At 63.9% G+C, this 56,358-nt stretch carries 55 protein-coding genes (1 of these 55 running past the window's edge); 31 read left to right on the top strand and 24 right to left on the bottom strand.

From position 1 onward, the window contains the following. Positions 1-3,043, bottom strand: partial view of a methionine synthase gene (metH, locus tag AC0L3P_RS11930; protein ID WP_473301977.1) — the 5' portion only. 821 nt of this gene lie to the left of the window's left edge; 3,043 of the gene's 3,864 nt are visible here — the first part of the coding sequence; its start codon is at positions 3,041-3,043; its stop codon lies beyond the left edge, outside the window. A gap of 6 nt (positions 3,044-3,049) precedes the next feature. Continuing rightward, on the bottom strand, positions 3,050-3,970 hold the full coding sequence (metF, locus tag AC0L3P_RS11925; RefSeq protein ID WP_473301976.1) for a methylenetetrahydrofolate reductase [NAD(P)H]: 921 nt from the start codon (positions 3,968-3,970) through the stop codon (positions 3,050-3,052). A gap of 391 nt (positions 3,971-4,361) precedes the next feature. Here metF and AC0L3P_RS11920 point away from each other — a divergent pair, with 391 nt between their 5' ends. Beyond that, complete coding sequence (locus AC0L3P_RS11920; RefSeq protein ID WP_473301975.1) at positions 4,362-5,375, top strand: LLM class flavin-dependent oxidoreductase; 1,014 nt, start codon at positions 4,362-4,364, stop codon at positions 5,373-5,375. A 69-nt stretch (positions 5,376-5,444) separates the two neighbouring features. Here AC0L3P_RS11920 and AC0L3P_RS11915 read toward each other — a convergent pair whose 3' ends face one another. Together AC0L3P_RS11915 and AC0L3P_RS11910 are read right to left on the bottom strand one after the other, a co-directional pair. Continuing rightward, positions 5,445-6,290, bottom strand: a complete 846-nt coding sequence (locus tag AC0L3P_RS11915; protein ID WP_473301974.1) for a prephenate dehydratase — start codon at positions 6,288-6,290, stop codon at positions 5,445-5,447. Between the two features lie 21 nt (positions 6,291-6,311). Then, on the bottom strand, positions 6,312-7,052 hold the full coding sequence (locus tag AC0L3P_RS11910; protein WP_473301973.1) for a 3-deoxy-manno-octulosonate cytidylyltransferase: 741 nt from the start codon (positions 7,050-7,052) through the stop codon (positions 6,312-6,314). Positions 7,053-7,272: 220 nt separating this feature from the next. Between AC0L3P_RS11910 and AC0L3P_RS11905 the strand changes: the two genes are divergently transcribed. From AC0L3P_RS11905 to AC0L3P_RS11880, 6 genes are all read left to right on the top strand, one after another. Next, positions 7,273-7,827: a c-type cytochrome gene (locus AC0L3P_RS11905; RefSeq protein WP_275172302.1), complete on the top strand. Its 555-nt coding sequence runs from the start codon at positions 7,273-7,275 to the stop codon at positions 7,825-7,827. A gap of 212 nt (positions 7,828-8,039) precedes the next feature. After that, positions 8,040-9,941 carry an extracellular solute-binding protein gene (locus AC0L3P_RS11900; protein WP_473301970.1) on the top strand — a complete coding sequence of 634 codons (1,902 nt, stop codon included), beginning with the start codon at positions 8,040-8,042 and terminating at the stop codon, positions 9,939-9,941. A 14-nt stretch (positions 9,942-9,955) separates the two neighbouring features. Continuing rightward, positions 9,956-11,836: an extracellular solute-binding protein gene (locus AC0L3P_RS11895; protein ID WP_473301969.1), complete on the top strand. Its 1,881-nt coding sequence runs from the start codon at positions 9,956-9,958 to the stop codon at positions 11,834-11,836. Then, positions 11,833-12,942, top strand: a complete 1,110-nt coding sequence (locus tag AC0L3P_RS11890) for a microcin C ABC transporter permease YejB (RefSeq protein ID WP_007605353.1) — start codon at positions 11,833-11,835, stop codon at positions 12,940-12,942. Before AC0L3P_RS11895 ends, AC0L3P_RS11890 begins: the two co-directional genes overlap by 4 nt. Further along, positions 12,942-14,123, top strand: a complete 1,182-nt coding sequence (locus AC0L3P_RS11885; RefSeq protein ID WP_473301968.1) for an ABC transporter permease — start codon at positions 12,942-12,944, stop codon at positions 14,121-14,123. Before AC0L3P_RS11890 ends, AC0L3P_RS11885 begins: the two co-directional genes overlap by 1 nt. Before the next feature lie 4 nt (positions 14,124-14,127). Next, the gene (locus AC0L3P_RS11880; protein WP_473301967.1) at positions 14,128-15,765 is read left to right on the top strand and encodes an ABC transporter ATP-binding protein; all 1,638 of its coding nucleotides are present in this window, start codon (positions 14,128-14,130) and stop codon (positions 15,763-15,765) included. A 6-nt stretch (positions 15,766-15,771) separates the two neighbouring features. On the opposite strand, the gene AC0L3P_RS11875 is transcribed toward AC0L3P_RS11880, so the two are convergent. Both AC0L3P_RS11875 and AC0L3P_RS11870 read right to left on the bottom strand, forming a co-directional pair. Continuing rightward, a complete protein-coding gene (locus AC0L3P_RS11875) occupies positions 15,772-16,650 on the bottom strand; it encodes a C40 family peptidase (protein ID WP_473301966.1) in 879 nt (292 codons plus the stop codon). After that, a complete protein-coding gene (locus AC0L3P_RS11870) occupies positions 16,643-18,016 on the bottom strand; it encodes a leucyl aminopeptidase family protein (protein WP_473301964.1) in 1,374 nt (457 codons plus the stop codon). Before AC0L3P_RS11870 ends, AC0L3P_RS11875 begins: the two co-directional genes overlap by 8 nt. 202 nt (positions 18,017-18,218) lie before the next feature. Between AC0L3P_RS11870 and AC0L3P_RS11865 the strand changes: the two genes are divergently transcribed. The 3 genes from AC0L3P_RS11865 (at position 18,219) to AC0L3P_RS11855 (ending at position 21,112) form a co-directional block, all read left to right on the top strand. Beyond that, positions 18,219-18,422: a hypothetical protein gene (locus tag AC0L3P_RS11865; RefSeq protein WP_473301963.1), complete on the top strand. Its 204-nt coding sequence runs from the start codon at positions 18,219-18,221 to the stop codon at positions 18,420-18,422. 257 nt (positions 18,423-18,679) lie between these two features. Beyond that, positions 18,680-20,224 carry a metallophosphoesterase family protein gene (locus AC0L3P_RS11860; protein ID WP_473301962.1) on the top strand — a complete coding sequence of 515 codons (1,545 nt, stop codon included), beginning with the start codon at positions 18,680-18,682 and terminating at the stop codon, positions 20,222-20,224. A 60-nt stretch (positions 20,225-20,284) separates the two neighbouring features. Beyond that, on the top strand, positions 20,285-21,112 hold the full coding sequence (locus tag AC0L3P_RS11855) for a tetratricopeptide repeat protein (protein ID WP_275172293.1): 828 nt from the start codon (positions 20,285-20,287) through the stop codon (positions 21,110-21,112). Between the two features lie 74 nt (positions 21,113-21,186). On the opposite strand, the gene AC0L3P_RS11850 is transcribed toward AC0L3P_RS11855, so the two are convergent. From AC0L3P_RS11850 to AC0L3P_RS11805, 10 genes are all read right to left on the bottom strand, one after another. After that, a complete protein-coding gene (locus AC0L3P_RS11850) occupies positions 21,187-22,161 on the bottom strand; it encodes a type II secretion system F family protein (RefSeq protein ID WP_473301961.1) in 975 nt (324 codons plus the stop codon). 9 nt (positions 22,162-22,170) lie between these two features. Beyond that, entirely contained in the window at positions 22,171-23,148 is a 978-nt protein-coding gene (locus tag AC0L3P_RS11845) for a type II secretion system F family protein (RefSeq protein ID WP_473301960.1), read from the bottom strand. A 16-nt stretch (positions 23,149-23,164) separates the two neighbouring features. Then, complete coding sequence (locus AC0L3P_RS11840) at positions 23,165-24,628, bottom strand: CpaF family protein (protein ID WP_275172290.1); 1,464 nt, start codon at positions 24,626-24,628, stop codon at positions 23,165-23,167. A gap of 21 nt (positions 24,629-24,649) precedes the next feature. Further along, positions 24,650-25,918: a CpaE/TadZ family protein gene (locus tag AC0L3P_RS11835; RefSeq protein ID WP_473301959.1), complete on the bottom strand. Its 1,269-nt coding sequence runs from the start codon at positions 25,916-25,918 to the stop codon at positions 24,650-24,652. After that, positions 25,915-26,652 (bottom strand): CpaD family pilus assembly protein, encoded by a 738-nt coding sequence (locus AC0L3P_RS11830; protein ID WP_473301958.1) that lies wholly within the window; start codon positions 26,650-26,652, stop codon positions 25,915-25,917. The genes AC0L3P_RS11835 and AC0L3P_RS11830 overlap by 4 nt, the downstream gene beginning before the upstream one ends. A 17-nt stretch (positions 26,653-26,669) precedes the next feature. Further along, a complete protein-coding gene (locus AC0L3P_RS11825; RefSeq protein WP_473302090.1) occupies positions 26,670-28,145 on the bottom strand; it encodes a type II and III secretion system protein family protein in 1,476 nt (491 codons plus the stop codon). A gap of 11 nt (positions 28,146-28,156) precedes the next feature. After that, entirely contained in the window at positions 28,157-28,954 is a 798-nt protein-coding gene (gene cpaB / locus AC0L3P_RS11820) for a Flp pilus assembly protein CpaB (protein WP_473301957.1), read from the bottom strand. Positions 28,955-29,081: 127 nt separating this feature from the next. Then, positions 29,082-29,606 (bottom strand): A24 family peptidase, encoded by a 525-nt coding sequence (locus AC0L3P_RS11815; protein ID WP_211394541.1) that lies wholly within the window; start codon positions 29,604-29,606, stop codon positions 29,082-29,084. 123 nt (positions 29,607-29,729) lie between these two features. After that, a complete protein-coding gene (locus AC0L3P_RS11810) occupies positions 29,730-29,870 on the bottom strand; it encodes a hypothetical protein (RefSeq protein WP_473302103.1) in 141 nt (46 codons plus the stop codon). Positions 29,871-29,943: 73 nt separating this feature from the next. Then, entirely contained in the window at positions 29,944-30,108 is a 165-nt protein-coding gene (locus tag AC0L3P_RS11805; protein WP_106941836.1) for a Flp family type IVb pilin, read from the bottom strand. Between the two features lie 260 nt (positions 30,109-30,368). Here AC0L3P_RS11805 and AC0L3P_RS11800 point away from each other — a divergent pair, with 260 nt between their 5' ends. The 4 genes from AC0L3P_RS11800 to AC0L3P_RS11785 all read left to right on the top strand — a co-directional run bounded on the left by AC0L3P_RS11800 (position 30,369) and on the right by AC0L3P_RS11785 (position 33,326). Further along, positions 30,369-31,196, top strand: coding sequence for a sterol desaturase family protein (locus AC0L3P_RS11800; RefSeq protein WP_275172285.1), 828 nt, complete (start codon positions 30,369-30,371; stop codon positions 31,194-31,196). 153 nt (positions 31,197-31,349) lie between these two features. Next, positions 31,350-31,844, top strand: coding sequence for a pilus assembly protein N-terminal domain-containing protein (locus AC0L3P_RS11795; protein ID WP_275172284.1), 495 nt, complete (start codon positions 31,350-31,352; stop codon positions 31,842-31,844). Positions 31,845-32,103: 259 nt separating this feature from the next. After that, the gene (locus AC0L3P_RS11790; RefSeq protein ID WP_275172283.1) at positions 32,104-32,682 is read left to right on the top strand and encodes a TadE/TadG family type IV pilus assembly protein; all 579 of its coding nucleotides are present in this window, start codon (positions 32,104-32,106) and stop codon (positions 32,680-32,682) included. A 23-nt stretch (positions 32,683-32,705) separates the two neighbouring features. Then, positions 32,706-33,326: a TadE/TadG family type IV pilus assembly protein gene (locus AC0L3P_RS11785; RefSeq protein WP_275172282.1), complete on the top strand. Its 621-nt coding sequence runs from the start codon at positions 32,706-32,708 to the stop codon at positions 33,324-33,326. Between the two features lie 101 nt (positions 33,327-33,427). Here AC0L3P_RS11785 and AC0L3P_RS11780 read toward each other — a convergent pair whose 3' ends face one another. The 3 genes from AC0L3P_RS11780 to AC0L3P_RS11770 all read right to left on the bottom strand — a co-directional run bounded on the left by AC0L3P_RS11780 (position 33,428) and on the right by AC0L3P_RS11770 (position 35,816). After that, entirely contained in the window at positions 33,428-33,640 is a 213-nt protein-coding gene (locus AC0L3P_RS11780; RefSeq protein ID WP_007599788.1) for a cold-shock protein, read from the bottom strand. A 269-nt stretch (positions 33,641-33,909) separates the two neighbouring features. Further along, positions 33,910-34,197 carry a translation initiation factor IF-1 gene (gene infA / locus AC0L3P_RS11775; protein ID WP_007599789.1) on the bottom strand — a complete coding sequence of 96 codons (288 nt, stop codon included), beginning with the start codon at positions 34,195-34,197 and terminating at the stop codon, positions 33,910-33,912. Between the two features lie 23 nt (positions 34,198-34,220). Further along, positions 34,221-35,816 (bottom strand): DEAD/DEAH box helicase, encoded by a 1,596-nt coding sequence (locus AC0L3P_RS11770; RefSeq protein WP_275172281.1) that lies wholly within the window; start codon positions 35,814-35,816, stop codon positions 34,221-34,223. 480 nt (positions 35,817-36,296) lie between these two features. Between AC0L3P_RS11770 and urtA the strand changes: the two genes are divergently transcribed. From urtA to AC0L3P_RS11695, 15 genes are all read left to right on the top strand, one after another. Beyond that, complete coding sequence (gene urtA / locus AC0L3P_RS11765) at positions 36,297-37,619, top strand: urea ABC transporter substrate-binding protein (RefSeq protein ID WP_473301954.1); 1,323 nt, start codon at positions 36,297-36,299, stop codon at positions 37,617-37,619. Between the two features lie 84 nt (positions 37,620-37,703). Next, on the top strand, positions 37,704-39,311 hold the full coding sequence (urtB, locus tag AC0L3P_RS11760; protein WP_473301953.1) for an urea ABC transporter permease subunit UrtB: 1,608 nt from the start codon (positions 37,704-37,706) through the stop codon (positions 39,309-39,311). Next, positions 39,308-40,486: an urea ABC transporter permease subunit UrtC gene (gene urtC / locus AC0L3P_RS11755; RefSeq protein ID WP_473301952.1), complete on the top strand. Its 1,179-nt coding sequence runs from the start codon at positions 39,308-39,310 to the stop codon at positions 40,484-40,486. Before urtB ends, urtC begins: the two co-directional genes overlap by 4 nt. Continuing rightward, a complete protein-coding gene (urtD, locus tag AC0L3P_RS11750; RefSeq protein ID WP_275172278.1) occupies positions 40,483-41,244 on the top strand; it encodes an urea ABC transporter ATP-binding protein UrtD in 762 nt (253 codons plus the stop codon). Before urtC ends, urtD begins: the two co-directional genes overlap by 4 nt. 3 nt (positions 41,245-41,247) lie before the next feature. Beyond that, a complete protein-coding gene (urtE, locus tag AC0L3P_RS11745; RefSeq protein WP_007605420.1) occupies positions 41,248-41,943 on the top strand; it encodes an urea ABC transporter ATP-binding subunit UrtE in 696 nt (231 codons plus the stop codon). A 31-nt stretch (positions 41,944-41,974) separates the two neighbouring features. Then, positions 41,975-42,805 carry an urease accessory protein UreD gene (locus AC0L3P_RS11740; protein WP_473301950.1) on the top strand — a complete coding sequence of 277 codons (831 nt, stop codon included), beginning with the start codon at positions 41,975-41,977 and terminating at the stop codon, positions 42,803-42,805. A 24-nt stretch (positions 42,806-42,829) separates the two neighbouring features. Beyond that, positions 42,830-43,132 (top strand): urease subunit gamma, encoded by a 303-nt coding sequence (locus AC0L3P_RS11735; RefSeq protein WP_473301949.1) that lies wholly within the window; start codon positions 42,830-42,832, stop codon positions 43,130-43,132. Positions 43,133-43,243: 111 nt separating this feature from the next. After that, the gene (locus tag AC0L3P_RS11730) at positions 43,244-43,549 is read left to right on the top strand and encodes an urease subunit beta (RefSeq protein WP_473301948.1); all 306 of its coding nucleotides are present in this window, start codon (positions 43,244-43,246) and stop codon (positions 43,547-43,549) included. 57 nt (positions 43,550-43,606) lie between these two features. Next, positions 43,607-44,146 carry an HD domain-containing protein gene (locus AC0L3P_RS11725; protein ID WP_275172275.1) on the top strand — a complete coding sequence of 180 codons (540 nt, stop codon included), beginning with the start codon at positions 43,607-43,609 and terminating at the stop codon, positions 44,144-44,146. A gap of 37 nt (positions 44,147-44,183) precedes the next feature. Then, positions 44,184-45,899 (top strand): urease subunit alpha, encoded by a 1,716-nt coding sequence (gene ureC / locus AC0L3P_RS11720; protein WP_473301947.1) that lies wholly within the window; start codon positions 44,184-44,186, stop codon positions 45,897-45,899. A gap of 142 nt (positions 45,900-46,041) precedes the next feature. Next, positions 46,042-46,341: a putative quinol monooxygenase gene (locus AC0L3P_RS11715; RefSeq protein WP_007599815.1), complete on the top strand. Its 300-nt coding sequence runs from the start codon at positions 46,042-46,044 to the stop codon at positions 46,339-46,341. Between the two features lie 14 nt (positions 46,342-46,355). Beyond that, positions 46,356-46,982, top strand: coding sequence for an urease accessory protein UreE (locus tag AC0L3P_RS11710; RefSeq protein ID WP_473301946.1), 627 nt, complete (start codon positions 46,356-46,358; stop codon positions 46,980-46,982). Beyond that, complete coding sequence (locus tag AC0L3P_RS11705) at positions 46,963-47,691, top strand: urease accessory protein UreF (protein WP_473302089.1); 729 nt, start codon at positions 46,963-46,965, stop codon at positions 47,689-47,691. Before AC0L3P_RS11710 ends, AC0L3P_RS11705 begins: the two co-directional genes overlap by 20 nt. Positions 47,692-47,850: 159 nt before the next feature. Continuing rightward, entirely contained in the window at positions 47,851-48,474 is a 624-nt protein-coding gene (ureG, locus tag AC0L3P_RS11700; protein ID WP_473301945.1) for an urease accessory protein UreG, read from the top strand. 297 nt (positions 48,475-48,771) lie between these two features. Next, entirely contained in the window at positions 48,772-50,439 is a 1,668-nt protein-coding gene (locus AC0L3P_RS11695) for a CHASE domain-containing protein (protein ID WP_473301943.1), read from the top strand. Here the strand turns inward: AC0L3P_RS11695 and AC0L3P_RS11690 are convergent. The 5 genes from AC0L3P_RS11690 to AC0L3P_RS11670 all read right to left on the bottom strand — a co-directional run bounded on the left by AC0L3P_RS11690 (position 50,436) and on the right by AC0L3P_RS11670 (position 54,559). Continuing rightward, positions 50,436-51,044 (bottom strand): TetR/AcrR family transcriptional regulator, encoded by a 609-nt coding sequence (locus tag AC0L3P_RS11690; RefSeq protein ID WP_473302088.1) that lies wholly within the window; start codon positions 51,042-51,044, stop codon positions 50,436-50,438. The genes AC0L3P_RS11695 and AC0L3P_RS11690 overlap by 4 nt on opposite strands. A gap of 88 nt (positions 51,045-51,132) precedes the next feature. Continuing rightward, a complete protein-coding gene (locus tag AC0L3P_RS11685; RefSeq protein ID WP_354063003.1) occupies positions 51,133-52,275 on the bottom strand; it encodes an OpgC domain-containing protein in 1,143 nt (380 codons plus the stop codon). 189 nt (positions 52,276-52,464) lie between these two features. Beyond that, on the bottom strand, positions 52,465-52,920 hold the full coding sequence (locus AC0L3P_RS11680) for a hypothetical protein (protein WP_354063005.1): 456 nt from the start codon (positions 52,918-52,920) through the stop codon (positions 52,465-52,467). 76 nt (positions 52,921-52,996) lie between these two features. Beyond that, the gene (locus tag AC0L3P_RS11675) at positions 52,997-53,368 is read right to left on the bottom strand and encodes an ElaB/YgaM/YqjD family protein (protein ID WP_007599824.1); all 372 of its coding nucleotides are present in this window, start codon (positions 53,366-53,368) and stop codon (positions 52,997-52,999) included. Between the two features lie 78 nt (positions 53,369-53,446). Then, the gene (locus AC0L3P_RS11670) at positions 53,447-54,559 is read right to left on the bottom strand and encodes an AI-2E family transporter (RefSeq protein ID WP_473301942.1); all 1,113 of its coding nucleotides are present in this window, start codon (positions 54,557-54,559) and stop codon (positions 53,447-53,449) included. Between the two features lie 209 nt (positions 54,560-54,768). Between AC0L3P_RS11670 and AC0L3P_RS11665 the strand changes: the two genes are divergently transcribed. Together AC0L3P_RS11665 and AC0L3P_RS11660 are read left to right on the top strand one after the other, a co-directional pair. After that, positions 54,769-55,587 carry a L,D-transpeptidase gene (locus AC0L3P_RS11665; RefSeq protein WP_473301941.1) on the top strand — a complete coding sequence of 273 codons (819 nt, stop codon included), beginning with the start codon at positions 54,769-54,771 and terminating at the stop codon, positions 55,585-55,587. Between the two features lie 17 nt (positions 55,588-55,604). Continuing rightward, positions 55,605-56,258 carry a DUF2865 domain-containing protein gene (locus AC0L3P_RS11660; RefSeq protein WP_354063011.1) on the top strand — a complete coding sequence of 218 codons (654 nt, stop codon included), beginning with the start codon at positions 55,605-55,607 and terminating at the stop codon, positions 56,256-56,258. The last annotated feature ends 100 nt before the right edge of the window (positions 56,259-56,358 follow it).

Raw genomic sequence — 56,358 nt, 5'->3', positions numbered from 1 at the left:
AGAAGCCGACCGTCGCACGCGCCCGGAACCACTTCTCCTTGACGATCAGGTTGAGCATTTTCCGCGCGTCGTCGTAGAGCGAGCGCGCGACCTCGCCGACCTTGGCATCGTCGAGGATGGCGGGGAAGCGCCCGGCGAGCTCCCAGGTCTGGAAGAACGGCGTCCAGTCAATATAGGGCACGAGCTCGGCGAGATCATAGTCGTCGAAGCTCCTGGTGCCGAGAAAGGTCGGCTTCACCGGCTTGTTCGCGGCAAAGTCGACCGGCACGCGGTTGGCGCGGGCGGTCGCCAGCTTCAGCCGCTTCTTGTCGGCCTGGGCGCGCATATGCGCATCCGAGATCTTTGCGTATTCGGCGCGGACTTCGGCGGCATAGGCCTCGCGCCTCTCGGGCGACAGCAGAGCAGACGCAACACCAACCGCGCGGCTGGCGTCGTTGACATGCACCACGGGGCCGGCGCGATAGCTCGGGTCGATCTTCACGGCCGTATGCACGCGGCTCGTGGTGGCGCCGCCGATCAGCAGCGGCAGCTTGAGGCCTTCGCGCTGCAATTCGCCGGCGAAGAACGCCATCTCGTCGAGCGAGGGCGTGATCAGGCCTGACAGCCCGACGATGTCGGCCTTCTCCGCCTTTACGGTCTCGACTATCTTGGCCGCCGGCACCATCACGCCGAGGTCGATCACCTCGTAATTGTTGCACTGGAGCACGATGCCGACGATGTTCTTGCCGATGTCGTGGACGTCGCCCTTGACGGTCGCGAGCACGATCTTGCCGGCGGACGACGAGCCTTCCGTGCCGATGCCGTTGGCGAGATTGCGCGCCTTCTCCTCTTCCATGAACGGCATCAGCCAGGCGACAGCCTGCTTCATCACGCGGGCCGACTTCACCACCTGCGGCAGGAACATCTTGCCGTCGCCGAAGAGATCGCCGACCACGTTCATGCCGGCCATCAGCGGTCCCTCGATCACGTCGAGCGGGCGCTTCGAAGCCTTGCGGGCCTCTTCGGTATCCTGCTCGATGAACTCGGTGATGCCGTGCACCAGCGAATGCGACAGCCGCTTCGCCACCGGCCATTCGCGCCAAGCGAGATCGGCTTCTTTGGTCTGGGTCTTGTTGCCGCGGAATCTTTCCGCGAGCGCCAGCAGACGCTCGGACGCACCAGGGTCGCGATTGAGAATGACGTCCTCGCACACCTGGCGCAATTCGGGATCGATGTCGTCATAGACGATCATCTGCCCGGCATTGACGATGCCCATGTCCATGCCGGCCTTGATGGCGTGATACAGGAACACCGAGTGCATCGCCTCGCGCACCGGCTCGTTGCCGCGGAACGAGAACGACAGATTGGACACGCCGCCCGAAATGTGCGCGCCCGGCAGGTTCTTGCGGATCCAGCGCGTCGCCTCGATGAAGTCGACGCCGTAATTGTTGTGTTCCTCGATGCCGGTCGCGATCGCGAAGATATTCGGATCGAAGATGATGTCTTCCGGCGGGAAGCCGACGCGGTTCACCAGGATGTCGTAGGCGCGCTTGCAGATCTCGGTCTTGCGGGCGAACGTGTCGGCCTGGCCGACCTCGTCGAACGCCATCACCACGACGGCCGCGCCGTGACGGCGGGCGATCCTGGCCTCGTGAATGAACTTGTCCTCGCCCTCCTTCATCGAGATCGAGTTGACGACCGGCTTGCCCTGCACGCATTTCAGGCCGGCCTCGATCACAGAGAATTTCGAGCTGTCGACCATCACGGGGACGCGGGCGATGTCGGGCTCGGCGGCGACGAGGTTGAGGAAGGTCACCATCGCGGCTTCCGAGTCCAGAAGACCTTCGTCCATGTTGACGTCGATGATCTGCGCGCCGTTCTCGACTTGGTCGCGCGCGACCTGCAACGCGGCGGTGTAGTCGCCGGCGGTGACCAGCTTGCGGAAGCGGGCGGAACCGGTGACGTTGGTGCGCTCGCCGACGTTCACGAAAGGAATGGCGTCGGTCAGGATGAACGGCTCGAGGCCGGAGAGCCGCAAGCGAGGTTCGATCTCCGGCACGATGCGCGGCTTGTGCGGCGCGACCGCAGCGGCAATCGCAGCGATATGGTCCGGCGTGGTGCCGCAGCAGCCGCCGACGATGTTGACCAAACCATCACGCGCGAACTCGCCGACCAGGCGGGCCATGTATTCCGGGGTCTCGTCATACTGGCCGAACTCGTTGGGAAGGCCGGCATTGGGATAGGCACAAACAAGCGTGTCGGCGACGCGGCCGATATCGGCGATATGGGCGCGAAGATCTTCCGCGCCGAGTGCGCAGTTGAAGCCGATGGTGACGGGCTTGGCGTGCTGTACCGAATGCCAGAACGCTTCCGGGAGCTGGCCGGACAGCAGGCGGCCGGACTTGTCGGTGATGGTGCCCGACACCATCACGGGCATGTCGATGCCGCGCTCCTCGGTGATCTCGGCGATCGCGTAGAGCGCCGCCTTGGCGTTCAGCGTATCGAAGATGGTCTCGACCAGCAGCAGATCGACGCCGCCGTCGAGCATGCCGTTGATCTGCTCGCCATAGGATTTGCGTAAGTCGTCGAACGTGACGGCGCGGTAGCCGGGATTGGAAACGTCGGGCGAGATCGAGGCGGTGCGGTTGGTCGGTCCGATGGCGCCGGCAACGAAGCGCGGCTTGCCGTCCTCGGCCTCGACGCGGCGTGCGGCGTTGCCGGCGAGGCGTGCGCCTTCGCGCGCCATCTCGTAGACGATGTCGCTGAGATCGTAGTCGGCCTGGGCAATCGAGGTCGTGGAGAAGGTGTTGGTGGCGACGATGTCGGCGCCGGCACGCAGATAGGCGGCGTGGATGTCCTCGATCGCCTGCGGCTGGGTCAGGATCAAGAGGTCGTTGTTGCCGCGCAAATCGCGATGGAAGGTCTTGAAGCGCTCGCCACGGAAGGCGGCCTCGTCGAACTGGAGGTTCTGGATCATCGTGCCCATGGCGCCGTCGAGCACGAGAATGCGCTCGCGCGCGGCGTTGAGCAGGGCGGTTCGCTTGGGAGAGGTGGATACGGTCATGGTGTCTTAAGCCGCCTTCTGCGCGCTCTTGGCGCGAATGCCGAGCAAATGGCTGATCGCGAACACGAGATCGGCGCGGTTCATGGTGTAGAAATGGAAGGTGTCGACGCCGTGCTTCGCGAGCTTCTGCACCTGGCCGGCGGCGACGGTGGCCGCCACCAGCTTGCGGGTCTCGGCGTCCTCGTCGAGCCCCTCGAACTTCGCGGCGAACCAGTCCGGCACGGAGGTGCCGGCGCGGGTGACGAAGGCTCGCGCCTGCTTGAAATTATGCATGGGCATGATGCCCGGCACGATCGGGATGTTGATCCCGCGCGCGCGCACGCGGTCGAGATAGCGGAAATAGAGGTCGTTATCGAAGAACACCTGCGTGATCGCGCGGGTCGCGCCCGCATCGACCTTGGCCTGCAGCGTGTCGATGTCATCGTCGAAGTCGCGCGCCTCGGGGTGCTTCTCAGGGTATGCCGAGACCGACACCTCGATATCGCCGTGGCGCTTCTTGATGCCGGCGACGAGATCGGCGGAGCTCTGATAGCCGTCGGGATGGCTGGAATAGGCCGTGCCGATGCCGCCCGCGGGATCGCCGCGCAAGGCCACGATGTGGCGGACGCCGACCTCGTGATAGCGGTCGACGATCTCGTCGATCTCCCCGCGCGAGGCGCCGACGCAGGTCAGATGCGCGGCCGGCAGCAGCGCGGTTTCTTTCAGGATGCGCGAAATGGTCGAGTGGGTGCGCTCACGGGTCGAGCCGCCGGCGCCATAGGTCACAGAGACGAATTTCGGGTCGAGCGGGGCCAGCCGGTTGATGGTGTCCCAGAGATTGCGCTCCATATCTTCCGTCTTGGGCGGAAAGAACTCGAACGAAATCGCAGGCCGCTTCAGGTGCCCGTCTTGCCCGTCGGTGTGGGCAGGCATCGTCGCGTCAGTCATGGGCACCACTCACTCCAAGGGCTCGCCGGGTCGTTGGCGGCCGGCGGTCAGGTCTAGATTGGGAGAGGTCAAGATAGGCCAAAGCGGTCGCACTCGACAGCCCATCAGAGATGGGAAATTGCCCACTTTCATTTATATAATAGAAAATTACCTGCAGACTCAGATAGACGTGGGATGAGAGCAGTCAGTTGAAAGCATAGATATTTCGGACACTTAATGGTGATGTGGGGCTATTTGGTGCGAGATCGTGTGGTGGGCAGTATGAAAATTGCAATATCGGCGTGACCTCTGTCCCAACGCCGCGGCGAAGTCGCGCGAGCCCGTGGCCTGCACGTCAGACCTGCGCGCCCTGCCATTGCCGCTGCGCCGCCCTCCGCTACGTTAGCGCGCCATGATCCCGCTCTCAGTCCTCGACCTCTCCGTCGTCACAACTGGCACAAAGCCCGCCGCGGCGCTGCGCAACAGCATCGACCTGGCGCGCCATGTCGACGGGCTCGGCTATGTCCGCTACTGGCTCGCCGAGCATCACAACCTCGCCTCGGTCGCGAGTCCAGCGCCCGACGTGATGATCGGGCAGATCGCGGCGGTGACGAAGCACATCCGCGTCGGCTCCGGCGGCGTGATGCTGCCCAATCACGCGCCGCTGGTCGTGGCCGAGCGCTTCAAGATGCTGGAGGCGTTGTTTCCCGGCCGCATCGATCTCGGCCTCGGTCGCGCCCCCGGCACCGACGGTGCCACGGCCTATGCGCTGCGCAGCCGGCTCGACCGTCGCGAAGGCGACGATTTCCTGGAGCGGCTGCACGAATTGATCCTGTGGCAGACCCGGGAATTCCCCTCGGGCCATCCCTACCACAACGTCGTCGCGATGCCCGACGATACGCCGTTGCCGCCGATCTGGCTGCTCGGCTCGAGCGATTATTCGTCGGAGCTCGCCGCGCAGGTCGGCATGGGCTTCGCATTCGCGCATCATTTTGCGTCCCACGATGCGATCGATGCGATGGTGCATTATCGCAATCGTTTTCAGCCCTCGGCCTGGAGCGCGAGCCCGCGCGCGATCCTCGCGGTCGCCGTCATCACGGCCGACACGGATGAGGAAGCCGAAGAGCTTGCGGCGTCTTTCGACCTCAATCGCCTGCGCCGCGATCGCGGCCAGTATCTTCCGTTGCCGAGCGTCGAAGAGGCGCTGGCCTATCCCTATACCGACTCGGAGCGCACCTCGATCCAGCGCAACCGCTCGCGCCTGTTCGTCGGCAGCCCCGCAACCGTGCAGAAGCGGCTCCAGCCGCTTATCGATGCGAGCAAGCCCGGCGAGTTGATGGTGATCACCGCTGTGTATGATCACGAGGCGCGAAAGAAATCCTATTCGCTGCTGGCGGAGGCGTTCGGTCTTAAGGCGGTCGGATAAAGCTCTCGCGCCTCTGCGCTTCGCAGCGTCTTGATCCCGGCTCGCGTTTCGCGCGTCCAGGACACGAAACTATTCCATCGTCGCGCGGAACGGGTGACCCGGATACACGCCGACGATGCGGAATTCGCGTGAGAAGAATTTCAGCTCCTCGATCGCGAAAGCGAGGCCCTTGTCCTCGGGGTGGCCGTCGACGTCGGCGTAAAACTGGGTGGCGAAGAAATTGCCGTCGACCATGTAGCTCTCGAGCTTGGTCATGTTGACGCCGTTGGTGGCAAAACCACCGAGCGCCTTGTAGAGCGCGGCCGGCAAATTGCGCACCCGAAACACAAAAGTCGTGACCAGCGGACCGGAGCCCTGTGCGGCCCATTTCGGTTCGCGCGCCAGCACCACGAAGCGCGTGGTGTTGTGGGCCTCGTCCTCGATGTCCTCAGCCAAAATGTCGAGGCCGTAAATCTTTGCGGCGAGACGCGAGGCGATCGCGGCGACGGACTTATCGTTACGCTCGGAAATGTCGCGGGCGCTGCCGGCCGTATCAGCGTGCACGATGGGCTTGATGCCGAGCTTGCGAATGATCCGCCGGCATTGGCCGAGCGCGTGCACGTGGCTCTCGACGCTCTTGATGTCTTCGAGCCTGGTCCCCTTCACCGCCATCAGCTGATGCCGGACCGGCAGAAACCACTCGCCGATGATGAAGAGGCCGGAGGCCGGAAGCAAATGATGGATGTCGGCGACGCGGCCTGCCACCGAATTCTCGATCGGGATCATGCCGAGATCGGCCTCGCCCGACGAGATCGCCGACAAGGCGTCCTCGAAGGTGGCGCAGGGCATCGGCTCGGCGTCGGGATAGGCCTCGACGATGGCGATGTGGGAATTGGCGCCAGGCTCGCCCTGGAATGCGATTTTCAGCTTGCTCATGCTCGGCCTTGTAACAGCGGCTCAGGATTTGGAAAGGATGCTGCGGGCGGTTTCCAGGTCCGCGGGCGTGTCGACCCCGCGGGGCACGGTATCGACAATGGTGAAGTCGATGCGCATTCCGGCCTCGAGCGCCCGGAGCTGCTCGAGCTTCTCCTGCAGTTCCAGCGGCGAGGGCGGAAGCCGGACGTAGCGCTCCAGCGCGGCGCGGCGATAGGCATAGAGACCGATATGGTGGTAACGCGGCCCGTCGCCGGTCGGCGCGGTTGCGCGGGTGAAATAAAGTGCGCGCATGCGTCTGCCCCCGAGCGAGGTCCCGATCGCCTTCACGACGCTCGGCGCGAGATCCTCCTCCTCGGTGTGAATTTGCGAAGCCAGCGTTGCGATATCCACGGCAGGGTCTTGCAGCGGCGGCAGCACCTCGCGGATATTGTCGATCGTGATGGTCGGGAAATCGCCCTGGAGATTGACCACGATCTCGGCCTTGCCGTCCGGATCGAGCTTCTGCATGGCCTCGTGGATGCGGTCGGAGCCGGAGGGGTGCTCCGGGCGGGTCATCACGGCCTCGCCGCCATGGGCGGTCACGACGGACGCGATCTCCGCGGTGTCGGTTGCGACCGCGACCCGGCCTATCCCGGCGGCCTCGGCGCGGCGCATCACGTGCACGATCATCGGCTGCCCCGCGATATCGGCGAGCGGCTTGCCGGGCAGGCGGGTCGCGGCCATGCGGGCCGGGATCAGCACCAGGATGCGAGGATCGGTCATCGGGTCAAGGGCCTGGAAACGGGGCGTTTTCCGCGCCGGGAAATGGGGTGGGGACGGGCGTGAAGCCCGCTCGCTTATACGGGTTGCCAGACCCCGGGCAAACCGATATCTCAATGGCAAAACTCGGGGAAACAATTAAGGAACGTTGATTCTTCGAGGCTCGTCCTGGCGGCCGCTTTGGGCCGCTCGATCCTTCTTGCGGTGTGGGGCCTGGCCGGAAATGGACTCTTTCGAACTGAACAAGATTCTCGGTGCCGTGCTCGGCACCTGTCTCCTTCTGCTGGTGACGAGCTTCACCGCGAATGCGCTGTTCTCGCCCAAGATGCCGGAAAAGCCGGGCTTCGAGATCGCCGTGAAGGAAGACGCCGGCCACGGCAAGGAAGGCGGCGCTGCCGCCGCGGCTGCCGAGCCGATCGAAAAGCTGCTCCAGACCGCCTCGGTCGAGAAGGGCGCCTCCGCCGCCAAAAAGTGCGGCGCCTGCCACACCTTCGAGAAGGGCGGCCCGAATCGCGTCGGTCCTAATCTCTATGGCGTCGTCGGCGAGAAGCGGGGCGAGGGCCGTGGCGGCTTCAACTTCTCGGCTGCCATGAAGGCCAAGGGCGGCACCTGGACGTTCGACGATCTCAACAAGTTCATCGCCAGCCCGAAGGGCTTCATCCCCGGCACCGCAATGGGCTTCGCCGGCATTCCCAAGGATTCCGAGCGTGCCGACGTCATTGCCTATCTGAATTCGCTCTCGGAGCATCCGCAGCCGCTGCCGACGGCCTCAAAGTAAAAGCCTCGAAACCCCATCTTGGACTATGCGGCCGGGCTGAAAAGCCTGGCCGTTTTTATATCCGGGCCTCGCGGTGACGTTATCAGGGCGTTTGGCCGCACTGGATGGAGCGGCCGGGCTTCCAAGATGAGGAAAAAGCAACATATTCCGTCGAAACCTCGCCTATATTGGGAACTTAAAGGAGTAGCCTCCTTCAAGACAGGAATGTGGATTTGGCCATTACCCGACGCGATCTCCTGCTCACCGGCACCGCTGCCGCAGCGCTCCCCGCCCTTGGTTCCGTAGGGGGCCTTCCCGTCGTCGGCGCGGCACACGCGCAATCCGCCAGTGAGCTGACCTGGCGACACGCGCTGTCGCTGTTCGGACAGGTCAAATACCCCGCCGACTTCAAGCGCTTCGACTACGTCAATCCGGAAGCGCCCAAAGGCGGCGTCGCACGCCAGATCGCCGTCGGCACATTCGACAATTTCAACATCGTCGTCTCCGGTGTGAAGGGGCAAGTCGCCGGTGCCGTGGCATTCATCTACGAATCCCTCACGACGGCCTCGCTCGACGAAGTCTCGACCGAATACGGCGCGCTGGCCGAGGCCGTCAGCCATCCGGATGATTTCTCCTCCGTGACTTACCGCTTGCGGCCGCAAGCCAACTGGCATGACGGCAAGCCTGTTACCGTGGACGACGTGATCTTCTCGCTCGATTCGTTCAAGAAGCACCACCCGATGTACTCGGCCTATTATAGCCATGTGGTGAAGGCCGAGAAGGTCGGTGAGCGCGAGGTGAAATTCGTGTTCGACGCACCGGGCAATCGCGAGCTGCCGCAGATTGTCGGGCAGCTCACGGTCCTGCCGAAGCATTGGTGGGAAGGAACGGACGCGCAGGGCCGGAAGCGCGATGTCTCCGCCACCACGCTCGAAGTGCCGCTGGGGTCGGGCCCCTACCGGGTCAAGGAATTCGTTGCCGGACGGTCGATCGCGCTGGAGCGCGTGAAGGATTATTGGGGGCGCGACCTCGCGGCCAATGTGGGCCGAAATAATTTCGACGAGCTGCGCTATGAGTATTTCCGCGACGCCACCGTGGCGATCGAGGCCTTCAAGGCCGATCAGGTCGATTGGCGCACCGAGAACAGCGCGAAGAACTGGGCGACGGCCTACGACTTCCCGGCCGTCACCGAAAAGCGCGTGATCCTCGAGGAGTTCGCCAATCGCAGCTCGGGCGTCATGCAGGCCTTCGTGCCGAACCTGCGCCGCGCCAAGTTCAAAGATGCGCGCGTGCGACGCGCGCTTAATTACGCGTTCGACTTCGAGGAGATGAACAAGCAGATCTTCTACGGCCAATACAAGCGCATCAGCAGTTATTTCGACGGCATCGATGAGCTGATGGCGACCGGGTTGCCGCAGGGCAAGGAGCTCGAGATCCTCCAGACGGTCCGCGCCGAGGTCCCGCCCGAAGTCTTCACGACGGCCTATACCAATCCAGTCGGCGGCAGTCCGGAAGCCGTGCGCGACAATCTGCGCGAGGCACTGCGCTTGTTCAAGGAAGCCGGCTACGAGGTGCGCGACCGCAAGCTGATCGACGTCAAGACCGGCGCTCAGTTCTCGCTTGAGCTGCTGAACTCGGATCCGAGCTTTGAGCGGATCACGCTGTTCTACAAGCCGTCGCTGGAACGGCTCGGCATTGCCGTCAGCGTGCGGACAGTGGATCCCACCCAGTATGAGAACAGGACGCGCGAGTGGGATTTCGACATCGTCACCAACTCCTGGGGCGAGTCGCAGTCGCCGGGCAACGAGCAGCGCGAATTCTGGTCATCGAAGACGGCCGACATCGCCGGTTCACGCAATATTACCGGCATCAAGAATCCGGCGGTCGACAAGCTGATTGAGCGGGTGATCTACGCCAAGGGTCGCGACGATCTCGTCGCGGCAACCAAGGCACTCGACCGCGTGCTGCTGTGGAATCACTACGTCGTGCCGCAGTGGACTTATACGAAGGTGCGCACCGCGCGCTGGGATCGCTTCGGTCGGCCGGCGGAATTGCCCAAATACGGTCAGTCCGGCTTTCCGTTCATCTGGTGGTACGACGCGGACAAGGCGGCGCGGATCGCAAAGAAGTCGTGAGGGGCATTTCTCGCATGACGCAGCTTTCACGCCGGCATGTGCTGGCCCTGGGTGTCGGTGGCGCGTTCAGCGCCGCCCGGCTCCGGGGCGCGACAGCGTCCGAGATGCCCGCCGAGGCCCACGGCATGTCGGCCTTCGGCGACCTCAAATATCCCGCCGATTTCCATCACTTCGACTACGTCAATGTCGACGCGCCGAAGGGCGGCACTTTTTCGCTGATCCCGTCGGTGCGCGCCTACAACCAGTCCTACCAGACCTTCAACTCGCTCAATGCCTTCATCCTCAAAGGCGACGGCGCGCAGGGCATGGATATGACCTTTGTGCCGCTGATGGTGCGAGCCAACGACGAACCGGACGGGATGTACGGGCTTGCCGCGAAATCTGTAAATATATCGGCGGACAGGCTGGTCTACCGCTTCACGATACGGCCCGAGGCGAAATTCCATGACGGCACCAAGCTCACCGCTCACGACGCGGCGTTTTCGCTGACGTCGCTGAAGGCCAAGGGGCACCCACTGATCATCGTGCAGATGCGCGACATGGTCACCGCGGAAGCGATCGACGAGGCGACGCTTGTCGTCACTTTTGCCAAGGGACGCGCGCGTGACGTGCCGCTCTATGTGGCGAGCCTGCCGATCTTCTCGAAAGCCTACTATGCCTCCCGTCCGTTCGACGAAACGTCTCTGGAGATCCCGTTGGGTTCGGGCCCGTACAAGGTCGGCAAGTTCGAGGTCAACCGCTACATCGAATACGAGCGCGTCAAGGATTGGTGGGCTGCCGATCTGCCCCCCTGTCGTGGTAGCTACAATTTCGACGTTGTGCGCTACGAATTCTACCGCGACCGCGATGTCGCCTTCGAAGGTTTCACCGGCAAGAACTATCTCTACCGCGAGGAGTTCACCTCTCGCCTCTGGGCGACGCGTTATGATTTTCCTGCCGTAAAGGATGGGCGCGTCAAGATGGAGGTCGTGCCCGACGACACGCCGTCCGGTGCACAAGGATGGTTCATCAACACGCGGCGCGACAAGTTCAGGGATCCTCGCGTGCGCGAGGCACTGATCGATGCCTTCGACTTCGAGTGGACCAACAAGACCATCATGTACGGTGCTTATGCCCGCACGGTGTCGCCATTCCAGAACTCGGACCTCATGGCCAGCGACGGGCCTCCTCCGCCGGAAGAGTTGAAGCTGCTGGAGCCGTTTCGCGGCCAGGTTCCCGACGAGGTGTTTGCCGCGCCGTTCACGCCGCCGGTCTCGGACGGCTCCGGGCAGGACCGCAGCCTGTTGCGCAAGGCGCAGCAATTACTGAGCGAGGCCGGCCTGCCGATCAAGGACGGCAAGCGGGTGCTGCCGAACGGTGAGATATTCAGGATCGAATTCCTGTTGGACGAGCCTTCATTCCAGCCGCACCATGGGCCCTACATCAAGAATCTCGCGACGCTCGGCATCGAAGCGAGCGTGCGCCTCGTCGATGCCGTGCAACACAAGGCGCGCCAGGAAGATTTCGACTTCGACATGACGATCCAACGCTTCAGCATGTCGGCTACGCCGGGCGATGCCATGCGCTCGTTCTTCTCGTCGCAGGTCGCGGCAACGAAGGGCTCGTACAATCTCGCGGGCGTCGCCAGTCCGGCCATTGATGCCATGATCGAGAAGATCATGGCGGCTGACACCCGCGAGGAATTGACCGTCGCCTGCCGCGCCTTCGATCGCCTGTTCCGTGCCGGCCGCTATTGGGTGCCGCAATGGTATAACAAGACGCACCGGCTTGCTTATTGGGACCAGTTCGGCCGCCCGCAGAAGCTGCCGCGTTATGCCAACGGCGTCGGCGCCCCCGATATCTGGTGGCATGATGGCGGCAAGGCCGCCAAGCTCGAGCAGGCGAAACAGCCATGAGCGCCTATATCGCCCGCCGTATCCTGCTGATGATCCCGACCTTGCTCGGGATCCTCTTCGTCTCCTTCATCGTCGTGCAGTTCGCGCCGGGCGGACCGGTCGAGCGCGTGATCGCGCAGCTCTCGGGCGCCGACACCGGCGGTACCTCGCGCATTTCGGGCGGCAGCGACTTTGCGCAGCGCGCCCCGGGGCAGTTAGGCGCTGGCGGCGACGCCATCAATTCGAAATATCGCGGCGCGCAAGGCCTCGATCCCGATTTTATCAAAAAGCTGGAAGTGCAGTTCGGCTTCGACAAGCCGGCCCCGGAGCGCTTCGCATTGATGGTGTGGAATTTCGCCCGCTTCGATTTCGGCAAGAGCTATTTCCGCGACGTCAGCGTTCTGCAGCTCGTCAAGGAGAAGTTGCCGGTCTCGATCTCGCTCGGCATCTGGCTGACGCTGCTCACCTACCTGATCTCGATTCCGCTCGGCATCCGCAAGGCAGTCAGGGACGGGACGCGCTTCGACACCTGGACCTCGAGCGTGCTCGTGCTCGGCTACGCTATACCCGGCTTCCTGTTCGCGATCCTCCTGATCATCCTGTTTGCCGGCGGTTCGTTCTTCAATTGGTTCCCGCTGCGCGGACTGACGTCAGACGGCTGGTCGCAGTTTCCGTGGTACTGGAAGATCATCGATTACTTCTGGCATTTGACGCTGCCGCTGATCGCCATGGGGCTCGGTGCGTTCACCACAATGACGTTCCTGACCAAGAACTCGTTTCTGGACGAGATCCGCAAGCAATACGTGATGACCGCGCGCGCGAAAGGCTGCAGCGAGAATCGGGTGCTCTATGGTCACGTCTTCCGCAACGCGATGCTGATCGTCATCGCTGGCTTTCCCAGCACCTTCATTCACGCCTTCTTCTCGGGCTCGCTTCTGATCGAGACCATCTTCTCGCTGGATGGGCTGGGACTGCTCAGCTTCGAGAGCGTTCTCAACCGCGACTACCCCGTCGTGTTCGGTACGCTCTTCATCTTTTCGCTCGTCGGCCTCGTGATCAACCTGATCTCTGACCTGACCTATATGTGGATCGATCCGCGGATCGATTTCGAGGCGCGGGAGGTCTGATGACACTGGCCGCCCCTACCACGCCGATCGAAACCACTGCGAAGTCGCCGCTCGGCGACGCCGTGCCGATGACGCGCAAACCGTTCGTGCCATCGCCACTCAACAGGCGCCGCTGGCAGAATTTCAAGGCGAACCGGCGCGGCTATTGGTCGTTCTGGATCTTCCTGATTCTGTTTGTGGTGTCGCTGTTCGCCGAACTGATCGCCAACGATCGGCCGTTCCTGATCAAATATGATGGCCACCTCTATTGGCCGTCCGTCGTCACCTATTCGGAAACCACTTTCGGCGGCGACTTCGAAACCGCAGCCGACTATCGCGATCCCTATTTGCAGAAGCTGATCAGGGACAAGGGCGGCAGCATCGTCTGGCCGCTGATCCGCTATTCCTACGACACCCACAATCTCGATCTGCCGACGCCGGCGCCGTCGAAGCCGACCTGGATGTTGACGGAAGCGCAGTGCAAGCCTGTGGTCGAGAAGAAGGGCCTCAAGAGCTGCCGCGATCTCGAATACAACTGGCTCGGCACCGACGATCAGGGCCGCGACGTGGTAGCGCGGCTGATCTACGGCTTCCGCATTTCGGTGCTGTTCGGCCTCTGCCTGACCATCGTCTCCTCCGTCGTCGGCATCGCGGCCGGCGCGGTGCAGGGCTATTTCGGCGGCTGGATCGACCTGTTGTTTCAGCGTTTCATCGAGATATGGACCGCGATCCCTTCGCTCTATCTGTTGCTAATCCTGTCGTCGGTGCTCGTACCCGGTTTCTTCGTGCTTCTCGGCATCCTGCTGTTGTTTTCCTGGGTGTCGCTGGTCGGACTCGTGCGCGCGGAATTTCTACGCGGGCGCAATTTCGAGTACATCCAGGCGGCGCGGGCGCTCGGCGTGTCGAACAAGGTCATCATGTTCCGGCATCTGTTGCCGAACGCGATGGTCGCGACCATGACGTTCCTGCCTTTCATCGTGTCGAGTTCGGTGATGACGCTGACGGCGCTCGATTTCCTCGGGTTCGGATTGCCGCCCGGCTCGCCGTCGCTCGGCGAGTTGCTGTCGCAGGGCAAGTCCAACGTGCAGGCGCCCTGGCTCGGTTTCTCCGGCTTCTTCTCGGTTGCGATCATGCTGTCGCTCTTGATCTTCATCGGCGAGGCCGTGCGCGACGCCTTCGATCCGCGCAAGACGTTCAGGTAGGCCAATGGACGCGATCAATCAGCCTTTGCTCAGCGTGCGCGAGCTCTCGGTTGCCTTCCACCAGGGCGGCGCCACCACGCTCGCGGTCGACAAGGTCTCGTTCCAGATCAGGCGCGGCGAGTGCGTGGCGCTGGTCGGCGAGTCCGGCTCCGGCAAGTCGGTCAGCGCGCTTTCGATCCTCAAACTCTTGCCCTATCCGAACGCCTCGCATCCCTCGGGCAGCATCCGCTTCAAGGGACAGGAACTGATCGACCGGTCGGAGCAGGAGATGCGGGAGATTCGCGGCAGCGACATCTCGATCATCTTCCAGGAGCCGATGACCTCGCTCAATCCACTGCACACGATCGAGGCGCAGATCGGCGAGATCATCCAGCTGCACAATCCGACCAGCAATGCCGAGGCGCGCAGGCGGACGCTGGAATTGCTGACGCAGGTCGGCATTCCCGAGCCCGAAACGCGGCTGAAGAGCTATCCGCACCAGCTCTCCGGCGGCCAGCGCCAGCGCGTGATGATCGCGATGGCGCTCGCCAACGAGCCGGACCTCCTGATCGCGGACGAGCCGACCACGGCGCTCGACGTCACCGTGCAGGCGCAGATCCTGACGCTGCTCGCAGAGATTCGCAGCCGGCTCGGCATGAGCCTGCTCTTCATCACCCACGATCTCGGCATCGTGCGCCGCATCGCCGACCAGGTCTGCGTCATGAAGGGCGGCGAGATCGTCGAGCAGGGGCCGGTTGAGCAGGTCTTCAAGAGCCCGAAGCATCCCTATACGCGCGACTTGCTCGCCGCGGAACCGAAGCCGGATCCGGCGCCGCCGCAGCCGGATGCGCCGGTGGTGATGTCGGCCGACGACCTCAAGGTCTGGTTCCCAATCAAGCGCGGGTTGATGCGCAAGACGGTCGGTCACATCAAGGCGGTCGACGGCGTCAGCATCGCCGTGCGCAAGGGCGAGACGCTCGGCGTCGTCGGCGAGTCCGGCTCGGGCAAGACCACGCTGGGGCTCGCATTGCTGCGGCTGATCTCCTCGAATGGACGCATTGTGTTCCTGGGAAAGGATATCCAGGGTCTCCGCTTCAAGGAGATGCGGCCGTTCCGGCGCGACATGCAGATCGTGTTCCAGGATCCGTTCGGCTCGCTCAGCCCGCGCATGTCGGTCGCCGACATCGTCGCCGAAGGCCTCACCGTGCATCAGCCGCAGCTCTCGCGCGGCGAGCGTGAGGAGCGCGTCGTCAAGGCGCTCGAGGACGTCGGACTGAAGCCGGATACCCGTCACCGTTATCCGCATGAATTCTCCGGCGGCCAGCGCCAGCGCATCAGCATCGCGCGGGCGGTGGTGCTGGAGCCGGATTTCGTCGTGCTGGACGAGCCGACCAGTGCGCTGGACATGCTGATTCAGGCGCAGATGGTCGATCTGCTGCGTGAATTGCAGCGCCGTCGCGATCTCACCTACATGTTCATCTCGCACGATCTGCGCGTCGTCGCCTCGCTCGCCAGCCATCTGATCGTGATGCGCGGCGGCAAGGTGGTCGAGGAAGGCCAGGCCGCCGAGCTCTTTAAGAACCCGAAGACGGATTACACGCGCGCGCTGTTTGCGGCGGCGTTCCGGCTGGAGACGGCGGGGAACGGGTCGGCGGCGACGTAGCGTCCGTCAGAGCCGCTTGATCGCGGTGACCTCGCTGCCGGCTTGCTTGATCCTTGCGATGGCCGGCTCGATTGGTTCGATCACCGTTGCCATGTGATGCGCATTTGCGTGAACCATTGTGCTGCCATCGCGGACGATGGCGACATGGCCCTTCCAGAAAATGAGATCGCCGCGCAGCAAGCTCCTCTGCTCATGCGGCTCCAGCGCGCGGCCGAGCCCGGCCTGCTGCATGTCGCTGTCGCGCGGGCAGCCGATCCCCGCCGATGTCAGCGAGACCTGGACGAGGCCGGAGCAATCGACGCCAAGGCTGCTCTTTCCACCCCAGAGATAGGGCGTGCCGACGAAACGCTCGGCGACTCCGACGAAATCCGGCTCGCGACGACCGAGCGGGACGAGATGAGCCTTCGGCAGATATTGTCCGTCGCGCGTCACGGCGAAGCTGCCGTTCTCGCTTGCAACCGCGATCTTCGATCCCATCACCAGCGTGTCTGCCGGCGGCAGCTTGATCGAGGGACCGGGGAAGGCAAAGGTTCGCAGCGCAACGACTATATGGGTCGGGGCAGCCGAGGGCTTCATCAGCGCTGCGTCCGGCAGCCAGCCGACATAGCCGTCACCCGAAAGCTGACCCCACGCCCAGCCTTCGCCGTTGCGGTCGTAGACCGTGACGCGCTCGCCGCGCAACGCTTGTGTCATCAGCATCGCGTTCGGCGACGGCTGCTCGCGCACGGGCGCGATCGCCTCGACTATCTCGAATTCCTCGCCCGTGACGAAGCGATCCGCCTGCACCTTGCCTTCGAGATACTTTGCGGCGAGGTCGCCGCGCGCGGGTGTCAGCCTTGGATCGGGGCTTGGATCGTATTTTGGATCGAGTCCTGGATCACGCATAGCGCTCGCTCAGCAATGCGTAGATCGCGCGCGCGGCCTGGCACTCGCCGCCCTCGGGGCGTGCGGGCTTCGCCGACGGCGTCCAGCCGTAGATGTCGACATGCAGCCAGCTCTTGGCCTGTTCGACGAAGCGCTGCAGGAACAGCGCACAGATGATCGAGCCGGCAAAGCCGCCGGACGGTGCGTTGGTGATGGTGGCCGTCTTAGAGTCCAGCCACGCATCGTAAGGCGGCCACAGCGGCATGCGCCACAACGGATCGTTCTCCTTCACCGCGCATCGTGCGACGTCGGCGGCAAGCGTCTCATCATTGGTGTAAAAGGGCGGTAAATCCGGCCCCAGCGCGACGCGTGCCGCTCCCGTCAGCGTGCCGAGATCGATCAGCAGGTCCGGCTTTTCCTCGTCCGCAAGCGCCAGCGCGTCGGCGAGCACCAGCCGCCCCTCCGCGTCCGTATTGCCGATCTCGACAGTGATGCCCTTGCGCGAGGTGAAGATGTCGAGCGGGCGGAAGGCATTCCCCGCCACCGCGTTCTCCACGGCCGGGATCAGCACGCGCAGCCGCACCTTCAGCTTCGCATCCATCACCATGCGCGCCAGAGCCAGCACGTTGGCGGCGCCCCCCATGTCCTTCTTCATGATCAGCATGCCGCTCGACGGCTTCAGGTCGAGCCCGCCGGTGTCGAAGCAGACGCCCTTGCCGACCAGCGTCACCTTGGGATGAGCCGGGTCGCCCCAACCGATGTCGATCAGCCGCGGCGCGCGGTCCGAGGCCATGCCGACGGCGTGGATCAGCGGAAAATTCGTCTTCAAGTCGTCACCGATGGTGCAGGCAAAGCTTGCGCCGAATTCGGCGGCGAGATCTTGCGCGGCTGCGGCCAGCTCCTCCGGCCCCATGTCGTTGGCCGGCGTGTTGATGAGGTCGCGCGCCAGCATTGCGGCGTCCGCCATGCGGTTGATCTCGGTCGCGTCGACGCCGTCGGGTGGCACGAGGCGGACCTCGGGGCGATCGGCCTTGCGGTACCGGGCGAAGCGGTAGCTGCCAAGCGCGAAGGCGAGCGCGGCGAGCCGTGCATCGTGCGGCGCATTGGCGAAGCGATAAATGCCTGGTGGCAGCAGGCCGGGCAGGGCGCCCGGTCGGAACAGGTCGCGCGATCTTGCACCTTCGTCCTCGAGCCCGAACAGCACTTGCGCGATCGCGCCATCGGGCGCGGGCAGCGCGAGATAGCCACCCGGCTTTGCGGTAAACGCGCTCGCAGTGGCAAACTGGCGTTGCGCCGCCGGTAGCCCCTCGGCGACCTGATCCCAGCTCGATTTGGTGACGAAGGTGATCGGGATGGCGGTAGGCGAGGTCTCAAAGACAGAAGGCATTGGCGGGTCCGGATCGTCAGATCGAGCGGGTCATACGAACGGACGAGATTTCGCAGAGTTTCGTCGCCGCCGCAATCAGCTTTGCTGCCATCGTTCAGCGATCCGCTACTCGCAGCAAGGGGGCCATGCTAGGTTCCGGCAACGGCCGTCGGGTGCGGAGATCTCCGGCGGCCGACGACAAAGCCGGCCGGGAGGAAATGCAATGGAATTTGTGTGGAGCGCGGTCACATTCATCGGCCAGGCGGTCGAGGCGATTTTTGGCTATGTCGAGCATCATCATTGGATATTCGCGTTCCTTGCCGGTGGTTACGTCTTCTATCTCCACGACCGCTCCGTTCACGCGCGGTTCGATTCGCTCGACAAGCGCGTTGACGAAATCCGCAAGCGGCTCGCCATCGAATATTGAGCTGATGAGCGAAACCATCATCGGGCGGAACCCGTATCTCATGCGGTTCACGCGAGCTGCCGCAGGGCTTTACTAGCGCTGGAGTTGTGGCATTATTGGCCGATATTTTAGATTGTATCGTGCGGTTGTGCACGCAGCGAGAGTCGATTCTTACCCTGGGTCATCACGGCCCGGTTGAGACCGGAGAGACCCCTTATCGTCGAAGGCATTTCTCTTATCGTTTAGGCGGCGCGGCATTTGCAAACAAGCGGCGCAAAATGGATAGATCGTTCGTCATCGTACAGATCTCCGACCTGCATCTGGACGGGTCGGGTCGGCTGCTTGCGACGATCGAGACGCTCAACGCCGCGATTCGCGAGAGGATGGCGGACTTCGCGGACATTCCCGATCGTATCCTGCTGATCACCGGCGATATCGTGGACGACCCGACGCCACCCGCGCTCGACGAAGCGCTCGCCGTCATTGCATCGTTCCGGCAGACCCGGCTGTTCACCGACATCCAGGCAATTGCCGGCAATCACGACGTCAAGCGACCGAGCCAGCGTGCAGGCCGCCACGACGTCTATGATTACCTGCACTTGCCGCGGACCTCGAAGAGCGTCTACTACCGTCAGGCCGGCCTCGATCTGGTGCTGCTGGATTCCAACCGCGCGAGCCTCACAACGCTCGCGAGCGGCAACGTCGACCAGAGCGCCTATAATGCCATGGTTTCGGCGTCCGCGCGGCTGAGCGTCGAACTCGCGGGGAGCCTCGGGTCGGGCGGCCGCGCCGATTATGCCGAGCCGGTGGAAAACCTCGTGCGCGTGCTGGCGCTGCACCATCATCCACTGCCGCAGGCGACCGGAGAAGGAAAGCGGTTTCTCGGCGTGCCCGACGAGCCGCTGATGTATCTCGCCGCGCCCGCGACCTTCCTCGAAGCGGCGACATCGCTCAACGTCGATCTGGTTCTGCACGGACACCGACATGTCGAAGGGCTGACGCGCTATTCGATTCCCGATCCGCGCGCCACGAGCGAGAGCGATGATGCATTCTGGCGCACGATCTACGTCTTGGCCTGTCCGTCATCGACCGGGCAGGCCGGTGACGACGCCGGCTTCAACGTCATCCATTTCGGCCCGATGTCCCACCCGATGTCCCATGGCGGCCGCATCGAGTATCGCTTTGCGATCGCCCGCTACTCACGTCCGCGCAAGGATGGTGCCTTCAGGCCGCTCGATTCCAACCTGCCGCACGGCGTCGTCAGGCTGCCGGCCGGGCGGGATTTTTCCCGAGATCCGGCCGTCCAGTCGGGCATCGAGATCGACGCATGCACGACGCTGAAGCGGGATCAGGTCGCAGCATTCGCCCGCCGGCTCCTGCTGCGCCGCGCCTTCTATGCCGACGGCGAGGTGGATTGGGCCGATTTGCTTCACGTCTATCTCGTCACCTCTCACGTCTGGGCCGATCTCGAAAGCAAGTCCTCGAGATCCGCACGCAAGCATGACGTCGACGCCGTGGCCGTGGTGACATCGCTGCTGCGTCGGTTGATCGAGCAATCCGCAAATGTGCTCGGCATCGACAGTTTTCAGCTCGACGAGCTCCGCGCGAGGCGTCTGATCAATCGTGACGATCTTCGGCGCGAACTGCCGTGGGTGGCGCGCCCGGGCATCGATGTGGAGATCGAGACGCGGCAACGCCTGCAATTGCTGCGGGACCTGAACGAGCAGGCGAAGGCGCTCGGCCTCGATGCGGATCTCGGCGGCGAGATGCCGCCGCAGGCCCGCAGTGACGGGCGCGGGCCGGGGGCATTAACCGGCCGTTAGGGTTAACAGTCTATTGCTGGCGCGTTCGGCTCGATCAATCGGCTCGAGAGTCAAAGCGTCATGCGTCAACGGTTCAGTCTTGACCGGCTCAGTCTTGCCCGGCTTCTTGCGTCCACCTCGCTGGTCGCGACGTTGGCCATGGGCCTCGGCGGCTGCACGGCGATGTCGAAACTCTCCGACGTCACGGGCTCGGTCGGGCCGCGGGCCGAAGCCGCTCCCACCGATCCCGCGCGCGCTGCCCAAGTCTATGGCGAGCGCTATCGTGCCAATCCCAAGGACGCCGACGCGGCGCTCGCCTACGGCCAGGCCCTGCGCGCCAACGGCCAGCGCGCCCAGGCCGCCGCCGTGCTCGAGCAGGCAACCATCGCCAATCCCGGCAACAAGGCGCTGATGGCGCAATACGGCCGCGCGCTCTCCGATAACGGCAATTTCCAGCAAGCCTTCGACGTGCTGACGAAGGCGCATTCGCCCGACAACCCGGATTGGCGCCTGCTCTCGGTGCAGGGGACCGCGCTCGATCAGATGGGCCGTCACGAAGAAGCGCGTTCCTATTATGCGAGCGCGCTCAAGATCGCGCCTGGCGATCCCGGCGTGCTCTCCAATCTCGGCCTGTCCTACATGCTGTCGAGAGACCTGCCGAAGGCCGAAGATGCGCTGCGGCAAGCCTATGCCTCGCCGCACGCAAGCGCGCGGGTGCGGCAGAATCTCGGTCTGGTCGTCGGTCTCCAGGGCCGCTTCGCCGAAGCCGAGACCATCGTGAAGGCGGACCTGCCGCCGGACCAGGCTGCGGCCAATGTCGCCTATCTCAAGGAAATGCTGACCCGCAGCGATATCAGGCGGGGTGCACCGAAGCGGACCCCGGTCGCCTCGCTCGGCCAGTCCGACTGATCAGACGTGATCTTCCAATCTTGATCGTCCAATCTTGAAGGCAGCCGCGGACCGTGCGCGGTCCGCGTCTAACGTCATTGCATCTCGGTGACCTTGATGCCGGTCGGTCCGAGAATGACGACGAACAGCACCGGCAGGAAGAACAGGATCATCGGCACCGTCAGCTTCGGCGGCAGTGCTGCGGCCTTTTTCTCGGCTTCGTTCATGCGCATGTCGCGGTTTTCCTGCGCCATCACCCGCAAGGAGTGGCCGAGCGGGGTGCCGTAACGCTCCGCCTGCTGGAGCGCGAGACATACCGACTTGACGCCCTCGAGTCCGGTGCGCCGCGCGAGGTTCTCGTAGGCGACCTTGCGATCCTGCAAATAGGACAGCTCGGCCGTGGTCAGGGTGAACTCCTCCGACAGCGCGATCGACTGGCCCACGATTTCGACCGCGACCTTCCGGAATGCCATCTCGACCGACATGCCGGACTCGATGCAGATCAGGAGCAGGTCGAGCGCGTCGGGAAAGGCACGCCTGATCGAGAGTTGACGCTTGGAGATCGCGTTCCTGAGGAACAACATCGGTGCCTGAAGTCCGAGATAGGCCGCACCCACGCAGATGCCGATCTTGATCGGCATCGATTGCTGCATATGCGCGATCAGGAACACGTAGACGATCGAACCGACGAACAGCACGATCGGGGCAACCAGGCGGGCAAACAGGAAGGTGATGTAGGGCGCCTGGCCTCGATAACCTGCCATGATGAGCTTGTCCCGCGCAGCTTCCTGCGCGAGCCATTTGGTCAGGTTGAAGTCGTCGACGACCTTCGAGACGAGCTGCTTCGGCGTTTGGCGCAGCGAGACTTTTTCACTCTTGTGGAGGCGCTCGCGCTCGCGCTGCCGGATGCGCTCACGTTCGTTCGCCACCGCCTTCATGCGCTTGGAAAGGCCTTCGCCGGCGAACAGCGGCATCACCAGTGTATAGACGGTGGCGCTGGCGGCAATGGCCGCCAGCAGCATCGTCATGAAGTGGACGTCGTGAAGTTTCGCAACGAGGAACTCTACCATAAGGCACCATCAGAAGTCGAAATTGATCATCTTCTTCATCACCATGATGCCAATCGACATCCAGACGACGCAGCCGACCAGCATGAGCTGGCCGGTGGGATGAGTCCAAAGAATCGAGATGTATCCCGGCGTCGTGAGGTAGACGAGGAACATCACGATCGGCGGCAGCGAGCCGATGATGCCGGCCGAGGCCTTGGCTTCCATCGACATCGCCTGGATCTTCTCCTTCATCTTCTTGCGGTCGCGCAGCACCCTGGAGAGGTTACCGAGTGCTTCGGAGAGGTTGCCGCCCGATTTCTGCTGGATCGAGATGACGATGCCGAAGAAATTGGCCTCGGGCAGTGGCATCCGATCATAGAGTCGCGTGCAGGCCTCGCCGAGCGGCATGCCGATCGCCTGCGTCTCGATGATGGACAGAAATTCGGAGCGCAGCGGCTCCGGCGCGTCGGCGGCGACGACCTTGATTGATTCGAACAGCGGCAGGCCCGCCTTGATGCCGCGGACGATGACGTCGACCGCGTCGGGCAGCGCCTTCAGGAATTTGGCTTCGCGGCGCTTCTTCAGGAAGCTCAGCGCCCAGCGGGGCAGACCGAAGCCGCCGGCAAAAGCGAGGCCGGCGGCACCGAGCAGGCCGCCCCCAATGAACAAGGCGAGCGCGAACAGCACGCCCGCCACGACGGCGGACACGATCCAGAATTTCTGCGGCGCCCAGTCGAGGCCGGCCTGCGACAGGCGAACACTTAGCGGTACGCTCTTCTCCTGCTGGCGCCGCGCCTCGAGATCCTTGAGCGAGGTTTCGACCTGCTCGCGGCGCGAGCGCTGCGTCTTCTCGGCCGCGCGGGCCGTGGGCGCCTCGGCGCGCGAGATCGAGGCGCGGCGGCTCTCGGCCTTCCGTTCCCCGGACAGCATTGGATAAAGGAAGACCCAGGCGATGCCCCCGACAGCGGCGGTGGCAAGGAAGGCGAGGGCAAGGACTTGCATGTTCACGGCTGCGTTGACCTGCTCACGTCGTGGGCGCCACTTCCGCGGCGTCGAGCGCCGCGGCAAGGCGCTTCTCTTCGCCGTAATAGCGGGCGCGTTCCCAGAACTTCGGGCGGCCGATTCCGGTAGACCGGTGCCGGCCGATGATCTTGCCGTTGGCGTCCTCGCCGACCATGTCGTAGAGGAAGACGTCCTGGGTGATGATGGTGTCGCCTTCCATGCCCATCACTTCGGTGATGTGGGTGATGCGGCGCGAACCGTCGCGCAGGCGCGCGGCCTGGACGATGACGTCGATCGAGGCGCAGATCATCTCGCGGATGGTGCGTGAAGGCAGGGAGAAGCCGCCCATCGTGATCATGGATTCGCAGCGCGATAGCGCCTCGCGCGGGTTGTTGGCGTGCAGCGTGCCCATCGAGCCGTCATGGCCGGTGTTCATGGCCTGGAGCAGGTCGAACGCCTCGGGTCCGCGGACTTCGCCGACGATGATGCGCTCGGGACGCATACGCAGGCAGTTGCGCACCAGCTCGCGCATGGTGACCTGGCCCTCGCCCTCGATGTTGGGCGGGCGGGTTTCCAATCGCACCACGTGCGGCTGCTGGAGCTGGAGTTCGGCGGCGTCTTCGCAGGTGATGACGCGCTCGTCGTGCTCAATGTAGTTGGTCAGGCAGTTGAGCAACGTGGTCTTGCCCGAGCCCGTACCGCCGGAGATCAGCACGTTGCAGCGGACGCGGCCGATGATCTGTAGGATTTCCGCGCCCTCCGGCGAGATTGCGCCGAACTTGACGAGCTGATCGAGCGTCAGCTTGTCCTTCTTGAATTTGCGGATGGTGAGCGTGGGGCCGTCGATCGACAGCGGGGGCACGATGGCGTTGACGCGGGAGCCGTCGGCCAGGCGCGCGTCGCAGATCGGCGAGGATTCGTCGACGCGCCGGCCGACCTGGCTGACGATACGCTGGCAGATGTTGAGGAGCTGCTGATTGTCGCGGAAGCGGATACCGGTGCGTTGGATCTTGCCGGCGACCTCGATGTAAACGGTGTCGGCGCCGTTAACCATGATGTCGGCGATGTCGTCGCGCGACAACAGCGGCTCCAGCGGACCGTAGCCGAGGACGTCATTGCAGATGTCGTCGAGCAGCTCTTCCTGCTCGGCGATCGACATCACGATGTTCTTGATCGCGATGATCTCGTTGACGATGTCCCGGATTTCCTCGCGCGCGGACTCCGAATCGAGCTTGGCGAGCTGGGCGAGGTCGATGGCCTCGATCAGCGCGCCGAAGATGGTCGCCTTGACCTCGTAATAATTGTCCGAGCGGCGGGCTTCCATGGTCGGCGCAGGCTTCGCCGGGGCAAGGGGCGGCGAGGAGACTGCCGGCGGCGGCGGCACGCGCGACACGGTCGGCGCCGAAGCCTGGGCAGGCTCTGGCGACACGGCACCGGGCTTTGGGGCCCGAGGGTCGGTGTCTGTTCCGCTACGCTTACCGAACACTTAAAAACTCCATGCGGCGACCTATTTTCCCCGCAACTTCTCAATCAGGGGTGAAAGCAGGGACGACTTTTGCTTCTTCGTTTCGCTTCGGCCGGTCAGGCGCTGGGCGATCTGAAGGAACATCTCGATCGACTTATGGTTGGCCGAGATCTCTGCGATCATCTGGCCGTTATTGGCTGCCGAGCCGAAGATCTGCGGCTCGAACGGGATCGAGACGACCGGCTGGCTCTCGATCGCCTTGGCGAACTCCGCCGCGGCGATTTCGGGCCGTTTCGGCACGCCGACCTGGTTCAGACAGTAGAGCGGCGGACGGTCGTTGGGGCGCGCGGCCTTCAGGAGATCGAATAGGTTCTTGGTGTTGCGCAAATTGGCGAGGTCGGGCGCCGCCACGATCAGGATGTCGTCCGCTCCGATCAGCGCGCGTTTGGTCCAGCCGGACCATTGGTGCGGAACGTCGAGCACGATGCAGGGCATGGTGGAGCGCAGCGTGTCGAACACGGCATCGAAGGCGTCGACGCCGAAATCATAGACCCGGTCGAGCGTCGCCGGCGCCGCCAGCAGGCTGAGGTGGTCAGTGCATTTCGACAGCAGGCGGTCGATGAAGGCGGTATCGACGCGATCGGGCGAGAACACGGCGTCGGCAATGCCCTGCGGCGGATCCTGGTTATAGTCGAGCCCGGCAGTGCCGAAGGCGAGGTCGAGGTCGGCGACGACCGCGTCCATCGCGAGATCGCGGGCGATCGCCCAGGCGACGTTGTGGGAGATGGTTGACGCGCCGACGCCGCCCTTGGCGCCGACCACGGCGATGATGCGGCCGACGGCCTTGGCTTCCGGCGCCGAGAACAGGTTGCAGATCGAGCGCACGACGTCGATCGCGCCGACCGGCGCAAGCACGTAGTCGCTGACGCCGCGGCGGACCAGCTCGCGGTAGAGCATGACGTCGTTGATGCGGCCGATCACGACCACGCGGGTGCCGGCGTCGCAGACGGTCGCGAGATGGTCGAGGCCGCCCAGGAGGTCGTTGCGGCCGTCGCTTTCGAGCACGATCACGTTCGGCGTGGGTGCCGAGCGATAGGCTTCGACCGCAGCCGCCATACCGCCCATCTGGATCTTCAAATGGGCCTTGCCGAGACGGCGGTCTTCGCCGGCCGACTGCACGGCGGCCGCCGTTTCCACGGTCTCGCAGAATGCCTGGACGGAAACGCGCGGCGCAGGCGCAATATGCTCCTCGACCGGCGGGAGCGATGCCTCGGTCTGCTCTTCTTGGGGCTGGCGAGCGTAGCTGATCATCTGCCGGTGTCGCTGAGTTTGGCCTTGTCGGCCTCGGGATAGGCGACCGCCGTCGGCATTCCCTTGCGATATTTTTCGAACGCGGCGGTGCGCCGCGCCGTGTAGGACGGCGTTTCGGGCCGCGGCTGCTCGAGATCCGAAGGATTGTCGACCATCGCCGCGAGGTTGCGCTGATAGGCGCAGCCGTAGTTGTAATAGTCCTTGTTCTCGAACCAGCGTTTGTTCTTCATCGAAGGTCCGATGTCTTCCGGCCACAGGCCGCAGGGACCCGCGACCGCGGCGATCTTGGAATAGGTGAGCCGGATCGGCGGCAGGAAGCGCCTGTCTTCCGGCTGGTAAGAGCGGGCGATGACGCCGCGCGGCGGAACGCCCGCCGCCGACAGCATTGCCTGGATTTCGCGCATCGTGTCCGCGACTGGACGCGCGTTGGGCGTGCCGGACGGCACGTCGATCCGGATCGCGCCGGTGCCTTCGTGCATCCAAGCCGACGCGACGCCCATCACGTCGGCACGCTGGGCGGCGGTCAAGCCGCCGCGGGCATGGCCGACGAAGACGACGATGGAGCGATTCTGCTCCTCGATCGCGATCGGATGGCGCTGCTTGTAGTCGTCGGGAATGGAGGCCGTGACCGCTTCGTCATGCTGGCAGCCGCCAAGGGCGAGCGCCATGCCGACGAGCGCGCCGCCGAGGTGGATGGCGCGTCTGCGAATCTGGGGTGGTTTAGTGATCTTCATGAAGTCCCCGTTCCGCCTCAGTCGGTGATGAAGCCGTAGGTGCCGCGGTAGTTCTTGGCCGGTTCGGTCCGGCCGGGCACGCCGTAGATGCGGTTGATGTTGCCGAGCAGTTCGGCCTGCGGATCCGCAGGCGCGGAGAAGCCATCATCCGGCCGCGACAGATCCTTTTGCGCAACTGCGCGAACGATGTAGGGCGTCACGATCACGACCAGCTCGGTCGCGTTGTTGACGAAGTCGCGGCTGCGGAACAGCGTGCCGAGGACCGGGAGCTGCATCAGGCCCGGCAGTCCGCTGACCGCTTGCTTGGTCTGCTGCTGGATCAGGCCGGCCATCGCCATCGCGCCGCCGGAGGGAATCTCCAGCGAGGTTTCTGCGCGGCGGGTCTTGATCGAGGGCACCGTGAGCGAGTTGACCGAGGTCGAGGTCACGGCCTGGGACAGCGTGATCGCGTTTTCGTTCGAGAGCTCGGACACCTCGGTCATCACCCGCAGGCTGATCTTGCCCTCGGTGAGAACGACGGGGGTGAAGTTGAGCGAGATGCCGAACTTCTTGAAGCTGATCTGGGTGGTACAAACGTGTGTGGTGGGGTCGCACGCATAGCCCGCAGGCACCGGAAATTCACCGCCGGCGATGAACGTTGCCGATTCACCGGAGATCGCGGTCAGGTTCGGTTCGGCCAGCGTCCGGATCACGCCCGCGGTCTCCATCGCACGCAGCGTGGCCTGCACCGACGGGGCGCCGCCGAACTTGGTGGTCAGGTTATTGCCGTCGACGAGGTTGTGGCCGAGAGCCGTGAACGGATTGGAGTTGCTGAAGCTGACGACCGAGGTGCCGTAGCTGAGGTTGGCGGTGAGGTCGATTCCGAGCTGCTTGATGATGCTGCGCTGCACTTCGGCGACGGTCACCTTGAGCATGACCTGGTCGCGGCCGCGGACCACGATCGAGTTCACGACCTTCTCCGGGCCGCCGGCGAGGCGCGCAGCGAGGTCGTTGGCCTGCTGGGCTTCGACAGGATTCGCGGCCGAACCGGTCAGGATAATGCCGTCCCCCAGCCCGTCGATCTGGATGTCTGAATTCGGCAGGACCTGCTTCAGCGCGGCCCGCACGCCGTTGAGGTCGCGCTTGACCGCGATGTCATAGGCCGCGATCTGCTGGCCGGCGGAATCGAAGAACACAATGTTGGTCTGGCCGATCGAGGCGCCGATGATGTAGGCGCGCTGCGCCGAGCGGACGACCGCATTGGCGATCTTGGGATCGGCGACAAGCACGTCCTTGATGTCGCGCGGAAGGTCGATCACGATCGACTTGCCTACGCCGAGCGAGAGAAATCGCGCGTTCATCTGGCCGTCGGCCGCAGCCTGGGCCACAGGGCGATAGTCGGCGGCGACCACTGGGGTCAGCACCGGGTTGAGCGCGAGCGCGACGGCGGCCGAAAACGACAGGGCGCGGACCACGGGGGTTCGCATCGTCGCCAACTTCGCCCTGCATTTCATATCGACAGTCCTCATCGTGCCTTCGCCGTCGAGCTTGGGATACCGTACCGAATGATCGAAACGCCATCGCGCTTCTGCGCGGAATCATCGAGCGTGATCTCGCTCAGCTTGACGTCGACGATGCTGCGCAGCGCCAGCGAGAGCGTGCCGCTCTGGCGTGCGGAGGAGAGCGTCGCGGTCTGCGCAGGATTGAGCTCGAGGGTGACGGTCTTGCCGACCACCGCGTTCTGCCCGTCCTTCTCCTTCGGCGCCTGGTCGATGGCCAGGACGCGGATATTGGCCAGGATGATCTCGGTCGTGATCACATCAGGAGCGCCGCTGGTCTGGTCAGGGTTCTTGAGACGGCGCGTCAGAAGCACGTCGACGCGGTCGTTGGGCAGGATGAAGCCGCCCGCGCCGGTCTCCGGCGAGATCTCGGTCGAGATCGCCCGCATACCGGTGGGCAGGATTGCCGCCATGAAGCCGGAGCCTTCGGCCTTGACCAGCTTCTGGTCGCGGATCGGCTCACCCTGGATGAACGGAGATCGTGCGATCGAGCCGGTGACCTGGGTTACTCCCTCGGGGCGCTCGTTGCGGCGGATGAAGGTGGCGCTGGCGGTCGCGGACGGCCATGTCTGCCATTGCACGTCTTCCGGCTTGACGGTCTGGCCGAGGCCGATGTCGTTCTTCGCGACCAGGACGTCGACGGTGGGAAGCTGCGCGATCGGAGCCGGAGGCGGTGCAGAATTGTCCGAGCCGCTCGCCAGATACGCGGCGACACCGCCAGCGCAGATGGCGACCGTCAGGACGACAATGCGTGCCCTATTCATACGCTTCACTTTCCAACAAACGCTGCGACGCTGACGCCGCCGTAATCGGCAGTTGACCAGCTATTCGTCAAAGCATGGTTAATGAGGCGTATCTAAATCGCCTTAACGCCGGGTTTACCCGATGCGTTCAGCGCAATGCGAGGTGAGCGAGGTCGATCGCCTTCACCCATTCGGTCTCCGGGTAGACCATCAGCGCACTCAGTGCGAGCGCGATGCCGTAGGGAATGCCGCTCTCCTTGGCGTGCAGTCGCGCGAGCCAGGCCTGGCCCGCGAGCCCGTATGGCAGCGGCCACTGCCGGAACTGGAGCAGGAGTAGCGTCAGCGCCCCGCCGAACAGCGAGGCGTAGAGCAGGAAATTCATCAGCTGCGCGAACCCGAACCAGAGTGCGACGGAGGCCGCAACCTTGGCATCGCCGCCGCCGACCCAGCCCATCGCAAAACAGGTGAAGGCCACGACCAGGACAAGCGCGCCGGCGCCGACATGGCTCAGCATCTCGTAAGGTGCCATGCCACCGGCGAGTGCGAGCGCGAAAAAGCCGGCGACCAGCGCCAGCGATACGCGGTTAGAGATCGTCATTGTGAAGAGATCGCTCGCGGCGGCAAACGCCATCAGGGCAGGGAAGAGCAGAAGGCGCGCAAGGTCGAGGATCATGGGCTGCGTCTTGAGGCCTGGGGTTTGCCGCGGAGCTGGCGTCGCCGGATTCTAGCCGGCAGTGCTAAACAAACCGAAAACGGCGGCGGCGGTCTCGAGGAGCGAAACCCGCCGAAAGCGTGCTCACCAGAGGAAGGCGATGCGTGCGGCGAGCGCGACCGTCGCAAGCAGCAGGGCAAGGCAGACCCAGTAGGCCGGCGAGCCGGTCTGCGCCGCCTCCGCCGCGTTGGCCGCGACCGCGGCATCGGTTCTGTACTTGCTCAACGCCACTGGAACTCGCCGTCTGAAAAACAAAGGCCCCGGAAGTCCGGGGCTTTTGCAGTCGTTCGTCGATCGCTTACTTCAGCGAGGTGCTGATCGAGGTGAACTTGGCGTTCAGCGTGGTGCCGAGATTGTTGACGACGGTGATGATGGCCAGCGCGATGCCGGCGGCGATCAGACCGTATTCGATGGCGGTGGCGCCGGATTCATCTTTCGCGAAACGCGCAATCAGGTTCTTCATGAACAAAACTCCATCTGGGGTGGGATCGCCTCGTTCGGCGTTGTGCTTGACGCAATAACCATGAGATCCGAGCTCTTTCGGGAGAGTTAATTCGATCGGGCAAACCCGCCTGCCGCTGGCCAGAGTGAATTTCGCCTTAAGGTGCGAGCTGCGATTCATTCCGGTTCCGGATGTGCAGCAAGCGCAGCACCGGCTTCACCGTCCCTTAAATTTGGGGGAGTACGCGTAGGCGGGACCTGCAATTCGCAAGAGAGGCGACAATGTCGAGCCTGCCCATGGAAATCGCCCTGATGCTCGGCGAGACCATCGCGAAGGTGATCCCCACGACCTTCGCGCTCGCGGTGGTCTTCACCGTGCTCGAGCATGTCTGGGCCTGCAATCCCGGTGTGCCCTGGTGGCGTAAGCGGGAGATCGTCACGGACATCTGCTACTGGTTTGTCGTTCCGGTGTTCGCGCGCGTCATGCGGATCAGCCTTCTGATCGTCGGCGCGAGCTTCGTCTTCAACATCCATGATGCCGACGGGCTCATCGCCTTCTACGACAATGGCCACGGCCCGCTGTCGCTATTGCCGCTCTGGGTTCAGGCCGTGCTGTTCCTGGTGCTGTCCGATTTCATGCTGTACTGGCTGCACCGGCTGTTTCACGGCGGAGGGTTCTGGAAGTACCACGCGATCCATCACTCCTCGGAGGAGATCAGCTGGATTTCTGCGGCCCGCTTCCATCCCGTCAATCTCGTGCTCGGTACGATCGCGGTCGATGTCGTGCTGCTGATGGCCGGCATTTCGCCGAACGCCATGGTCTGGCTCGCCCCGTTCACGACCTTCCATTCGGCCTTCGTGCACGCCAACCTGAACTGGACCTTCGGGCCGCTCAAATATGTGCTGGCGACGCCGGTGTTCCACCGCTGGCACCACACCTCGCTCGCAGAGGGCGGCGACACCAATTTTGCCGGCACGTTCCCGATCTGGGACGTGCTGTTCGGCACTTTCCGCATGCCCGAGGGGCAACTGCCGCAGGATTACGGCAAGGATGAAGCCACCATGCCGAAGGAAATCGGAGGGCAGCTTGCCTATCCGTTCCGTCGCTAGGTTCTCAAGGGCCGCGAAACGCCAGTCCGTTCAAACAATAGTCGGCGAATTTGCGGAACGTTCACGAATTGAGGGCAGGTTAGCCGGGTCGGGCACCGGCTCGGCTGTTATCTGATCGCTTCTGCCGGTTTGTCACGTCCCGGGGGTAAGAGTATGCGTAAACAACTTCTGCGCCGTCATGCGCGCGTGTGTCTTCTGGTTGCGGCCGCGGTGCTGGCGTCGCCGGCTACCGTCGTTGCCGAGTCCGCCGATACCATCGCCGTCAATGTCGACCAGGCCAAGCTGGTGCGGCTGCCTGGCAAGGTGGCAACCATCGTGGTCGGCAATCCCCTGATCGCCGACGTCACGCTCCAGCCCGGCGGCATGATCGTCGTCACCGGAAAGGGCTATGGCGCCACCAATTTCATCGCGCTCGACCGGGGCGGCGAGATCCTGGTCGACCGCCAGATCCAGGTCGAAGGTCCGAGCGATCGGCTCGTGACCGTCTATCGCGGGATCGACCGGGAGTCCTACAGCTGCGCGCCGCTTTGCCAGCGCCGCGTGACGCTCGGCGACAGCGACACCTACTTCAACAGCGCGATGAGCCAGGCCGGTTCGTTGAGCGGCTCGGCCAGCGGCAGTGCCGGTGCGGGCGCCAAGACGAACTGAGCAAGACGAACTGAGCAAGACGAACTAAGCAAGACAACCAGCGAGTTTGATTGGCGGGTTTGCCGGGGCAAGGATCGTCCCCGCCCGACGCACGCGCGCGAGTTTCTCTCTCCGTGCCCTCGTCTCCATGCCCTGGTCGTTCGCGGTTAACCGGCCCTTAACGGCCCGGGCCGCCCCGTGCGGATCGCCTGAAACACTTAAACAATCAGTTTCCGCTACTGAACATGGCAGATCATTGCTGCTGCCGCTGGGGAATTTGATGCCTTCGCCTGCACCTACGAGGTTTACGCTCCTCGCCACGCTGCGCCGGTTTCGCGGCAGCCGCCGCGGCTCCGCAGCCGTCGAGTTCGCGCTGGTCGCACCGATGTTCTTCGCACTGCTGTTCGCCGTCATCGAGACGGCGCTGATGTTCTTGGCGAGCCAGGTGCTCGAGAGTGTCTCGCAGAATTCTGCGCGCGCGTTGCTGACCGGGCAGGCGCAGGCGCAATCCGGCTCGCTGGCGGCCTGCGCGGTGTCCGGCGTGAGCAAGCCCTGCACGCAAACGACGTTCAAGGCTTACGTCTGCAGCCAGATCCCGGCGCTGTTTGATTGCAGCAAACTCTATGTCGACGTCGTGAGTACAAATTCCTTCGGCGCGCTAAGCCTCACCAACTATGGCAATTCCTGCAGCTTCAACCCGACCGGCGTGCAGTACGTTGCCGGGAGCGGCGGCCAGGTCGTCGTGGTGCGGCTGTTCTATCAGTGGCCGCTCTTCGTCACCGGCCTTGGCTTCAACATGGGCTGCAGCAACAAGCGGCTGCTGGTGGCGACCGCGGCCTTCAAGAATGAACCCTTTTGAGACAGATGGATCCGAGCGCACCGATGCAGGCGATTGCGAATATCTGGAGGAATGCCCGTAGCTCCGTGCGCGACTTCGTCGCCGACAGGCGTGCGATCGCGGCGACCGAGTTCGCGGTCATCGTGCCGCTAATGCTGGTGATGTTCTTCGGCACCGTCGAATTTTCGTCGGCCGTGGCGATCAATCGCAAAGTCACAATGATTGCACGGACTCTGTCCGATTTGACGTCGCAGTCAACATCGGTCGACAATGGCGACCTGCAGGACACGTTCACCGCAAGCATATCGATGATCATGCCTTACGACGCTACGCTTGTGAACGGCACGGTGGTTCAGATCAAAATCGATTCAAGCAGTGTCGCCAAGATTCAATGGAGCAAGTCCGCCACCATTGCGAACGGTGCGACGCAGGCCACGCTGACGGCTCCGCCCCCGGCTCTGGCTCAGGGTACCACGGTCACCTCGATGATTCCGCCGACGCTCTTGATCCCGTCGACCTACCTCATTTTCAGCCAGGCGAGCTACGTGTACACGCCTTCCGTCAAGTTCGTCCTGAAGTCGGGCATCACGCTGAGCGATGTCTCCTACACGCGGCCGCGCCAGGTCACCTGCGTTCCTTACACCGGCGTAGTGTCGCCGTGCTGAAATACGAGAGCAGATCCTGGATTGAAAAAAGGCCGGGCGTCGCGTCCGGCCTTTTCCTTGATTTGTTCGCTCGAGCCGATCGGGGCCCGTAAGCGGTAGGCTCAACCGGCGGAGCGGAGATTGTCCGCTGCCGACTTGCCGGAACGGCGGTCGGCCACGATCTCGTAGGAGATCTTCTGACCTTCGCGCAGCGTGCCGAGGCCTGCACGCTCCACAGCGCTGATGTGGACGAACACGTCCTGGCCGCCATCGTCGGGCTGGATGAAGCCGAAGCCTTTGGTCGCGTTAAACCACTTCACGGTTCCCATGCTCATGGGGGTAGTCCCTTCTCAGATAACACAATGTCAGAGCCCGCTTGCGCGGACAGGTTAGATCGAATTTTTGGAAGGGTCGTCAGCGTGTCTGAACCGGCTGTACCGGTGGATGCTAATGTCGTCCGGCCGAAAATCGATTAATTCATTTTATTGGAAACAGAGTCCCAAAACAATGCTGACGTGCACGATTTTTTGATCCGCCGTGATGGTCACGGCGGATCAGCATACAGGTCGGAATTTCAGGTCCGCGCTCGCGCGCTGGGCCCCGACTAGCGTCTGCGGAACTGGCCGCCGCGCTGTCCGGGACGCGGAGGTCCGCCCATCCCGCTCGGACGTTCGTCCTTGTGGCGGAAAATCAGCCGGCCCTTTTCGAGGTCATAGGGCGACATCTCCACCGTCACGCGGTCGCCCGCCAGAGTCTTGATGCGGTTCTTCTTCATCTTGCCGGCGGTGTAGGCGACGATCTCGTGTCCGGCGTCGAGTTGCACGCGGTAGCGCGCGTCGGGGAGGATTTCGGTGACCAGTCCTTCGAACTGGATCAGCTCTTCCTTAGCCATGAATTTCTCCAGGTCGTGGACGGCTAGTGCGAATGGGGTTTGCGGTTCGGTTGGCCGTTCGGCCGACTCTCGCGGCGCAAAAAGGCAACGCCTTGTATCCCATCAGACGCCCCGGCGCTATGCGCGGAACGCTGTTCCGGACGGCCGTTTGGCGAAGAATGCGCCTTGCCGCCGGCGTGGTCGCGACGAGGAGCCTTCGAAGCCTTCGGGCCACTCCCGGGCCGTGCGTCAGCACGCCTGGCGTCGCCATGCCGTCCCTCGCCGGGCCTTCCGTCGCCCTGCTTGGCGGCACTGTGGTGTCGCCCGTCCGCATGCCTTTCGTCGGCACGGCGACCGTCACCGTGGCGTCCCTCACCATGCCTTGCGCCTTGCGGACGCTGGCCCGGGCGGCTCGGCCGACCCTGTCGTTGCTGCTGCGGGGGCGGGCCCGCATCGCGGCGGCCGGCGTCGGTACGGCGATCCTCACGCGGCAGCGCCACCTTGATCAGCCGCTCGATGTCGCGGAGATAGCTGAGCTCCTCGCCGCCCGCGACCAGCGAGATCGCGGTGCCCTCGGCACCCGCGCGCGCGGTGCGGCCGATGCGATGCACATAGGTCTCCGGCACGTTGGGCAGGTCGAAATTGATGACGTGGGTGATGCCGTCGACATCGATGCCGCGGGCGGCGATATCGGTGGCGACGAGCGTGCGGATCTCGCCGGTGCGGAACAGCGCGAGTGTCCGTTCGCGGTGGTTCTGCGACTTGTTGCCATGGATGGCGCTGGCGGGAATGCCGGCCTTCTCGAGCGTCTTCACCACCTTATCCGCGCCGTGCTTGGTGCGGGTGAAAACCAATGCGCGGTTGACCTGCTCCTGTTTCAACAGCTGGGCGAGGAACGCCGGCTTCGCGGAGAAGTCGACCTGGATGATGCGCTGCTGGATGCGCTCCACGGTCGAGGAGACCGGGGTCACCGCGACGCGGGCGGGGTCGCGCAGCATGGCGTCGGCCAGCTCGGCGATGTCCTTCGGCATGGTGGCCGAGAAGAACAGCGTCTGCCGCTTGATCGGCAGCTTGGCGACGATTTTGCGGATGTCGTTGATGAAGCCCATGTCTAGCATGCGGTCGGCCTCGTCGAGCACGAGGAACTCGACGCTTCCAAGCTTCAGTCCGTTGCTCTGCACGAGGTCGAGCAAACGGCCGGGGGTGGCGACCAGCACCTCGACGCCCTGCATCAGCGAGCGGACCTGACGGCCCATCGGCACGCCACCGATGGCGAGCGTCGAAGACAGGCGGATGTGGCGGCCATAGGCGTTGAAACTGTCGAGGATCTGGCCGGACAGTTCGCGGGTCGGCGACAGCACCAGGACGCGGGCCGTCTTCGGCTGCGGCTTGATGCGATTCTCGAGCAGGCGGTGCAGGATCGGCAGCGCGAAGGACGCAGTCTTGCCGGTTCCGGTCTGGGCGATGCCGACGACGTCGCGGCCGGTCAGCGCGGTCGGAATCGTCTGGGCCTGGATGGGGGTGGGGGTGACGTAGTTCTCTTCGGTGAGAGCACGCGCGATGGGTTCGGCGAGGCCGAAATCCTGAAACGAAGTCAAAAGATGGGTTCTTTCCATGTCAAAAGCGGGCGCCCGGCGCATTCAGCGCGGCGCGCGCAAAAGGGTGTCGAGAGGGACACCTGCGTGTTTGGGGTGTCGGATGGCTTGATGGGATGGGGCAAGCCAGACGCCCGCAAGGGCTTAAGAACACGCGGCTCGCAACGGTCTCCTGATTCGCAGGAGGCCTCGGCTCCCATATGGAACATTGAGGCGGCGCTTTCAAGGCACACCCCACACAAACGGCGATCGCGGCGCAGAAATAGTTATGCCGGAAATTTAGCCAGAGCGAGAAATTTGCTTAGAAATTAACCTGCCTGCCGCATTCGCATACATTTGAATTGCTCAAAGTTTAGGCGGCTTGGCCATGGCGGCCCTTCGTTTTATCTAAATTTTTTCAGCGGAATCAATGCGTTAATAGGTGTCTAATCCATGGCACGGTTCTTGCGAATCCGTTAATCGCAGGCGGCCGTTGGGGCCGTTTCGCAGCGTTTTTCACGTCTGCGTCAGGGAGATGAGACACTCATGCAAAGCAAATCCACTCACGATATAGCGGCGCCATTTAGCCGCCGTGGCGTTCTCGCCGCGACCGCCGGACTGATGCTTGGTCTGGCTTCCATTTCTGGTGCGAAAGCCGCGGACGACACCATCAAGGTCGGCGTGCTTCATTCCCTCTCCGGCACCATGGCCATCAGCGAAACCACGCTGAAGGACACCATCCTCTTCCTGATCGACGAGCAGAACAAGAAGGGCGGCGTCAACGGCAAGAAGCTCGAAGCCGTCGTGGTCGATCCCGCTTCGAATTGGCCGCTGTTCGCCGAGAAGGCGCGCGAGCTGATCACCAAGGACAAGGTCTCGGTCGTGTTCGGCTGCTGGACCTCGGTGTCGCGCAAGTCGGTGCTCCCGGTGTTCAAGGAGCTGAACAGCATCCTGTTCTACCCCGTGCAGTACGAGGGCGAGGAGAGCGAGCGCAACGTGTTCTACACCGGTGCCGCGCCGAACCAGCAGGCGATCCCCGCCGTCGACTATCTGATGAAGGACGAGAAGGTGAAGCGCTGGGTGCTCGCGGGCACCGACTACGTCTATCCGCGCACCACCAACAAGATCCTGGAAGCCTATCTGAAGTCCAAGGGTGTCGCCCAGGAAGACATCATGATCAACTACACGCCGTTCGGTCATTCCGACTGGCAGACGATCGTGGCCGACATCAAGAAGTTCGGCTCGGCCGGCAAGAAGACCGCGGTGGTCTCGACCATCAACGGCGACGCCAACGTTCCCTTCTATAAGGAGCTCGGCAACCAGGGCATCAAGGCGAAGGACATCCCGGTCGTCGCGTTCTCGGTGGGTGAGGAAGAACTCGCCGGCATCGACACCAAGCCGCTGCTCGGCCATCTCGCCGCCTGGAACTACTTCCAGTCGATCAAGTCGCCGGAGAACGAGAAGTTCATCAAGGCGTGGCAGACCTACACCAAGAATCCGAAGCGCGTGACCAACGATCCGATGGAAGCTCACGTGATCGGCTTCGACATGTGGGTCAAGGCGGTCGAGAAGGTGAAGTCGACCGATCCGGACAAGGTGATCGATGCGCTCCCGGGCATCGAAGCCAAGAACCTGACCGGCGGCACCTCCAAGATGCTTCCCAACCATCACATCACCAAGCCGGTGTTCATTGGCGAAATTAAAGCCAACGGCCAGTTCGACGTGGTGTGGAAGACCCCGGGTCTTGTCGCGGGCGACGCCTGGTCGAAGGAGCTCGACGGCTCCAAGGACCTGGTCGGCGACTGGGTTGGCAAGAAGTGCGGTAACTTCAACACCAAGACCAACAAGTGTCTCGGTTCGGGCTCCTGATCCGGATCTGACGCTCCATTGCACGATCGGAGAAGGCGGCGATCCCGCCGCCTTCTCCACCCTTTTCTGCCGGGGTCTTTCACAGTGCCAGCCAATTTGTCCGCCCGCCTCTGTTCGCTCCTGCTCTCGTTATTCCTGATCGCGTTCGCACTGCCGGCCTTCGCCGGCCCGTTCGAGGATGCGGTCGCCAAATTCGCCAACGATGATTATTCCGACACGGAAGAGGCGATCGGCGTCGTCGCGAGCAGCGGCAATACGCTGGCCTTTCCGATCATCAGCGCGCTCCAGGACGGCCGGCTCATGGCCGATCCCGATAGCAAGAAGGTTTACGTCACCGGCGCGGACGGCAAGTCGATTGATGCCGCGACCGGTCAGGCCGTGGCCAGCATACCCGACAGTGCAAGCGCGGTCCGCCTCAACAACCGCCTGCGCCGCAGCGTCGATGCCGCGATCGGGAGCCTGACGCTGCAGTCACCGGACATCGGAGCGCGGCTCCAGGCCGCGCAATCCGTCTTCAAGTCGCATGAGGAGACGTCGCTCGAAGCCGTCGATGGCGCGCTCGCCAAGGAAACCAACCGATCCGTCAAGGCTGCGCTCGGCGACGCCCGTGCGGCGATCTTGTTGTTCAAGCCTGACGCCACCGAGGTCGAGAAGCTCGAAGCTGTTGCCACCATCAAGGCGCGCGGCGACCAGGAGGCGATGGCGCTGCTCACCGGCATGGGCGACCAGCCGGCGTCGGTGACCAAGGCTGCCGCGAGCGCAATCGGCTCGATCCAGAGTTCGCTCGCGGTCTGGTCGATGGTGCAGAATGCCTGGTACGGCCTCTCGCTCGGTTCGGTGCTGCTGCTTGCCGCGATCGGGCTGGCCATCACTTTCGGCGTGATGGGCGTCATCAACATGGCCCATGGCGAGATGGTGATGATCGGGGCCTACACCACCTTCGTGGTGCAGGAGGTGATCCGCACCCGCTATCCCGGGCTGTTCGATTACTCGCTGCTGATCGCGGTGCCGCTCGCCTTCCTGGTGGCGGGCGCGCTCGGCGTCGTGATCGAGCGCAGCATCATCCGCTTTCTCTATGGCCGTCCGCTGGAGACGCTGCTCGCGACCTGGGGCCTGTCGCTGGTGCTGCAGCAGGCGGTGCGCACCATGTTCGGTCCGACCAACCGCGAGGTCGGCAACCCCTCCTGGATGAGCGGTGCGTTCGAACTCGGACAGATCACGATTACCTATAACCGGCTCTGGATTCTTGTCTTCACGCTCGCGGTGTTCGCGATCCTGCTTGCGATGCTGCGCTACACGGCACTCGGGCTCGAAATGCGCGCAGTGACGCAGAACCGCCGCATGGCGGCCTCGATGGGCATCGCGACTTCGCGTGTCGACGCACTGACCTTCGGCCTCGGCTCGGGCATCGCCGGCATCGCCGGCGTAGCGCTGTCGCAGATCGACAATGTCAGTCCCAATCTCGGCCAGAGCTACATCATCGACAGCTTCATGGTGGTGGTGTTCGGCGGCGTCGGCAATCTCTGGGGCACGCTGGTCGGCGCCTTCACGCTCGGCATCGCCAACAAATTCCTGGAGCCGGTCGCCGGCGCCGTGCTCGGCAAGATCGCCATCCTCGTTCTCATCATCCTGTTCATTCAAAAGCGGCCGCGCGGCCTGTTCGCGCTCAAGGGCCGTGCGGTGGAAGCATGACCCCTCACATGCTGACGCGATCGCTGGACCGCGGCGCGACGATCTTCCTTGCCGTCGTCGTGGCCTGCGGCATCCTCATCCCGCTCTCCAACCTGCTGCTGCCCGCGGGCTCATTCCTGCAAGTACCGACCTATCTCGTCGCGCTCTGGGGCAAATATGTCTGCTACGCCATCCTGGCACTCTCGATCGACCTGATCTGGGGCTATTGCGGCATCCTCTCGCTCGGCCACGGCGCCTTCTTCGCGCTCGGCGGCTACGCGATGGGCATGTATCTGATGCGGCAGATCGGCAGCCGCGGCGTCTACGGCAACCCGATCCTGCCGGACTTCATGGTGTTCCTGAACTATTCGAAGCTGCCCTGGTACTGGTACGGCTTCGACATGTTCTGGTTTGCCGCGCTGATGGTGCTGATCGTGCCGGGGCTGCTGGCCTTTTGCTTCGGCTGGCTCGCCTTCCGATCCCGCGTCACGGGCGTGTATCTGTCGATCATCACGCAGGCGATGACCTATGCACTGCTGCTCGCCTTCTTCCGCAATGATTTCGGCTTCGGCGGCAACAACGGCATGACCGACTTCAAGGACATTTTGGGCTTCAACGTGCAGGCCGAGGGCACGCGTGCTGCGCTGTTCGCGCTGAGCTGCCTGGCGCTGATCGCCGGTTTCCTGATCTGCCGCGCCATCGTCTCGTCCAAGCTCGGCAAGGTGCTGATCGCCGTGCGTGATGCGGAATCGCGCACGCGCTTCCTCGGCTACCGCGTCGAATCCTACAAGCTGTTCGTGTTCACGGTGTCGGCCTGCATGGCTGGCGTCGCCGGCGCGCTCTATGTGCCGCAGGTCGGCATCATCAACCCGAGCGAATTCGCTCCGGGCAATTCGATCGAGGCGGTGATCTGGGTTGCGGTCGGCGGCCGCGGTACGCTGGTCGGCGCTGCACTCGGCGCCGTCGTCGTCAACTACGCAAAGACGTTCTTCACCTCCGGCATGCTTGCGCCCTATTGGCTGTTCATGCTGGGCGCCATGTTCATCCTGGTGACGCTGCTGCTGCCCAAGGGTATCGTCGGCACTTTCAACGCCTGGTGGGACTCGTCGAAGGAAAGGCGCCTCGCGGAGAAAACAACGAGCGCCGCGGCCGAAGACGGCGTCACCGAACCCAAAATGGCGGAGGAAGCGCAATGAACGTCATGGACACTCGCGCGACCTCCGCAATGCTCTATCTCGACGGCGTGCACGTCTCGTTCGACGGCTTCCACGCCATCAACAACCTCTCGCTGACGCTCGAGCCCGGCGAGATGCGCGCCATCATCGGCCCGAACGGCGCCGGCAAGACCACGATGATGGACATCATCACCGGCAAGACCAAGCCTGACGAAGGCACGGTGCTGTTCGACGGCGTCACCGATCTGACGCGGCTGGACGAAACCCGTATCGCCGAGCTCGGCATCGGCCGTAAATTCCAGAAGCCGACCGTGTTCGAGAGCCAGACCGTGCAGGACAACCTGTTGCTCGCGCTCAATGTCGACCACAGCGTCAAGGGCACGCTGTTCTGGCGCGGCAGCCGGGCGGAATCCGAACAGATCGACAAGGTGCTGGAGACGATCCGCCTCACAGATGCCCGCAGCCGTCTCGCCGGCAGCCTCAGCCACGGCCAGAAGCAGTGGCTCGAGATCGGAATGCTGCTGGCCCAGGATCCGAAACTGCTTCTCGTCGACGAGCCCGTCGCCGGGATGACCGACGTCGAGACGCATCTCACCGCCGAGCTGCTCAAGCAAATCAACAAGACCCACACCGTGATGGTGGTCGAACACGATATGACGTTCGTGCGCGAGCTCGGCGTCAAGGTCACTTGCCTGCACGAGGGTACCGTGCTCGCGGAAGGCACCATCGACCAGGTCTCGTCCAACGAGCGGGTCATCGAAGTCTATCTGGGGCGCTGAGCGATGCTTGAGGTCAAGGACATCAACCTGTTCTACGGCGCGGCGCAGGCGCTGCGCGGCGTCTCGATCGCGGCCGAGCCCGGCAAGGTCACTTGCGTGCTCGGGCGCAACGGCGTCGGCAAGACGTCGCTCCTGCGCGCCATGGTCGGGCAGTACCCGATCTCGTCGGGCGCGATCGTCCTCGACGGCAGCGATATCACGGGCCTGAAGCCCTATGAGCGTGCGCGCAAGGGCATCGGCTTCGTGCCGCAAGGCCGCGAAATCTTTCCGCTTCTGACAGTCGAGGAAAACCTCAAGACCGGCTTCGGCCCGCTCAGGCGCGAGGACAAGCACATTCCGGACGACGTGTACTCGCTATTCCCGGTGCTGCAATCCATGCTCGGCCGGCGCGGCGGCGATCTCTCCGGCGGCCAGCAGCAACAGCTCGCGATCGGGCGCGCGCTCGTGATGCGGCCAAAGCTGCTGCTGCTCGACGAGCCGACGGAGGGCATCCAGCCCTCGATCATCAAGGACATCGGCCGTGCCATCTCGTACCTGCGCAACCTCGGCAACATCGCCATCGTGCTGGTCGAACAATATCTCGACTTTGCCTGCGAACTCGGCGACAGTTTTGCGGTGATGGATCGCGGCGCGGTGAAGTTCACCTGCGACCGCTCCAATCTGGACGCGAGCGAAATCAGCCGCCAGATGGCGCTGTAGGCCATTCTGCCGCGACCGGCTGGGGAGGCGGATGCGCAGCGACGTTCTAGCGACATCTTCGGTGTTCGACGCCAACCGGGCCCGCGGCGCGGTGCGCTTCGACGTTCACGCGCGCGACGGTGTGACGCGGCGCGGGATCTTGCATGAGTCCGGCTCCCTGCGCGTGCGCTTCCCTTCGCCGGAGGACGAGGGTCTCTCCGGCGTGTTCGTCAACACGGCCGGCGGTGTCGCCGGCGGCGACCGCTTCGACATCGAGATCGCGGCCGCAGATAGGTCGAAGCTGACGCTGACGACGGCGGCCGCGGAAAAGGTCTACCGCGCGCCAGGGCAGGCGGCGGAGCTCAATATAGCGCTGAAGGTTGCCGCAGGCGCACATCTCGGCTGGCTGCCGCAGGAGACGATCCTGTTCGACCGGGCGCGCGTGCGGCGTCGATTCGACATAGACCTCGATGCGACTGCCTCGCTCCTGCTGTGCGAGATCGTGGTGTTCGGCCGTACCGCGATGGGTGAACGGATGGAGCAGGGCGAGTTCGTCGACCGCTGGCGGCTGCGTCGCGGCGGCAAGCTGGTGTTCGCCGAGACGGTCAGGCTGGACGGCAATATCGGCGCCAAGCTTGCGCGATCGGCGGTGGCCAAGGGCGGCGCTGCGATCGGCACGGCGCTGATCGTGCCCGGCGACGAGGCCCTGATCGAGCGTCTCCGCGAGGCCTCGGAATCCTTCGCCGGCGAGGTCGGGATATCCGCCTGGAATGGCTTTGCAATGGCGCGGTTCTGTGCCCAAGATGCGGCGCGCTTGCGCGGTGACATGATGGCCGTATTGGCGCGCACCGGCGCGGCGCTACCGCGACTCTGGTTGAATTGACGAAGTGAACGGAAGAGATTTCGCATGAACCTGTCTCCCCGCGAAAAGGACAAGCTTCTGATCTCGATGGCGGCGATCGTAGCCCGCCGCCGGCTGGATCGCGGCGTCAAGCTCAACCATCCCGAGGCGATCGCGCTCATCTCCGATTCCATCCTCGAGGGCGCGCGGGACGGTCGCACCGTCGCCGAGTTGATGCAGGCGGGCGCGCAGGTCCTCAACCGCGACCAGGTGATGCCGGGCATTCCCGAGATGATCCACGACATCCAGGTAGAGGCGACCTTTCCGGACGGCACCAAGCTCGTCACCGTGCACGAACCGATTAGGTAGTTTTGAATTCGTCATTCCGGGGCGCCTGAAGGGCGAACCCGGAATCCAGCAATTGTTGATCGAGATTCCGGGTTCTCGTTGCGCGAGCCGCGGAATGACGAGGAGGATAGAATGATCCCCGGCGAACTCTTCATCCAGGACGGCGAGATCGAGCTCAACGCCGGCCGCAAGACGGTGACGCTGACGGTTGCCAACACCGGCGACCGCCCGATCCAGGTCGGCTCGCATTACCATTTCTTCGAGACCAACCCGGCCCTGAAGTTCGACCGTAAGAAGGCCCGCGGCATGCGCCTCGACATCGCCGCCGGCACCGCGGTTCGCTTCGAGCCGGGCCAGACCCGCGACATTCAGCTCGTCGCGGTGGCCGGGAAGAAGACGATCTACGGATTCCGCGGCGACGTGATGGGGAAGCTGTGAATTCCACAGGAACGAGCGTGGCGCGGCACGGTTGAGGCGAAAACGGAGGACTTTGCCATGCTGTCACCTGTCCGCCTCGTCTCCGAAGCCGCCGAACTCGCCGCGCGTCGCCACAACGGGATGGCGCGCAAGGGCCGCGGTCATGAGCCTTACATCAACCACCTCGCCGAAGTCGCGAACCTGCTAGCCACCGCGACCGACGGCGCCGACGCCGAACTCGTTGCAGCCGGCTGGCTGCATGATGCGATCGAGGACACCGACACCACGCGCGAGGAGCTCGCGCAAAAATTCTCCGACCGTGTCGCGTCGCTTGTCGAGGAATGCACCGACGATATGAGCCTGCCTAAGCCGGAGCGGCGGCGGCGTCAGGTGCTCGACGCACCGAAAAAATCGGCTGGCGCCAGGCTGATCAAGATCGCCGACAAGATCAGTAATATCGGCGCGCGCGTACATTCCGATCCGACGGCCGAGGAACGTGACGACCTCGTCGATTACACCGACTGGGCCGAGCAGGTTGTCGCCGGTTGCCGCGGCGACAACTCTTGGATCGATACGACATTCGACGACATGGTGCTTACAGCGAGGACCTCGCTGTGAGCGCCGATCCAACATTCAAACGCAAACGGGGCTTGTGATGTCCGTCAAAATAAAGCGCTCCGTCTATGCCGACATGTTCGGCCCGACCACCGGCGACAAGGTGCGGCTGGCCGACACCGACCTCATCATCGAGGTCGAGAAGGATTTCACCACCTACGGCGAGGAAGTGAAGTTCGGCGGCGGCAAGGTGATCCGCGACGGCATGGGCCAGTCGCAGGTCACCAACAAGCAGGGCGCGGCGGACACCGTCATCACCAATGCGCTGATCGTCGATCACTGGGGCATCGTGAAGGCCGACGTCGCGATCAAGGATGGCATGATCGCCGGCATCGGCAAGGCCGGCAATCCCGACATTCAGCCGGGAGTCACCATCATCATCGGCCCGGGCACCGATGTGATCGCGGGCGAGGGCAAGATCCTGACCGCCGGCGGCTTCGACAGCCACATCCACTTTATCTGCCCGCAGCAGATCGAGCACGCGCTGATGTCCGGCGTCACCTCGATGCTGGGCGGCGGCACCGGTCCCTCGCATGGCACCTTCGCTACCACCTGTACGCCGGGTCCGTGGCACATGGGGCGGATGATCCAGTCGTTCGACGCCTTCCCGGTCAATCTCGGCATCTCCGGCAAGGGTAACGCCTCGCGGCCCGCCGCGCTGGTCGAGATGATCAAGGCCGGCGCCTGTGCGCTGAAGCTGCACGAGGACTGGGGCACGACGCCGGCCGCGATCGACACCTGCCTGTCGGTGGCCGACGACTACGACATCCAGGTGATGATCCACACCGACACGCTCAACGAATCCGGCTTCGTCGAGGATACGATCGAGGCGTTCAAGGGCCGCACCATCCACGCCTTCCACACCGAGGGCGCTGGCGGCGGTCACGCCCCCGATATCATCAAGGTCGCGGGACTGAAGAACGTGCTGCCGTCCTCGACCAATCCGACGCGGCCCTTTACGCGCAACACCATCGACGAGCATCTGGACATGCTGATGGTGTGCCACCACCTCGATCCCTCGATCGCGGAAGATCTCGCGTTCGCCGAAAGCCGCATCCGCAAGGAGACCATCGCGGCCGAGGACATCCTGCATGATCTCGGCGCGCTTTCGATGATCTCCTCGGACTCCCAGGCCATGGGCCGCCTCGGCGAGGTCATCATCCGGACCTGGCAGACCGCCGACAAGATGAAGAAGCAGCGCGGCTCGCTGCCGCAGGACAAGGGCAAGGACAACGACAATTTCCGGGTCAAGCGCTACATCGCCAAATACACCATTAATCCCGCGATCGCCCATGGCGTTTCGAAGCTGATCGGCTCGGTGGAGAAGGGCAAGCTCGCCGATCTCGTGCTGTGGTCGCCGGCCTTCTTCGGCGTCAAGCCGGATTGTGTCGTCAAGGGCGGCATGATCGTCGCCGCTCCCATGGGCGATCCCAACGCCTCGATTCCGACCCCGCAACCGGTGCATTACCAGCCCATGTTCGGCGCCTTCGGCAAGGCGGTGACCGCGTCCTCCGTGGTGTTCACCTCGAAGGCCGCCATCACCGGCGGCCTCGCGCGCAAGCTCGGCATCGACAAGAAGCTCTATGCGGTCCAGAACACCCGCGGCAGGATCTCGAAGAAGAGCATGATCCACAACGACGCCACCCCCAATATCGAGGTCGATCCGGAGACCTATGAGGTCCGCGCCGACGGCGAGCTTTTGACCTGCGCCCCCGCCGAGGTGCTGCCGATGGCGCAGCGATATTTCATGTACTGAAATAGCGCCTCAACCCATGTCTCCGGACCATGTCTTGGTCGCATATCCGGGGGCCGCTTTTCCGGGTTTTGCGTTCGATCCCGCCTGGTCTAAGGTCCCGCCGGGTATCTGAAGCCCAGAAGAAAAGCCGGGAGGATTTCTCGTGATCTACGTCGTCGCCACCTTGACCATCAAGCCTGAAACGCGCGCCGAATTCATTGCAGCTGCCACTGCCTGCATCAAGGAGACGCGGAAAGAGCCCGGCAATATCGCCTATGATCTGCATGAGAGCGTCACCGATCCCGCCAAGATGGTGTTCGTCGAGCAGTGGGAGAATGCCGAGGCGCTGGTGCCGCATCGCGCCATGGAGCACATGAAGACGTTCGGCCGCGTCGCGGTGAAGTGTTTTACGGCGCCGCCAAAGATCGAAGTGATCACGCCCGAGAAGGTCGAGACACGGTAACGGGGTAGAAGCGCATGATCCGGGCGACGCAGGTCAGGGGACAACACCGCTTCGCGGAAGCGCCGGCGGATACGGTCGTGCTCGATTTCGACGATCGACACCGCCGCCGCATGGCGATGACGGGGACGCGGGGGCTCGAGTTCCTGCTCGACCTGGAGAATGCCGTCGCACTACGCGGCGGCGATGCGCTGGTGTTGGAGGACGGCCGCCTGGTCGAGGTGGTCGCCGCGCCCGAACCGCTGCTCGAGATCCGCGGCCACGATCCGCACCACCTCATTCGCGTCGGCTGGCATCTCGGCAATCGCCATCTGCCGACGCAGATCATGGCCAAGGGCCTGCGCATCCGCCGCGACCACGTCATCGAAGCCATGGTGAAGGGCCTCGGCGCGCGTGTAATCGAGATCGAGGCGCCGTTCGATCCCGAGGGCGGCGCCTATGCCGATGCCGGTCATGCGCATGGACACGACGACCACGCGCATCACGATCATGGCCACGATGATCATCATGATCATCACGGCCATGATCACCACCATGGTCATGCCGGACATGGCGACGGTCACGATCACCATCACCACCACGACGAGCATTGCGATCACCCCGACCATGACCACGGCCACAAGCATGCTCATGACCACAAATGAGTCGGTCGCTGCCCGCGACCTCGCGGAGCGCGAGGCGGCGGCGCTGTACCGGTTGATGACCTGGCTGTCGCCCGCGTTTCCCGTCGGGGGCTTTTCCTACTCCAGCGGCATCGAATGGGCGGTCGAGGCCGGCGACATCACCGACACCGCGTCGCTCGCGGACTGGCTCGATGCGATGCTTCGCGATGGCTCGGGCTTCTGCGATGCGACCTTTCTGGTCCACGCCTATCGCGCCACTGAAGCGGGCGAGGGCGACACCTTGAGCGATATCGCCGAGCTCGCCGCGGCCTTCGTGCCGTCGCGCGAGCGGCAGCTGGAGACGACATCGCAGGGCCGTGCTTTCATCGAGATCGCCCGCGCCGCGTGGGATGCCGACGGGCTGGATGCCATCCTTGCGTCGTGCCGCACGCCATTGGTCTATCCCGTTGCTGTTGGCGTGGTCGCCGCGATGCACGGCGTGCCGCTGGCGCCGACGCTGCACGCCTTCCTGCATGCGCTGGTCTCGAACTGGATTTCCGCGGCCAGCCGGCTCATTCCGCTCGGCCAGACCGACAGCCAACGCGTGCTGGTGAGGCTGGAAGCCGCGGTTGCCGGGACTGCAAATCGTGCGCTGAATGCGACGCTGGACGATCTCGGCGGCGCGACGTTTCGCGCCGACCTCGCCAGCCTGCGGCACGAGACGCAATATACGCGGCTGTTTCGGTCATGAGCGGGGTGCGCAGCTTTCCATCGTCGTCCTGGCGAAAGCCAGGACCCATAACCACGAGTGCGCGTGGCTATGCACAGATGTGGCTCCAGCGTGCCGTGACAATCGGGTTCAGTGGTAATGGGTCCTGGCTTTCGCCAGGACGACAATAGGAAACACTCAATGCCTACTTCCCACGGCCCCTTGCGTGTCGGTGTCGGCGGTCCGGTCGGATCGGGCAAGACCGCGCTGATGGACCTGCTCTGCAAGACCATGCGTGAGCGCTACGACATCGCCGCGATCACCAACGACATCTACACCAAATGGGATGCGGAATTCCTGGTACGCTCGGGCTCGCTGACGCCGGATCGCATTGCCGGGGTCGAGACCGGCGGCTGCCCGCACACCGCGATCCGCGAGGACGCCTCGATGAATCTCGCCGCGGTGGCGGATATGCGCGCCAAGTTTCCCGGGCTCGATCTCGTGCTGATCGAATCCGGCGGTGATAACCTCGCTGCCACTTTTTCCCCGGAGCTCGCCGATCTCACCATTTACGTCATCGACGTGGCGGCCGGCGACAAGATCCCGTCCAAGGGCGGCCCCGGCATTACCCGGTCCGACCTCCTTGTCATCAACAAGATCGACCTGGCGCCCTATGTCGGCGCTTCCCTGGAAAAGATGGAGACGGATGCCAGGCGCATGCGCGGCGAGCGGCCGTTCGTCATGACCAACCTGAAGAGGAGCCAGGGACTGGACCGCATCATCGGCTTCATTGAGGCCAAAGGCGGCTTGAAACGGGCCGGCTGACCGGCGCGACGACCTAACGCAGGCGTTTCCCCGTTAACGCGTTGGGCAGAGCCGTGTCCGCGGAACAAATTTCGGTCACGGCGATTGATTACCTCCGGTGCCCGGAGCAAATCCGCCCCGGCCGGACCATCGGCTGGGCGGATTTGAGCTTTTCAGGCGACCCAAGTTGCGTATCGATGCCTCCTCCTCCATTATCTCGGCCATTGGGGTTCACCCTGTTTCGGCACGTGCCCGTTCGAGCGGCGTCCATATGCTCCGTGTTTATTGCCGACCTCCTGCTTTCGCCTGAGTAGTCGCGTGGTCAGGCTGGGTTTCATCATCGGCTTCATTGCTCTTCTCGGAGCCCTGCTCTCCGGGCTTGCGGCTTATCGCGTCCACGACCAGGAGCTGGCGCTGGACCGGATCGCGCTGGCGCGCGCGATCGACGTCCATGCGAGCCTGGTCCAGGACCGGCTCACCGAGCGCGAACTGCTCGCGCGGGTTGCCTCCGGCCTGTTCCGGGCGCCGTCGGTGCTCAAGCCCAACATGCTCGAGCCGTTGCGCTCGGCCATCTACGCCTTCAAGACCGATTTCGTGGTGGCGGGCTGGGTCGCCCGCCTGAAGCCGAACGAACTTGCCGCAGCGCAGACCGCCATCGCGAGCGCCGGCTTCCCCAATCCGCGAATCCGCACCTATGACGACAAGCCGATCGATCCGGCAGGTGTCACCCAGCCGATCGACGTGCTGCTGGATCTCGAGCCGCGCAGCAACGAGACCAAGGGGTTGCCCGGCCGCAGTTACGACCAGGATCAGGTGCGCAGCGCCATGCTGACGCGCGCCAGAGTGGAGAAGAGATCGGTTGCCTCAGAACCGGTTGCCCTCCTGCGAGGCGACGGGCCGATCGGCATCATTGTGGCCGCTCCCGTCATCCCCGAGGGCGCGACGGAGCCTGCGGGCTTCATCACATTTTCCTACGAGCTCTCTTCCCTGATGCTGACCAACGACGACATGTCGTTGTTCGCGGTCGCGCTGAAGGATCCGCGCCGGGAGGGTGGCGAACTCGTCGCCAACGATCAAGGCGTGGTCTCGGCCCGAACGACGGCAGCCGATGGGGCGGCGCCGTCGGCGACGCGCACGGTGAGCTTCGGTGGTCGCGACTGGCAGCTCGGCTATTACGCCAAGACCAATTCGGCGCGCCGCGCCGAGCAGACTGCGATCATCGTGGCGGCGATCGGCTTTGCGATCACCGCGATGGTGTGCGGCCTGTTCGGCTATGTCGCCTACAACAATTTGCGGCTCAGCCGGGAAATCCAGGTCAGAATCGGCTTCGAGCGCCGGCTGACGGCCGTCATCGACGAGCTCAACCATCGGGTCAAAAACATCCTGGCGGTGATCCAGTCGATCGTGACCCGTACGCTGCGCCATGGCTCCGACATCGATGTCGCGCGCGAGCTCCTGATCGGCCGCATCCACGCCATGTCCAATGTCGTCTCACTGCTCAGCGAGAGCCAATGGCAGGGCGTCAAGCTGAAGGGCCTGTTCGAGGCGCGCGCCATTCCGCATGCCGACCGCATCGCCGTTACCGGTCCTGATATCGCAGTCAGCGCGCGCGCGGCGCAGAGCCTGTCGCTGCTGTTCTTCGAGCTCGCCTCGCATTCCGACGAGGGCCTGTCGCTGGTCGGCAAGCATCCGCACATCACTGCCAATTGGACGGTGACGAACGAGGGGGCCGGCGAGGTCTTCTATTTCCGCTGGGAGGAGTTCAACACCAGCGAAGCGACGCGCCGCCCCGATTCCGATTTCAGCCTGATCCTGCTCGACCGCGTCGCGCCCGAGGCGCTCGGCGGCACCGCCAAGCGCTATTTCACCGATGTCTCCTATGTCTACGAGCTGACCGCGCCGATGGAGACGGTCGAGGATATGACCGAGCGCGACCGTACCGACAAGCTGTCAGCACCGATCCGGCCGGCGCGGAAAGCGCCCTAGATCTTCGGCCGCAGCACGAGGTCAACCAGAGTCCGCGCGTAGGCCGGTGTGACCGGCGCGATGCCGAAGACGTAGCGGTAGAATAGGCCGCCATAGATCGCGTCGTAGAGATCCTGGGGCGGTGCTTCCGCCAGAATGCTGCCGTCGCTCTGGCCCGCGGCGATCATCTCGATCAGCGCGTCGCGTCGGAATTGCAGGTAGCGGGCGTAGAACAGCTCCGCCGAGGCGGTCTTGGAGATGCATTCCGAGATGACGGCGAGTTGGACCTTGCCGAACTCGCCCTGGAGCGCTTCGGCATAGGCCGCGGCATGGCGGCGTGCGCGCGCGGCAGGGCTGCCCGAGCTTGCAGGCGGCAGCGGCAGCATCTGCGCGGCATGGTGAAGGAAGGCGTCGATCAGCAAGGCTTCGCGGGACGGCCACCATTTGTAGATCGTCATCTTGGAGACGCTGGAGTGGCGCGCGATCGCGTCGATGGTGGTGGGGGCAAGGCCGGTGGTGGCCATCAGCGCATAGGCGCTTTGGAGAATGGCGTTGGTGGTCTCGATCGACCTTGGCCGGCCGCGCCGGGGCGCGGTCTCGTCTCCCTCACCCCCGCCATTCGCCATCACCACGCCCGGTCTCCTCGCGCAATCCGCTGCCGCTCCGCATAGCCCACCCGTGATGGCCGGCCTAGCGGAATCGGAGGGTGCCGGGTTAGGCCTGCTGCCGCAAGGCCGCGGGCAGGTCCTGCCGCTTCGACCAGGCGATGTAATATGCAACCGCGGCCATCGCCGCGAAGCCGGCCAGACTCACGGCGATCTGCATCACCACCAGATTGGCGCCGGTGATCAGGATGAGATGGCCGGCTAAGGACAGGAATACGCCGACGCAGAACACCGCGAGCCATTCCTCGCCGCATCTGATGACCGCCCGTAGCGATCTCCATTGCAGGCCGGGATGATCGGCCGGGACGAGATGTGTCGCGAGGAAAGCGAGCGCGAGGAAGTGGACCACGCGATAGGGTGCGAGGTTTTCCTTGTCGGTCGGCGTGATGTTGTTGAGCACGATGTCCGGTAGGTAGGCGGCAAGCGCCGGCGAGTGGCGCATCAGCGTGATCGTCATCGCGAATACGAGATAGGCGCCTGCGAGCACGCGCAGCCAGGACAGGCCGTGCAGCGCGCGGCCCGACGCACCGGTCACGGCGAACCAGCCGCCCAGCACCATCAGCATCTGCCAGCAGAACGGGTTGAAGGTCCACTCCTGGTCCGGATAGACCCGGAAATTCCAGTCGAACCAGCGTGCCGCAACGTACAGCGCGACCGATGCCGCAAGCGTCAGGTTCGGCCGCCGCAACAGCCCCCACAGCGCGAACGGAAAGAAGGCCATCAGCGGTATCATCAGCTGTAACAGGTCGAGATTCAGCGGCTCCTCCTGGAGCACGAGGCCGCGCACCAGGATGCGCAGTGGGTGCTCGAGAATTCCCGATATGTTGTATTCGTGGATGATCTCGGGCGCCTTGGATTGCGAGGCGACATAGGCGATGGTGTCGATATAGATCACGAACAGCACGACATAGGCGGCATACAGCCGCCAGACGCGGCGAAAGATGCGCGTCGCCGCGACGACGTAGCCGCGCTCCAGTGCTATCCTGCCGTGAATGATCGCGACGCCATAGCCCACCACGAACACGAACAAGTCTGCGGCGCCGCTGAAGCCGAAGTTGCGCAGCGTCAGCAAATTGACGACGTTGTTCGGGATGTGGTCGACGAAAACCGACCAGTTGGCGATGCCGAGCGTCAAATAGAGCCGGGGGTCGTGATGGAATGCGGCGAGGTTCGCCTGGACGGACGGTTTCATCGAAAAAATGGCTTTTGGAATCAGGGGCGCTGCTTTTAACGGCAACCGCCTGCCTATCCGAGTAGCGTTTGCGTGATGGCGCAGGCAAACGGCGCCGGGCGGCGCCAAACTTGGCGCAGGGCCGCCGGTGCCTATTCCATAGATGCGTTCGCGGGACTTGTGACGAAATTTTCTACCCCGCGGTAGCTGCTACTCGGCAGGTTCAGCCGAGGCCTCGTCGGGTACGCCGGCGCGGCTCGCCATGATTCCGAGGGCGACGCCGCCGATCGCCAGGATCGGCAACAGCCGCTTGATCCCGATGGCGCGAACGATCTGGAGTCCGGTGGCGAGCAGCATGGGGTCCGCGAGCATGCTCGAGGCCGCCGACTTCGTGGCGCGCTCGGCCGCGATATGAGCTTGCTTGCGCAGCTGCCGTTTGTAGACCCAATAGCTTACCGCCGCGGTCAGGGTCAGCAGAAAGAAAATGCCTGCACCGGCGAGGCAGGCCTGCACCGGACCATATTTGTTGAGCACCGAAATGAACGCCGCCGCGCACAGGAAGCACGTGGTGATGAACAGCGCGAACGCCGCGCCTGCTGCCAGCGAGGTCAGCCGCACAGTGGTGCCGGTGGATGCGCTGATCCCGTCGATGATGCGCTGAAACATGGCCTTGCTCCTCAGATCCCACAAGCCGGCACCGGCGGCGCCGCTGCGCCACCGTCTCGATACCCCCTTCGCGACCTCAGCGGCGCCAGGCCGCGCCGATCAGGAAGCCGATGCCGAGCGCGAGCCCGACGGTCGCGAGCGGCCGCTGGCTGATCGCGTCCTCCAGCGTCTCCTCGATCGAGCCGTAGGCCTCCTGTGCCGCGCCCATCATCGCGCTGCCGCGCTCCGACATGTCGTCGATGGCGGAATCCACGTTTTCGCGCGCCTGGCGATAGCCGCGGCGGGCCTGCTTGCCGGATGAGTTGGCAAAAGTATTGAGCGCGTCGGTGATTTGATCGGTGAGGGCGGCGATATCGCTTTTCACGGCTGCTACATCCTTCTCGAGGCGTTCTCGGGTGGCTTTGTCGGTCCAGTCTCTCATCCCGGCTTCGGCATTGGTGGTGGACATCAGGGGCTCCGAGCTGCTGACGGTTGAGACAGCCGGGAAACGTTTCGTCGTCGGGTAAGTTCCGTTCACGGAAACCGGTTAGTCCTGCGGGAGCTGCGGCGAATCCTGCGGCAACAGATGCTCCTTCAGGATCAGGGCGACGATCAGCAGCGGCGACGACAGGAACGCGCCCATCGGGCCCCACAGCCAAGTCCAGAACGCCAGCGCCAGCAGCACCGCGAGCGCATTGAGCGCAAGCCGCCGGCCGATGATGGTCGGCGTGACGAAATGTCCCTCCAGGAAGGTGATGCCGCCAAAGGCGAGCGCCGCCATCAGGCCGCCGCTGACAGTCGGGAAGGTGACCAATCCCACCACGACCAGAATGGCGAACATGGCCACCGGTCCGATGATCGGAATGAAATTGAGGGTGGCCGCGAGCGCGCCGAGGCCAGCCGGATTGGGCATTCCGGTGAGCGCGCAGACGAGTCCCGCGGCGACGCCGACGCCGACATTGATGAGGGTCACGGTCAAAAGATAGTTGCCGAGATGGACCTCGATCTCATTGAGGATGCGAAGCGTGCGCAGCCGTGCGTCATGATCGCTGAAGGTCATGATCATCGCCCGTCGCAGGTCCCGCCAGCTGGCGATGAACAGGATCAGGGTGACGAAGAACAGCAGGAATTCGGTAAAGGTTGGTGACAGGAATTCGATCGTCGGCTGCACCCACTCGAATTTCGGCATCTGGAGGCTCGGCAATCCCTCCGAGCCGCCGAGCATCATCTGCAGCTCTCGCCACAGCGACAGCGGCCGGTCGAACACGTGGACCTTGTCTTTCAACTGCGCGCCGAGTTCGGGCAGGCGCGAGCTCCATTCCATCGCCGGCGAGGCAATCAGCGCGACGATGAAGCCGACTACGGCGGTCACCGCGAACACGATTAGCGCGGCGGCGAGACTCCGCGGCACTTTCTGTTTCTCCAGGAAGGTCGCTGCCGGCGAGAGCATCGTGCCGGTGACGAACGCCATCACCACAGGCAGAAAGAACGCCTTTCCGACATAGAGCACCGCGACGATTGCGATGAGGAGAAGTCCGGCGAGCGAGAAGGCGACGAGCTCGGTGCGGCGGATCACCGGCGGGAGTTCGCCGTGGCTCTCGGGAAGCGGAGTGCCTTCGCCGTTGCCGGAAGTCAGACGTTCGCTGGGAAGGACGCGCACAATACCTCTCCGGCACGGAGTCTTCGGTCCGCGCGCCCATGACCAGACAAGAACGTCCAAGCCTCCTGCGGGTTCCATCGCGGCTTCGTGAAGAGATGCTCGCTTGACTGTGACGTCGCTGCTGCATCGCGCCGCGGAACTTGTGCCGGTTCGACCGCGTTGATCGAACCAGCGCATCACCCTGATGCGGGCATCCAACGGGGCAGCACATGACGAAGTTCTCTGCAGTCCGACGCCGCTTATCGCCGCGCCGCATCACCGCCTTCGCCTTCGCAACCGCTTTGCTGGCAGTGCCGTTCGGCGCCGCAAGCGCACAAACACTGGGCTACACCTATCCGCAGGACCAGGCCTACCCTCAGGACCAGGGCTATTCGCAGGGTTATGCGAACCAAGTCTATGCGAACCAAGGCTATCCAAACCAAGGTTATGCAAGCCAGAGCGCGCAGGCGCCCGACGAGGATGCCGCGCTGCCCGATCGCCTGCGCAAGCAGATTGTCAGCTTCGACCGGAGCGAGCCGGCCGGTACCATCGTGATCGATACCAACAATACTTATCTTTACTACGTGCTCGGACAGGGCCGCGCCATCCGTTATGGCGTCGGTGTCGGGCGCGAGGGCTTCACCTGGTCGGGCGTGCAGAGCGTCAGCCGCAAGGCGGAATGGCCGGACTGGCATCCGCCGGCTGAGATGATTGCGCGCCAACCCTATCTGCCCCGCTTCGTCGCGGGCGGCCCCGGTAATCCGCTCGGCGCGCGTGCGATGTATCTCGGGTCGAGCGAATACCGCATTCATGGCACCAACGATCCCAGCACGATTGGCAAGTTCGTCTCGTCCGGCTGCATCCGCATGACCAATGAGGACGTCACCGACCTGTTCGGCCGCGTCAATGTCGGCGCCAAGGTCGTCGTGCTGCCGAAGAACGCGCCGCTGATGGCCAAGGGCGCGGATTCCGTGCGCAACCGTCCGGCCGTGACGGCGCTGCCCTCGGGTCGGCAGGCGCTGAACATTTCGAATTCGGCCGTCAACTAAGCGTCGAGTGAGGTCACATGAAGAGACGTTCGATCGGCAAACTCGCCGGTGGCGCGGCGGCATTCGTCGCCGTTGCCTCCTTCGGCCTCGCGCTGACGCCATCGGCCCATGCGGAGGATTTTTTCTCGGCGCTGTTCGGCGGCTTCCGCGGACGGCCGGCGCCGGAGATTCGCATGCCGTTCCAGACCGATGACACGCCGCGCTACGACGCGCCGCGCCAACGGGCATCCTATGGCGGCGGCACGGCCTATTGCGTGCGCGGCTGCGACGGTCGTTACTTCCCGGCGCAAGGGAACGATTCCGAGAGCAAGGCGCAATCCTGCAAGAGCTTCTGCCCGGCCTCGGAGACCTCGCTGGTCTATGGCGGCAACATCGACGACGCGACGACGGACAAGGGGAAATCCTATTCCGACCTGCCCAACGCGTTCCGCTATCGCAATGAGATTGTCGCAGGCTGCACCTGCAACGGCAAGGATCCGGTCGGGCTCGCTCAGGTCAAGGTCGACGACGATCCCACCTTGCGCAAGGGCGACATCGTCGCGGGCGCCGACGGTCTGGTGGTCGCCAGCCGCAATGCCAACGACCGCCGCGGTGTCGCGATGAATTTCTCCCCGCTGCCGGATTCGGTGCGCGCAAGATTCCGCCAAGTGCCGGTGGTGGCGAAGGAGTAGCCCTCAACGTGGGGGGGGGGGGGGGGGGGGGGGGGGGCCCGCCGGGGGGGGGGGGGGGGGGGTGGGTGGGGGGGGGGGGGGGGGGCGCGCGGGGGGCGGG

The organism is Bradyrhizobium sp. WSM4874, assembly GCF_055811835.1.
Note: the sequence above shows the minus strand (reverse complement) of the source record. Positions and strands in the feature narration are given on the sequence as shown.

Bases quoted from the DNA above. Each gene is read 5' to 3' on its own strand.
- metF (WP_473301976.1), bottom strand. From the start codon at position 3,970: ATGACTGACGCGACGATGCCTGCCCACACCGACGGGCAAGACGGGCAC.
- AC0L3P_RS11920 (WP_473301975.1), top strand. From the start codon at position 4,362: ATGATCCCGCTCTCAGTCCTCGACCTCTCCGTCGTCACAACTGGCACA.
- AC0L3P_RS11915 (WP_473301974.1), bottom strand. From the start codon at position 6,290: ATGAGCAAGCTGAAAATCGCATTCCAGGGCGAGCCTGGCGCCAATTCC.
- AC0L3P_RS11910 (WP_473301973.1), bottom strand. From the start codon at position 7,052: ATGACCGATCCTCGCATCCTGGTGCTGATCCCGGCCCGCATGGCCGCG.
- AC0L3P_RS11905 (WP_275172302.1), top strand. From the start codon at position 7,273: ATGGACTCTTTCGAACTGAACAAGATTCTCGGTGCCGTGCTCGGCACC.
- AC0L3P_RS11895 (WP_473301969.1), top strand. From the start codon at position 9,956: ATGACGCAGCTTTCACGCCGGCATGTGCTGGCCCTGGGTGTCGGTGGC.
- AC0L3P_RS11890 (WP_007605353.1), top strand. From the start codon at position 11,833: ATGAGCGCCTATATCGCCCGCCGTATCCTGCTGATGATCCCGACCTTG.
- AC0L3P_RS11885 (WP_473301968.1), top strand. From the start codon at position 12,942: ATGACACTGGCCGCCCCTACCACGCCGATCGAAACCACTGCGAAGTCG.
- AC0L3P_RS11880 (WP_473301967.1), top strand. From the start codon at position 14,128: ATGGACGCGATCAATCAGCCTTTGCTCAGCGTGCGCGAGCTCTCGGTT.
- AC0L3P_RS11875 (WP_473301966.1), bottom strand. From the start codon at position 16,650: ATGCGTGATCCAGGACTCGATCCAAAATACGATCCAAGCCCCGATCCA.
- AC0L3P_RS11870 (WP_473301964.1), bottom strand. From the start codon at position 18,016: ATGCCTTCTGTCTTTGAGACCTCGCCTACCGCCATCCCGATCACCTTC.
- AC0L3P_RS11865 (WP_473301963.1), top strand. From the start codon at position 18,219: ATGGAATTTGTGTGGAGCGCGGTCACATTCATCGGCCAGGCGGTCGAG.
- AC0L3P_RS11860 (WP_473301962.1), top strand. From the start codon at position 18,680: ATGGATAGATCGTTCGTCATCGTACAGATCTCCGACCTGCATCTGGAC.
- AC0L3P_RS11855 (WP_275172293.1), top strand. From the start codon at position 20,285: ATGCGTCAACGGTTCAGTCTTGACCGGCTCAGTCTTGCCCGGCTTCTT.
- AC0L3P_RS11850 (WP_473301961.1), bottom strand. From the start codon at position 22,161: ATGGTAGAGTTCCTCGTTGCGAAACTTCACGACGTCCACTTCATGACG.
- AC0L3P_RS11835 (WP_473301959.1), bottom strand. From the start codon at position 25,918: ATGATCAGCTACGCTCGCCAGCCCCAAGAAGAGCAGACCGAGGCATCG.
- AC0L3P_RS11830 (WP_473301958.1), bottom strand. From the start codon at position 26,652: ATGAAGATCACTAAACCACCCCAGATTCGCAGACGCGCCATCCACCTC.
- AC0L3P_RS11825 (WP_473302090.1), bottom strand. From the start codon at position 28,145: ATGAAATGCAGGGCGAAGTTGGCGACGATGCGAACCCCCGTGGTCCGC.
- cpaB (WP_473301957.1), bottom strand. From the start codon at position 28,954: ATGAATAGGGCACGCATTGTCGTCCTGACGGTCGCCATCTGCGCTGGC.
- AC0L3P_RS11815 (WP_211394541.1), bottom strand. From the start codon at position 29,606: ATGATCCTCGACCTTGCGCGCCTTCTGCTCTTCCCTGCCCTGATGGCG.
- AC0L3P_RS11805 (WP_106941836.1), bottom strand. From the start codon at position 30,108: ATGAAGAACCTGATTGCGCGTTTCGCGAAAGATGAATCCGGCGCCACC.
- AC0L3P_RS11800 (WP_275172285.1), top strand. From the start codon at position 30,369: ATGTCGAGCCTGCCCATGGAAATCGCCCTGATGCTCGGCGAGACCATC.
- AC0L3P_RS11795 (WP_275172284.1), top strand. From the start codon at position 31,350: ATGCGTAAACAACTTCTGCGCCGTCATGCGCGCGTGTGTCTTCTGGTT.
- AC0L3P_RS11790 (WP_275172283.1), top strand. From the start codon at position 32,104: ATGCCTTCGCCTGCACCTACGAGGTTTACGCTCCTCGCCACGCTGCGC.
- AC0L3P_RS11785 (WP_275172282.1), top strand. From the start codon at position 32,706: ATGCAGGCGATTGCGAATATCTGGAGGAATGCCCGTAGCTCCGTGCGC.
- AC0L3P_RS11780 (WP_007599788.1), bottom strand. From the start codon at position 33,640: ATGAGCATGGGAACCGTGAAGTGGTTTAACGCGACCAAAGGCTTCGGC.
- infA (WP_007599789.1), bottom strand. From the start codon at position 34,197: ATGGCTAAGGAAGAGCTGATCCAGTTCGAAGGACTGGTCACCGAAATC.
- AC0L3P_RS11770 (WP_275172281.1), bottom strand. From the start codon at position 35,816: ATGCGCCGGGCGCCCGCTTTTGACATGGAAAGAACCCATCTTTTGACT.
- urtA (WP_473301954.1), top strand. From the start codon at position 36,297: ATGCAAAGCAAATCCACTCACGATATAGCGGCGCCATTTAGCCGCCGT.
- urtC (WP_473301952.1), top strand. From the start codon at position 39,308: ATGACCCCTCACATGCTGACGCGATCGCTGGACCGCGGCGCGACGATC.
- urtD (WP_275172278.1), top strand. From the start codon at position 40,483: ATGAACGTCATGGACACTCGCGCGACCTCCGCAATGCTCTATCTCGAC.
- urtE (WP_007605420.1), top strand. From the start codon at position 41,248: ATGCTTGAGGTCAAGGACATCAACCTGTTCTACGGCGCGGCGCAGGCG.
- AC0L3P_RS11740 (WP_473301950.1), top strand. From the start codon at position 41,975: ATGCGCAGCGACGTTCTAGCGACATCTTCGGTGTTCGACGCCAACCGG.
- AC0L3P_RS11735 (WP_473301949.1), top strand. From the start codon at position 42,830: ATGAACCTGTCTCCCCGCGAAAAGGACAAGCTTCTGATCTCGATGGCG.
- AC0L3P_RS11730 (WP_473301948.1), top strand. From the start codon at position 43,244: ATGATCCCCGGCGAACTCTTCATCCAGGACGGCGAGATCGAGCTCAAC.
- AC0L3P_RS11725 (WP_275172275.1), top strand. From the start codon at position 43,607: ATGCTGTCACCTGTCCGCCTCGTCTCCGAAGCCGCCGAACTCGCCGCG.
- ureC (WP_473301947.1), top strand. From the start codon at position 44,184: ATGTCCGTCAAAATAAAGCGCTCCGTCTATGCCGACATGTTCGGCCCG.
- AC0L3P_RS11710 (WP_473301946.1), top strand. From the start codon at position 46,356: ATGATCCGGGCGACGCAGGTCAGGGGACAACACCGCTTCGCGGAAGCG.
- AC0L3P_RS11705 (WP_473302089.1), top strand. From the start codon at position 46,963: ATGCTCATGACCACAAATGAGTCGGTCGCTGCCCGCGACCTCGCGGAG.
- ureG (WP_473301945.1), top strand. From the start codon at position 47,851: ATGCCTACTTCCCACGGCCCCTTGCGTGTCGGTGTCGGCGGTCCGGTC.
- AC0L3P_RS11690 (WP_473302088.1), bottom strand. From the start codon at position 51,044: ATGGCGAATGGCGGGGGTGAGGGAGACGAGACCGCGCCCCGGCGCGGC.
- AC0L3P_RS11685 (WP_354063003.1), bottom strand. From the start codon at position 52,275: ATGAAACCGTCCGTCCAGGCGAACCTCGCCGCATTCCATCACGACCCC.
- AC0L3P_RS11680 (WP_354063005.1), bottom strand. From the start codon at position 52,920: ATGTTTCAGCGCATCATCGACGGGATCAGCGCATCCACCGGCACCACT.
- AC0L3P_RS11675 (WP_007599824.1), bottom strand. From the start codon at position 53,368: ATGTCCACCACCAATGCCGAAGCCGGGATGAGAGACTGGACCGACAAA.
- AC0L3P_RS11665 (WP_473301941.1), top strand. From the start codon at position 54,769: ATGACGAAGTTCTCTGCAGTCCGACGCCGCTTATCGCCGCGCCGCATC.
- AC0L3P_RS11660 (WP_354063011.1), top strand. From the start codon at position 55,605: ATGAAGAGACGTTCGATCGGCAAACTCGCCGGTGGCGCGGCGGCATTC.